This is a genomic window from Streptomyces sp. NPDC021224 (genome assembly GCF_044332905.1).
In the GTDB taxonomy this organism is placed as follows: domain Bacteria; phylum Actinomycetota; class Actinomycetes; order Streptomycetales; family Streptomycetaceae; genus Actinacidiphila.
In genome coordinates this window covers 169,300-217,287 of the sequence record NZ_JBIRPW010000013.1, presented here as the reverse complement: position 1 = coordinate 217,287, position 47,988 = coordinate 169,300, and the positions used below count along the sequence as shown (strand labels likewise).

General features: G+C 76.5%; 11 protein-coding genes and 1 pseudogene (1 of these 12 only partly in view). 4 read left to right on the top strand and 8 right to left on the bottom strand.

Annotation, left to right across the window (positions count from 1 at the left end):
• The 4 genes and pseudogenes from ACH4PY_RS27895 to ACH4PY_RS27880 all read left to right on the top strand — a co-directional run.
• Positions 1 to 7,696 (top strand): SDR family NAD(P)-dependent oxidoreductase (locus ACH4PY_RS27895; RefSeq protein WP_398188604.1); only part of this gene is annotated, 7,696 nt, incomplete at its 5' end.
• Between the two features lie 173 nt (positions 7,697 to 7,869).
• Positions 7,870 to 20,034, top strand: a complete 12,165-nt coding sequence (locus tag ACH4PY_RS27890; RefSeq protein ID WP_398188639.1) for an SDR family NAD(P)-dependent oxidoreductase — start codon at positions 7,870 to 7,872, stop codon at positions 20,032 to 20,034.
• Positions 20,035 to 20,077: 43 nt separating this feature from the next.
• A pseudogene (locus ACH4PY_RS27885) lies at positions 20,078 to 25,270 on the top strand (beta-ketoacyl synthase N-terminal-like domain-containing protein); the annotation flags it as partial.
• Between the two features lie 407 nt (positions 25,271 to 25,677).
• Positions 25,678 to 26,466: a lytic polysaccharide monooxygenase gene (locus ACH4PY_RS27880; protein ID WP_398188601.1), complete on the top strand. Its 789-nt coding sequence runs from the start codon at positions 25,678 to 25,680 to the stop codon at positions 26,464 to 26,466.
• 49 nt (positions 26,467 to 26,515) lie between these two features.
• Here ACH4PY_RS27880 and ACH4PY_RS27875 read toward each other — a convergent pair whose 3' ends face one another.
• The 8 genes from ACH4PY_RS27875 to ACH4PY_RS27840 form a co-directional block, all read right to left on the bottom strand.
• On the bottom strand, positions 26,516 to 31,795 hold the full coding sequence (locus tag ACH4PY_RS27875) for an SDR family NAD(P)-dependent oxidoreductase (RefSeq protein ID WP_398188598.1): 5,280 nt from the start codon (positions 31,793 to 31,795) through the stop codon (positions 26,516 to 26,518).
• A 1-nt stretch (position 31,796) separates the two neighbouring features.
• On the bottom strand, positions 31,797 to 32,690 hold the full coding sequence (locus ACH4PY_RS27870; protein WP_398188595.1) for an alpha/beta fold hydrolase: 894 nt from the start codon (positions 32,688 to 32,690) through the stop codon (positions 31,797 to 31,799).
• A 58-nt stretch (positions 32,691 to 32,748) separates the two neighbouring features.
• Positions 32,749 to 33,102, bottom strand: coding sequence for an acyl carrier protein (locus ACH4PY_RS27865; protein ID WP_398188592.1), 354 nt, complete (start codon positions 33,100 to 33,102; stop codon positions 32,749 to 32,751).
• A 54-nt stretch (positions 33,103 to 33,156) separates the two neighbouring features.
• Positions 33,157 to 34,596: an NAD(P)/FAD-dependent oxidoreductase gene (locus ACH4PY_RS27860; RefSeq protein ID WP_398188589.1), complete on the bottom strand. Its 1,440-nt coding sequence runs from the start codon at positions 34,594 to 34,596 to the stop codon at positions 33,157 to 33,159.
• A 141-nt stretch (positions 34,597 to 34,737) separates the two neighbouring features.
• Positions 34,738 to 35,625, bottom strand: coding sequence for a nuclear transport factor 2 family protein (locus tag ACH4PY_RS27855; protein ID WP_398188586.1), 888 nt, complete (start codon positions 35,623 to 35,625; stop codon positions 34,738 to 34,740).
• Entirely contained in the window at positions 35,622 to 38,012 is a 2,391-nt protein-coding gene (locus tag ACH4PY_RS27850; RefSeq protein ID WP_398188583.1) for a type I polyketide synthase, read from the bottom strand. The genes ACH4PY_RS27855 and ACH4PY_RS27850 overlap by 4 nt, the downstream gene beginning before the upstream one ends.
• 51 nt (positions 38,013 to 38,063) lie before the next feature.
• On the bottom strand, positions 38,064 to 44,549 hold the full coding sequence (locus ACH4PY_RS27845) for an SDR family NAD(P)-dependent oxidoreductase (protein ID WP_398188580.1): 6,486 nt from the start codon (positions 44,547 to 44,549) through the stop codon (positions 38,064 to 38,066).
• 24 nt (positions 44,550 to 44,573) lie between these two features.
• Positions 44,574 to 47,988, bottom strand: the final stretch of a protein-coding gene (locus tag ACH4PY_RS27840; RefSeq protein WP_398188577.1) for a type I polyketide synthase. It continues 6,869 nt past the right edge of the window; 3,415 of the gene's 10,284 nt are visible here — the last part of the coding sequence; its start codon lies beyond the right edge, outside the window; it ends in the stop codon at positions 44,574 to 44,576.

The following is a 47,988-nucleotide window of genomic DNA, read 5'->3' as shown; positions in this document are numbered from 1 at the left end:
CCACACCACCGGACTCACCCCCACCTACACCACAGGACCAACAACACCCACCACCGACCTCCCCACCTACCCCTTCCAACACCACCACTACTGGCCGCGTACCGCCCCCGCGGCCGGTGACGTCGGAGCGGCGGGGCTGCGGGCGGTCGCACACCCGCACCTGTCGGCGGCGACCGGGCTCGCGGACGGCGGGCTGCTCGTGACCGGGCTGCTCACGGCCACCGACGCCGCCGGGCTGCCGGCCGGAACAGCCCTCGTGGAGTGGGCACTTCGCGCCGCCGACGAAGCCGGAGCGGGCGGCATCGACGAACTCGCCCTGCACACCCCCCTCGTGCCCCCGTCCGGCGGTGCGCTGCGCCTGCAGATCACCCTCGACACCCCCGGCCCCGAGGGACGGCGCGCCTTCCGCGTCGCCGCGCAGCCGGCCGGGGACGGGCCGGACGACCCCTGGACGGTGCACGCGACGGGCACGCTGACCCCGCACGCCACGGCGGATCCGGAGCCCGACACCGTGACCGGCGCGCAGCCCTGGCCGCCCGCCGGGGCCGAGCCGGTGGACCTCGCCGCACCGCACGCCTCCCCCGAGGCCGACCACGGCGCCCTGCCCCGCCTGGTGCGGGCGATGTGGCGGTACGACGGCGAGCTGCTCGCCGAGGTGGAACTGCCGGAGCCGGACGGCGGGGACGCGGAGGACGGTTTCGGCCTCCACCCGACCCTGCTCGACGCGGCCCTGCACCCCCTCGCCCTCGACGGTGACGGGCCGGTGCTGCTGCCCTTCGCCTGGACCGGCGTCACCCTGCACGCCACCGGCGCCACGTCCGCCCGGGTGCGCGTCCTGGCAGGAGAGCAGGACGCGGACGGCGGCCGCACGGTGGGCCTGGTCGTCGCCGACCCGGACGGCGCGCCCGTCCTCACCGCGGACGCGGTCGCGCTGCGCCCCGCGGCGGAGGACGCCGCCCCGGAGACCGCAGGGTCCGCGCCCGCGGCGACGCCCAGGCCCGTACGCGCCGCGCGCCGCCGGGCCGCGGCGCGGCAGCCCGCGGAAGGGGCGCTGGGCGCGCGGCTGGCCGGGCTGGACACGGCCGGGCAGCACGAGGAGCTGCTCGGGCTGGTGCGGCAGGCGGCCGCCGCGGTGCTGGGGCACGCGTCGCAGGCGGAGGTGCGGCCGGAGGCGGCGTTCAAGGAACTGGGCGTCGACTCGCTGACAGCGGTGAAGCTGCGCGACCGGATCGCCGCCGTGACCGGGCTGCGGCTGCCCGCGACCCTGGTCTTCGACCACCCCACCCCGCAGGCCCTCGCCGCCCATCTGCGCGCCCTGGTGACCGGCGAGGCGGACGGCTCGCCCGCGTCCGCGCGCCGCTTCCGGCCGCGCCGTGGCGCGGACGACGACCCGATCGTGGTGGTGGCGATGGCCTGCCGCTTCCCCGGCGGCCTGACCTCGCCGGAGAAGCTGTGGGAGCTGGTGGAGGCGGGCGGCAGCGTGCTCGGACCCTTCCCGACGAACCGCGGCTGGGACCTCGACAACCTCTTCCACCCCGACCGCGAGCACCCCGGCACCACGTACGCCTCGCAGGGCGCCTTCCTCTACGACGCCGACGGTTTCGACGCCGCCTTCTTCGGCATCAACCCGCGCGAGGCCCTGGCCATGGACCCGCAGCAGCGGATCGTCCTGGAGACCGCGTGGGAGGCCCTGGAGCGTGCCCGCATCAACCCGCACACGCTCAAGGACAGCCTGACCGGCGTCTACACGGGCGTCATCTACCACGACTACGCGGCGGGCCTGGCGCCCGGCGACCCGCGGCTGGACGGCTACACGATGCTCTCCGGCATCGGCAGCATGATCTCCGGCCGGGTCGCGTACACCCTCGGGCTCCAGGGCCCGGCGGTCACCGTCGACACCGCGTGCTCGTCCTCACTGGTCTCGATGCACCTGGCCGCGCAGGCGCTGCGGCAGGGCGAGTGCGACCTCGCACTCGCGGGCGGCGTGACCGTCATGTCCACCCCCGACGCCTTCACCGGCTTCTCCCGGCAGGGCGGCCTCGCACCGGACGGCCGCTGCAAGCCCTTCGCCGCGGCGGCGGACGGTACGGGGCTGAGCGACGGGGCCGGGCTCGTCGTCCTGGAGCGGCTGTCGGACGCCCGGCGCAACGGCCACCGCGTGCACGCCGTCATCCGCGGCTCGGCCGTCAACCAGGACGGCGCCAGCAACGGCCTGACCGCCCCCAACGGCCCCTCCCAGCAACGCGTCATCGCCCAGGCCCTGGCCACCGCGGGCCTGACCGCCGCCGACGTGGACGCCGTCGAGGCGCACGGCACCGGCACGCGGCTCGGCGACCCGATCGAGGCGCAGGCGATCCTCGCGACCTACGGCCAGGACCGGCCGGACGAGCGGCCGCTGCTGCTCGGCTCGGTCAAGTCCAACATCGGCCACACGCAGGCCGCCGCGGGCATCGCGGGCGTCATCAAGATGATCATGGCCATGCGGCACGGACGCCTCCCCGCGAGCCTGCACATCGACGCGCCCAGCCCGCACATCGACTGGAGCAGCGGAGCCGTGGAGCTGCTCACGGACACGATCGACTGGCCGGAGACCGGCCGCCCGCGGCGCGTCGGCGTCTCGTCCTTCGGCGCCTCGGGCACCAACGCCCACCTCGTCCTCGAACAGGCCCCCGCCGAAGCGGAGTTCACGCCCGGGGCGGACGACACCGGGGAACTCGTACCGTGGGTGCTGTCGGGCCGCGACCCGCAGGCACTGCGGGACCAGGCGACCTCGCTCGGCGGGTGGCTGGAGGCGGCCGGCGCGCAGGCGCCGGTGGCGGACGTAGGGCGGGCGCTGGCCACCACACGGGCCACCTTCGAACAGCGGGCCGTGCTGCTCGGGCGGGACCGTGCGGACTTCGCCGCCGCGCTGGAGGCACTGGCGGACGGGTCCCCGCACGCGGGGCTGGTGACGGCGGCGGGTGCTGTGACGTCCGGGCAGTCAGTGTGGCTGTTCTCCGGACAGGGCAGCCAGCGCAGCGGCATGGGAGCCGAACTCCACGCCCGCTTCCCCGTCTTCGCCGACGCCTTCGACGAGGTCTGCGCCCTCCTCGACCCCCACCTCCACCACCCCCTGCGCGACGTCGTGTTCCAGCCCGAGCACGCCGAACTCCTCGACCACACCACCTACACCCAGGCCGGACTCTTCGCCCTCCAGATCGCCCTCGCCAAACTCCTCACCACCATGGGACTGAGGCCCGACGCCGTCGCCGGACACTCCATCGGCGAAGTCACCGCCGCCCACATCGCAGGCGTCCTCACCCTGGAACACGCCGCCCACCTCGTCGCCACCCGCGCCACCCTCATGGGCGACCTACCCCCCGGCGGCGCCATGGCGACCGTCAACGCGGGGGCGGAGGAGCTCGCCGCGACGCTCGCGGATCACCCCGGGCTGTCCGTCGCCGCGTTCAACACCCCGATCAACACCGTGCTCTCCGGCCCCGCCGAGCAGATCGCCGCCGCCGTCGCAGAGTGGAAGGAGCGGGGGCGCAAAGCGCGTGTCCTCCAGGTCTCGCACGCCTTCCACTCCCCCCTCATGGACCCCGTCCTCGAACCCTTCACCCAGGCCATCACCCACCTGGACTTCCACACCCCCCGCATCCCCCTCATCAGCAACCTCACCGGCCAACCCGCCGGACAAGACATCACCACCCCTGCCTACTGGGCCCACCACATCCGCCAACCCGTCCACTTCCACCAGACCCTCACCCACCTCGCCCCCCACACCACCCTCTTCCTCGAAATCGGACCCACCCCCGTCCTCACCACAGCCGTCCACCACACACTCCCCGACACCACCGCACACCCCACCCTCACCGGCAAACAACCCGACACCCACACCCTCGCCCACACCCTCGCCACCCTCCACACCACCCACCACCCCCTCAACTGGACACCCTGGCACCCCACAAACACCAACACCCCGGTCGACCTCCCCACCTACCCCTTCCAACACCACCCCTACTGGCTCACCCCCGACCGCAGCGCGCCCGCCGCCCCAGGTGGCGGGACGGGGATCGACCACCCGGTGCTCTCGTCCGTGGCCGCGCTCGCGGACGGCGGGATGGTGCTGAGCGGGCGCGTCCCGCCCGCCGGGCAGGGTGGCTGGCTCAGCGAGCACGTCATCGCGGGGACGGTCCTGCTGCCGGGCACCGCACTGCTCGAACTCGCCCTCCAGGCCGCCGAGCACACGGGCGGCGCGCGTGTCGAGGAACTGCTGCTGGAGCAGCCGCTCACGCTGCACGAGTCCGCGTCGCTGGACGTGCAGGTCGTCGTCGGCGCCCCCGAGGACGACGCCGCCCGCAGCGTGCACGTCTACACCCGCCCGGCGTCCGGCCAAGCGGCGGAATGGGTACGGCACGCCACCGCGACCCTCACCGCGGCGCCGCTCGACGAACCCGAGCCCGACAGCGCCGCCTGGCCACCCCCCGGCGCCCAGCCCGTCGACCTCACCGGCTTCTACGATCGCGCCACCACCGACGGCTACCACTACGGCCCCACCTTCCAAGGCCTGCACACCCTCTGGCGACACGGCCACGACCTCCTCGCCGAGGTCACCCTGCCCAGGACCGACGCCGACACGGACACCCACACCCTCCATCCGGCGCTTCTCGACGCCGCCCTCCACCCCCTCGTCGCCGTCACGGACACCGCCCAGGAGGGCGTGTGGCTGCCGTTCTCCTGGAACGGGGTCACCCTGCACGCCACGGGCGCCACACAGGCGCGGGTCCGGATCAGCCGGCAGGGCGACGGCGGGCGCGGTGTCGTCCTGACCGACGGCGCCGGGCGGCCGATCCTCACCGCCGAGGCCGTCACCACCCGCCCCGCCCGCCTCGCGGCGCCCCGGCAGGCCGTACCCGACGGGCTGTTCGCCCTCCGCTGGACGCCCGCGGCGCCGCTCGCCGATCGCACGCCGGACGCGGACATCTCCCTGGTCCACGCGGTCGCGGCGACGCACGGGAGCGACGAACTGGCCTGCGTGCAAGGAGTGTTGACGCTGCTCCAGGAGTGGCTCGCCGAGCCGAGGGCCGAGCACGAGCGGCTGGTGGTGCTGACGCGCGGCGCGGCCGCCGTGGACGAGGAGTCGGCGGCCGAACCGGTCGCCGCGGCCGTCGCCGGTCTGGTGCGCAGCGCCCAGACGGAGCACCCGGGCCGTTTCGTCCTGCTCGACCTGGACACCGGCGCCGACCTGCCCGCCGATCCCGGGGCGGACCCGCTGATCGCCGACGCGGTGCGCCGCTCGGTCGTCCTCGACGAGCCGCAACTCGCCCTGCGCGACGGGCGGATCCTCGTACCCCGGCTGGTCCGCGCTCCCGCCTCGCACGCGCTCGTGCCGCTGCTCGGCCGGGAGGCGTGGCGGCTGGACGCAGCGGGGACGGGCGGCACGGCGACGCTCGACGGGGTGGCGCCGGTGCCCTTCCCGGAGGCGGAGCAGCCGCTCGCACCCGGACGGGTGCGGATCGCCGTACGGGCCGCGGGCGTCAACTTCCGTGACGTGCTGATCAGTCTGGGCATGGTGCCGGACCAGACGCGGATCGGCGGCGAGGGCGCGGGCGTCGTCCTGGAGGTGGCTCCGGACGTGACGACGGTGGCGCCGGGCGACCGGGTGATGGGTGTCTTCGACGGTGCCTTCGCACCGGTCACGGTCGCCGACGCGCACATGGTGACGCGGATGCCGCAGGAGTGGGACTTCGCCCGCGCCGCGGCCGTCCCGGTGGCCTTCCTGACGGCGTGGTACGGCCTGGTGGAGCTGGGCGGCCTCACCGCGGGCGAGCGCGTCCTCATCCACGCGGCGGCGGGCGGCGTCGGCACGGCGGCCGTGCAGATCGCCCGGCACCTCGGCGCCGAGGTCTACGCGACCGCAGGTCCCGCCAAGCACGCGGCCCTTGAGGCGATGGGCATCGACGCCGCCCACCGCGCCTCCTCCCGCGACCTCGACTTCGAAGCGGCCTTCCGGGAGAGCGCCGGAAGCATGGACGTCGTCCTCAACAGCCTCGCGGACGCGTACATCGACGCGTCGCTGCGGCTGCTCGGCGAGGGCGGACGCTTCCTGGAGATGGGCAAGACCGACATCCGCGACCCCGAGCAGGTGGCCAAGGACTTCGGGGCGGTGGACTACCGGGTGTACGACCTGGTCTCGGACGCGGGTCCGGAGCGGGTGGCACGCATGCTCGGCACGCTGGTGGAGCTGTTCGAGCGCGGGGCGCTGACGCTCCCGCCGGTCACGACCTGGCCGCTGGCCCAGGCCCGGCACGCGCTGCGGCACATGAGCCAGGCCAAGCACACCGGCAAGATCGTCCTCACCGTCCCGCCCGCGCTGAACCCGGACGGCACCGTCCTGATCACCGGCGGCACCGGCACTCTCGGCGCGCTGCTGGCCGAACACCTCGTCACCACCTGGAACATCACCCACCTCCACCTCACCAGCCGACGCGGACCCGACGCACCCGGAGCCCACGAACTCACCGCACGACTCCGCGACCTCGGCGCCACCGTCCACATCACCGCCACCGACGCCACCGACCCCCACGCCGTACGCGCACTCGTCGAAGGCATCGACCCCGACCACCCCCTCACCGGCGTCATCCACGCCGCGGGCACGACCCACGACGCCGTCCTCACCGCCCAGACCCCGCAGACCCTCGCCGAGGTCTGGACGGCCAAGGCCACCACCGCCGCCACCGTCCACCGCGCCACGCGGCACCTCCCGCTGGCCTTCGTCGCCCACTTCTCGTCCGTCTCGGCCACCCTCGGCAATCCGGGGCAGGCCAACTACGCCGCCGCCAACGCCTACCTCGACGCCCTCGCCACCGACCCCGCCGGCCACCCCACCACCTCGATCGCCTGGGGCCTGTGGGCCGCGGCGAGCAGCATCACCGGCAAGCTCGGCGAGGCGGACCTCGCCCGTATGGCCCGCACCGGGGTCACACCGCTGTCCGCCGAGAAGGCCCTCGCGCTCTTCGACGCCGCCCTGGAGCACGGCAGCCCGCAGCTCGCGGCCGTCGGCCTGGACGTCCCCGCGCTCGCCGCGCAGCCCGCGGGCACGCTGCCCGCGGCGATGCGCGGACTGGCCGCGCGGCCGGGCGGGGCCACCCGGCGGGCGGCCGCGGCGCAGCAGCAGCCCGACGACTGGGCGGGGCGGCTGGCCGGGCTCCCGGCGGCCGACCGGCGTCAGCAGCTGCTGGCGCTGGTGCGCACCAACGTCGCGACGGTGCTCGGGCACGCCGACGCCGAAGGGGTGCTGGAGCAGACGCCGTTCACGGATCTCGGCTTCGACTCGCTGACGGGTGTGGAGCTGCGCAACCGGATCTCGGCGGCGACCGGGCTGCGGCTGCCGGCGGCGCTCGTCTTCGACTTCCCCTCGGCGGGGGCGCTGGCCGACCACCTGCTCGAACGGCTTCTGCCGGACGCCTCCTCCGCCGCGCGGAGCGGTGCGGACGCGGTGCTCGGCGAGCTGGCGCGGCTGGAGGGCGCGCTCGCGGCGCTGGAGCTGCCCGAGGCGGACGCGCGGGCGGTGACAGGTCGGCTTGAGGGGCTGCTGGCGCAATGGAAGGCGGCGTCCGCGCCGCCGGCCGAGGACAGCGCGGCCGACCGGCTCGCGCTGGCCGGCACCGACGAGGTGCTGGCGTTCATCGACCGGGAGCTGGGCGCCTCCTGACGCCCGGCTCACAGCACCAGCGACCAGGACCAGGAGCAGGACCGCGGCGCGGGGGGCCGAGCACCGCACCGCCGCTGCCGCGGCACCCGCACCGACACCGCCCGCCCCGACACGTGTGGAGGCCGTGACCGACCATGCCCGACGACCAGAGGCTTGTCGACTACCTCAAGCGTGTGGCGACGGATCTGCACGACACGCGGCGGCGGCTGCGCGAGGTGGAGGACCGGGACCGCGAGCCGGTCGCGATCGTCGCGATGTCCTGCCGTTTCCCCGGCGGGGTGGCGTCGCCGGAGGAGCTGTGGGAGCTGGTGGCCGGCGGCGGGGACGCGGTCGGGCCCTTCCCCGCCGACCGCGGCTGGGACCTGGCGGGGCTGTACCACCCGGACCCGGACCACCCGGGGACGACGTACACCCGGGAGGGCGGCTTCCTGCACGACGCCGACCGGTTCGACGCGGGCTTCTTCGGGATCAGCCCGCGCGAGGCGCTGGCCGTCGATCCGCAGCAGCGCAAGCTGCTGGAGGTGGCCTGGGAGCTGTTCGAGCGCGCCGGCCTGGACGCGACGGGCCTGCGCGGCAGCCGTACCGGCGTCTTCGTCGGGGCGGCGACCATCGGCACGACGACGTCGGGCGCTCCCGTCCTCAAGGAGTCCGAGGGCTACGCGGGTGCGGCGCCGAGCATGCTGTCGGGGCGCCTGTCGTACACCTTCGGTCTGGAAGGCCCGGCGCTGACGGTGGAGACGGCGTGCTCCGCGTCGCTGGTGGCGATGCATCTGGGGATGCAGGCGCTGCGCCGCGGCGAGTGCTCGCTCGCGGTGGCGGGCGGGGTGACGATCATGGCGACGCCCGCGGTCTTCACCGGTTTCGCGCGGCAGCGCGCGCTGTCCGCGGACGGCCGCTGCAAGCCCTTCGCGGCGGCCGCCGACGGCACCGGCTGGGGCGAGGGCGCCGGGCTCGTCCTGCTCGAACGCCTCTCCGACGCCCGCCGCAACGGCCACCCGGTGCTCGCCGTCGTCCGCGGCTCCGCCGTCAACCAGGACGGCGCGAGCAACGGCATCACCGCGCCCAACGGCCCGTCCCAGCAGCGCGTCATCCGCCAGGCGCTGGTCTCCGCGGGCCTGTCGTCCGCCGAGGTGGACGCGGTGGAGGCGCACGGCACGGGCACCCGGCTCGGCGACCCGATCGAGGCGGACGCGCTGCACGCGACGTACGGGACGCAGCGGCCCGCGGACCGGCCGCTGCTGCTCGGCTCGGTCAAGTCCAACATCGGGCACACGCAGGCCGCCGCGGGCGTGGCGGGCGTCATCAAAACGGTGATGGCGATCCGGCACGGCGTCTTCCCGGCGACGCTGCACGTCGACGCTCCGACCCCGCACGTGGACTGGACGTCGGGGGCCGTGCGGCTGGTGACCGAGCCGGTGGAGTGGCCGCGCACCGACCACCCGCGGCGCGCCGGGGTGTCGTCGTTCGGCGTCTCGGGCACCAACGCGCATCTGATCGTGGAGGAGGCCCCCGAGCCGGCCGCGCCGGACGAGGACCCGGCCGGTGCGGACGCCGCCGCGGCCCCGGCGGCGGTGCGGAGCACGCTGGTGCCGTGGGTGCTGTCCGCGCGGGACGCGGCCGCGCTGACGGAGCAGGCGCGCAACCTCGCCGGGTGCGAGGAGGACGCGGCCGTGGCCGCCCGGGTGCTCGCCACCGGGCGGGCCCGGTTCGAACAGCGTGCCGTCGTGCTCGGCGCCGACCGGGCGGAACTGCTCGGTGGGCTCGCCCGGTTGGCCGCGGGCGAGCCCGACCCGGCGGTCGTGACGGGCACGGCAGGTGCCACCGGCCCCGGCCCGGTCCTCGTCTTCCCCGGCCAGGGCGCCCAGTGGCCCGGTATGGGCCGCGAACTCCTCGACTGCTCACCGGTCTTCGCCGCCCGGGTCGCGGAGTGCGAGCGGGCGCTCGCGCCGTACGTCGACTGGTCGCTGACCGATGTGCTGCGCGGCGCGGGCACGGCAGGGGCCCCGCACCGCGAGGACGTCATCCAGCCCGCGCTGTGGGCCATGCACGTCTCGCTGGCCGCGGTGTGGCAGAGCTTCGGCGTCACCCCGGCGGCCGTCGTCGGGCACTCCCAGGGCGAGGTCGCCGCGGCGTGCGTCGCCGGGGCGCTGGGCCTGGACGACGCGGCGCGGATCATCGCGCTGCGCGGCCGGGCGCTCGGCCCGCTCATCGGGCACGGCGCGATGGCGTCGCTCACGCTCGGCGCGCGGGACACCGGGGAGCTGATCGCCGCCCTGGGCCCGGCCGCCGCGGACGTCGCCGTCGCCGCCGTCAACGGGCCGCGCTCCACCGTGGTCTCCGGCCCGCCCGCGGGTGTGACCGCGGTGCTGGCCGCGGCGGAGGAGCGCGGCGCGCGCACCCGGACGATCGACGTCGAGTACGCCTCCCACGGCCCGCACGTGGACCGGGTCCGCGACGACATCATGACGGCGCTGGACGGCGTGACGCCCGCCGAGTCGGCTGTCGCCTTCTACTCCACCGTCACCGCGGAGCGGCTCGGCACCACCGCGCTGGACACCGGCTACTGGTTCGACAACCTGCGCCGCCCGGTCCGTTTCGCCGACACCGTGGCCCGGCTGCTGGCCGACGGCTACCGCACCTTCGTCCAGTGCAACCCGCACCCGGTGCTGGCGTCGAGCCTCCAGGAGATCTTCGAGGACGCCGGGACGGCCGCCACCGCGCTGGCCACCCTGCGGCGCGACAACGGCGGTGAACGGCAGCTCGCCGTCGCGCTCGCGCAGGCACACACCTCCGGGCTGGACGTCGACTGGCGCGCATGGCTGGGCGGGGACGCCCGGCCGGGGCGTCCCGTCGCCCTGCCCACCTATCCCTTCCAGGGGCGCCGCTACTGGGTGCCCGCCGGGACGGCCGGGACGGGGGACGTGTCCGCCGCCGGGGTCCGCACGGTGGACCACCCGCTGCTGCCCGCCGCGGTGCCGCTGCCGGACGGCGGGCTGGTGCTGACCGGACGGCTGCGCGGCGGCCCCGGCTCCGGCTGGCTCGCCGACCACGCGGTCGGCGGCACCGCCCTGCTCCCGGGCGCCGCGCTCGTCGAGTGGGCGCTCCAGGCCGCCCACGAGGCCGGGTGCGGCGGGGTCGAGGACCTCGCGCTCCAGGTGCCGGTCGTGCTGCCGGAGTCGGGTGCGCTGCGGGTACGCGTGACCGCGGGCCCCGCCGACACCGCGGGGCGGCGCACCGTCGAGGTGCACACCTGCCCGGACGGCGCCGACACGCCCGCGCCCGACGCCTGGGTGCGGCACGCCGAGGGCACCCTCACCCCCGCGGCCGAGCCCGCCCCCGCGCCGGACCCGGCGGGCGCGTGGCCGCCGCCGACCGCGGAGCCGCTGGACGTCGCAGGCCTCTACGGGCGGGCCGCTGCGGACGGTTACGGCTACGGTCCCGCCTTCCGCGGCCTGACGGCGGCCTGGCGGGACGGCGACGACCTGCTGGGCGAGGCCCTGCTCCCCGAGGCCGCCGGGGAGGGCGCCGACCGCTTCGGCATCCACCCTGCGCTGCTGGACGCGGCCCTGCACCCGGCGCTGCTCGACACGGAGGGCCGCCCGGCGGCCGGACCCGGCGAGGTGTGGCTGCCCTTCGCCTGGAGCGGCGTGACGGTGTGGGCGACGGGCGCGCGGCGCGTCCGCGTCCGCCTCTCCCCCGCCCCCGGCGGACGCCGCCTCACCCTCACCGACCCCACGGGCGCCCCGGTGCTGTCCGCCGAGTGCGTCGCCGTACGGCCCGCGCGGGCCGCGGAGTTGCGGGCGGCGGGCGAGCGGGCGGTGGAGGGGCTCTTCGCGGTGGAGTGGACGCCGCTGCCCGCGACGGCGGAGGAGACCGCACCGGAGGCGTCATGGGCCGAGGTGGGCGCTGCTGCCCACGGGCCGCTTCCGGCGGACCACGACGATCCGTGGACGGCGAACGCGGACGCCGCGGGCACGGCGAACGCGGACCCTGCGAGCACCGCGAACGGCGCCACCGGCCAGGACGCGGTGCGGGCCCCCCGGCCCGCGCGCACCCCCGCCACCCCCGGCGCGCCCGCACGCGCCGGCGCCACGGCCTCCGGCCCCGAACCCGACGCCACCGCCCCGGACGGCTACGCGCCGGGCCACGCGGGGCCCGGCACGGACGCTGCGGCCGGTGCGGACGCACACGCGGCGAACGACCCGGACGACACCGCGGGCCCCGGCACGGGCACCGCCGCCGGTACGCGCGCACAGGCGGTGCACGACCCGGGCGGTCACCGCGGCCTCGGCGCGGGCGCACCGCCGGTGAACGACCCGGACGACACCGCCGCCGGAACGCATGCTCCGGCGGTGCACGGCCCCGGCGTCCACCGCGACCTCGGTGCGCTGCTCGCCGCCGTGGACGCGGGCGCCGAGTTGCCGCGACTCGTCCTTCACCGTGTCCCGGAGGACGCGGACGGCAGGCCGGGGGCCGCGGAAGACGTGCTGGCCCTGGTCCAGGCGTGGCTGGCCGAGGACCGCTGGGAGGGCTCGCGGCTGGTGCTGGTGACCCGGGGGGCGGTCGCGACGGGTGAGGGCGACCCGGCCGCCGCGCCGGGCGGCGCCGCGGTGTGGGGTCTGGTGCGCGCGGTGCAGGCCGAACACCCGGGGCGCGTCGCCCTCGTGGACCTGGCGGCGGACGACGACGACCTGGCCGCCGCCGTACGGGCGTGCGCGCAGTCCGACGAGCCGCAGGCGGCCCTGCGCGCGGGCGGAACGCTCGTCCCGCGCCTGGTCCGTACGGCCGCCCCGGCGGCGGACGGCCCGGTGGACCTGTCCGGCGGCACCGTGGTGGTGTCGGGCGGAACCGGCGTGCTGGGCGGGGTGATCGCCGAGCACCTGGCGCGCACGTACGGCGCCCGGCACCTGCTGCTGCTCTCGCGGCGCGGCGCCGACGCGCCGGGGGCGGCCGAACTGCTGGCCCGTATCGCGGAGTCGGGGGCCGGGGCCGAGGCCGTGGCGGTCGATGTCGCCGACCGGGCCGCGCTCGCCCGCGTCCTCGGCGCGATCCCGGACGACCGTCCGCTGATCGGCGTCGTGCACGCCGCGGGCGTGATCGACGACGCCCTCGTGGAGTCCTGGGACGCCGCGCGCCTGGCCCGGGTGTGGGCGCCGAAGGCCACCGCGGCGCGGCATCTGGACGACCTGACCCGTACGGCGCCGCTGCGGCTCTTCGCGGTCTTCTCCTCGGCCTCCGGCGTCGTCGGCAACGCCGGGCAGGCCGGATACGCCGCCGCCAACGCGTGGACGGACGCCCTCGTGGAGCGGCGGCGCGCGGCGGGGCTGCCGGGCACGGGCATCGCGTGGTCGCTGTGGGAGCAGACCTCGGCCATGACCGGGCACCTCACGGGGGCGGGCATGTCCCGGCTCGGCTCGCTCGGCATGCGCCCGCTGGCGACCGCGCACGGGCTGCGGCTCTTCGACGCCGCGCTGCGCACCGCCCACCCCGTGGTGGTGGCCGCCGACCTCGACACAGGGCGGCTCGGACCGGACGGCCCGGCGGTGCTGCGCGCGCTTGCCCGGCCGGCCCGGCGCCGCGCCGCGGACCTCGACGGGACCGCGGGCCCCGCGCTGACCGGGCAACTGGCCGGTCTGGACGCGGCGGAGCAGCGGGCACTGCTGCTCTCGACGGTGCGCAGGACCGCGGCCGTCGTGCTGGGCCACTCCTCGGAGACCGCCGTGCCCGACGGCACCGCCTTCAAGGAGCTGGGCTTCGACTCGCTCACGGCGGTGGAGCTGCGCAACCGGCTCGCGACGGCGACGGGCCTGCGGCTGCCCGCGACCCTGGTCTTCGACCACCCCACCCCGCAGGCCCTCGCCGACGAACTGGCCGCGCGCCTGTCCGCCGGGACGGCCGCCGCGGTACGGGCCCCGGTCCGGCCCGCCGCCCGTACGGCCGAGGACCCGATCGCGGTGGTGGCGATGGCGTGCCGCTTCCCGGGCGGGGTGACCTCGCCGGAGGACCTGTGGGACCTGGTCGCGGCGGGCCGCGAGGTGCTGGGCCCCTTCCCGACGAACCGCGGCTGGGACCTGGACACCCTCTTCCACCCCGACCCCGACCACCCGGGGACGAGTTACGCGTCGCAGGGCTCGTTCCTCTACGACGCCGACGGTTTCGACGCGGCCTTCTTCGGCATCAACCCGCGTGAGGCCCTGGCCATGGACCCGCAGCAGCGGGTGATCCTGGAGACCGCGTGGGAGGTGCTGGAGCGCGCCCACATCGACCCGACGAGCCTCAAGGACAGCCTGACCGGCGTCTACACGGGCGTCATGTACCACGACTACGGCACCGGTCTGCCGCCCGGCGACCCGCGCCTGGACGGCTACGGCAACCTGGCCGGGACCAGCAGCATCATCGCGGGCCGGATCGCGTACACCCTCGGGCTCCAGGGCCCGGCGGTCACCGTCGACACCGCGTGCTCGTCCTCACTCGTCACCATCCACCTGGCCGCGCAGGCGCTGCGGCAGGGCGAGTGCGACCTCGCGCTCGCAGGCGGGGTGACCGTCCTCGCCACGCCGGACGTCTTCACGGGCTTCTCCCGGCAGCGCGGCCTCGCACCCGACGGGCGCTGCAAGCCCTTCGCGGCAGCCGCCGACGGCACCGGCTTCGGCGACGGCGCCGGACTCGTCCTGCTGGAGCGGCTGTCGGACGCACGGCGCAACGGCCACCGGGTCCTGGCGCTGCTGCGCGGCTCGGCCGTCAACCAGGACGGCGCCAGCAACGGCCTGACCGCGCCCAACGGCCCCTCCCAGCAGCGCGTCATCCGCCAGGCCCTCGCGGCGGCGGGTCTGCGACCCTCCGACGTGGACGCCGTCGAGGCGCACGGCACGGGCACGAAGCTCGGCGACCCGATCGAGGCGCAGGCGGTCATGGCGGCCTACGGGCAGGAGCGCGAACAGCCCCTGCTGCTGGGCTCGATCAAGTCCAACATCGGCCACACGCAGGCCGCCGCGGGTGTCGCCGGGGTCATCAAGATGGTCATGGCCATGCGGCACGGACGACTGCCCGCGAGTCTCCACGTCGACGAACCGACACCGCACGTGGAATGGACCGGCGGCGTCGAACTGCTCACGCAGGCCGTCGACTGGCCCGACACCGGCCGCCCCCGCCGCGCCGCCGTCTCCTCCTTCGGTGCCTCGGGCACCAACGCCCATCTCGTCCTCGAACAGGGGGACGCGGAGCCGGAGTTCGCGCCGGGAGCCGACGGAAGCGGGGAACTCGTCCCGTGGCCGCTCTCGGCCCGCACGGACGAGGCGCTGCACGCCACAGCCGCGGCGCTCGGCCGGCACCTCGCGGCGGACGGCACGTCACCGGACGCGGCAGCGGTCGGGCGGGCGCTCGCGACGACCCGGGCGGTCTTCGAACGCCGCGCCGTCGTCCTCGGGCGGAACCGTGCGGACTTCGCCGCCGCGCTGGAGGCACTGGCCGGTGGCCTGCCGCACGCGGGACTGGTGACCGGGACAGCCGTACCCGGGCGGACGGTGTGGCTGTTCTCCGGACAGGGCAGCCAGCGCAGCGGCATGGGCGCCGAACTCCACGCCCGCTTCCCCGTCTTCGCCGACGCCTTCGACGAGGTCTGCGCCCTCCTCGACCCCCACCTCCACCACCCCCTCCGCGACGTGGTGTTCGACCCCGCCCACGCCGAACTCCTCGACCGCACCACCTACACCCAGGCCGGACTCTTCGCCCTCCAGATCGCCCTCGCCAAACTCCTCACCACCATGGGACTGAGGCCCGACGCCGTCGCCGGACACTCCATCGGCGAAGTCACCGCCGCCCACATCGCAGGCGTCCTCACCCTGGAACACGCCGCCCACCTCGTCGCCACCCGCGCCACCCTCATGGGCGACCTACCCCCCGGCGGCGCCATGGCCGCGCTGGAGGCCACGCCCGAGGAAGCCGCCGCCCTCCTCTCCGCTCACGGGGGCGAGGTCGGCGTGGCCGCGTACAACACACCGACGAGCACGGTGATCTCAGGTCCGGCAGCCCTCGTGAAAGCCCTCGCGGCGGAATGGAAGGAGCGGGGGCGCAAGGCGCGTGTCCTCCAGGTCTCGCACGCCTTCCACTCCCCCCTCATGGACCCCGTCCTGGAACCCTTCACCCAGGCCATCACCCACCTGGACTTCCACACCCCCCGCATCCCCCTCATCAGCAACCTCACCGGCCAACCCGCCGGACAAGACATCACCACCCCTGCCTACTGGGCCCAGCACATCCGCCAACCCGTCCACTTCCACCAGACCCTCACCCACCTCGCCCCCCACACCACCCTCTTCCTCGAAATCGGACCCACCCCCGTCCTCACCACAGCCGTCCACCACACCCTCCCCGACACCACCGCACACCCCACCCTCACCGGCAAACAACCCGACACCCACACCCTCGCCCACACCCTCGCCACCCTCCACACCACCCACCACCCCCTCAACTGGACACCCTGGCACCCCACAAACACCAACACCCCGGTCGACCTCCCCACCTACCCCTTCCAACACCACCCCTACTGGCTCACCCCACGGACCGGCAGTGCGGCCGCCGCCCCAGGTGGCACCGCCCTCGGTCATCCCCTCCTCCGTGCCCTCGCCCCGCTCGCGGACGGCGGCCTGCTGCTGACCGGGCAGGTCCCCGCGGCCGACAGCGAGGGGTGGACCGGCGAGCACACGGTGGCCGGGGCCGCGCTGCTGCCGGGCACCGCACTCGTCGATCTCGCGCTGTCCGCGGCCCGGCACACCGCCTCGCCCCACCTGGCGGAACTCGTCCTCCAGCAGCCGCTGGTCCTGCACCCCGAGCAGGCGCTGCCGCTCCAGCTCATCGTGGGTCCCGCCGACGAGAACGGCCGCCGCACGCTGGACGTCTACACGCGCCCGGCGTCCGAGCCGGCGGCTCAGTGGACACGGCACGCCACCGCCACCCTCGCTGCCGTAGCCGACGAGCCCGAGCCCGACGACGCCACTTGGCCACCCCCCGGCGCCCAGCCCGTCGACCTCACCGGCTTCTACGACCGCGCCACCTCCCAGGGCTACCACTACGGCCCCACCTTCCAGGGCCTGCACACCCTCTGGCGACACGGCCACGACCTCCTCGCCGAGGTCACCCTCCCCCCGGCCGACGCCGACGCGCACACCGTCCACCCCGCACTCCTCGACGCCGCCCTCCACCCCCTCATCGCGACCGCGGGGAAGCCCGCGGGCGAGATCTGGCTCCCCTTCAGCTGGAGCGGGGTCGTCCTGCACGCCACGGGCGCCACCGATGTGCGGGTCCGCATCACGCCGCGCGGCGACGACGAGTACCGAGTCGTCCTCAGCGACGCCGCCGGCCGCCCGGTGCTCACCGCCGACGCCCTCACCAGCCGCCCGGTGGACACCGCCCGCCTGCACGTCCCCCGCGGCCGGGGCGACGGGCTCCATCGCGTGCACTGGACGCCCCTGCCGCTGCCGCCCGTAGCCGTGCCGGACACCGACTGGGCACTCGTCGGCGACGACGGTACGTACGCCGAGGCGCTTCCCGCAGCCGCCCGCCACCCCGACCTCGGGGCGCTCGTCGCGGCCCTCGACGGCGGCGCGCCCGTACCGTCCGTCGTGCTGCGCCACACGCCGCGGGCGGAGGGGGACGACGCCGGGCCGACGGCCGATGTGCTGGCGGCCGCCCAGGAGTGGCTGGCCGAGCCGCGCTTCGCCGGGTCGCGGCTCGTGGTCGTCACACGGCACGGCACCGCGGCGGTGGAGCCGGGCGCAGAGGGTCCGGGCGACGGGGTCGTCGATCCGCCGGCGGCGGCCGTGTGGGGGCTGGTGCGCAGCGCGCAGTCCGAGCACCCGGACCGCTTCGCCCTCCTCGACCTGGACGACACCGATCCGGCGCCCGGCCTCGTCGCCCTGCTGGGCGCGGCCTTCGCGGCGGACGAGGGGCAGGTGGCGCTGCGCGGCGGTACGGCCCTGGTGCCGCGGCTGGTGGAGACACGGGAGGCGGCCGGGATCGCGCTGCCCGTCAAGGCCCCGGCGTGGCAGCTCGTCGTGGCCGAGGAGCGGACGGGCACGGTAGACGACCTGGTGGCGGAGGAGCGCCCGGAGGCGCTGGAGCCGCTGGGCCCGGGTCAGGTGCGGGTCGGCGTGCGCGCGGCGGGTGTCAACTTCCGCGACGTGATGGTGACTCTCGGTGTCGTGCCCGACCGGCGCGGGCTGGGTGGCGAGGGCGCGGGGGTGGTGCTGGAGACCGCACCGGACGTGAGGTCGGTGGCGCCCGGCGACCGCGTACTCGGCCTGTTCGAGGGCGCGTTCGGGCCCGTCACGGTGGCCGACGCGCGCTCGCTCGTGCCCGTACCGTCCGGCTGGACGGACGCGCAGGCGGCCGCCGTGCCGATCGCGTTCCTGACGGCGTGGTACGGCCTGGTGGAGCTGGGCGGTCTCGCCGCGGGCGAGCGCGTCCTCGTCCACGCCGCCACCGGCGGCGTGGGCACGGCGGCCGTGCAGATCGCCCGGCACCTCGGCGCCGAGGTCTACGCGACCGCAAGTCCGGCCAAGCACGCGGTGCTTGAGGCCATGGGCATCGACGCCGCCCACCGCGCCTCCTCCCGCGACCTCGACTTCGAAGCGAGCTTCCAGGAGAGCGCCGGAAGCATGGACGTCGTCCTCAACTGCCTGGCCGGAGACTTCACCGACGCCTCGCTGCGGCTGCTCGGCGAGGGCGGGCGCTTCCTGGAGATGGGCAAGACCGACATCCGCGACCCCGAGCAGGTCACCGCGGCCCACCCCGGTATCCGGTACGAGGCCTACGACCTGGTGGGCCACGCGGGACCGGTCCGGATCGCCGCCATGCTCCGCACCCTCGCCGGGCTCTTCGCACAGGGCGCGCTGACGCCCCCGCCGGTCACGACCTGGCCGCTGGACCGGGCCCGGCAGGCACTTCGGCACATGAGCCAGGCCAAGCACACGGGCAAGATCGTCCTCACCGTCCCGCCCGCCCTGAACCCGGACGGCACCGTCCTGATCACCGGCGGCACCGGCACCCTCGGCGCACTGCTGGCCGAACACCTCGTCACCACCTGGAACATCACCCACCTCCACCTCACCAGCCGACGCGGACCCGACGCACCCGGAGCCACCGAACTCACCGCACGACTCCGCGACCTCGGCGCCACCGTCCACATCACCGCCACCGACGCCACCGACCCCCACGCCGTACGCGCACTCGTCGACGGCATCGACCCCAACCACCCCCTCACCGGCGTCGTGCACACCGCCGGGGTCACGGAGGACGGCGTGCTCACCGCCCAGACCGCCGAGGCCCTGGCCCGGGTCTGGGCACCCAAGGCCACCGCTGCGGCGGTCCTGCGGCAGGCCACCGCGCGGCTGCCGCTCGCCTTCTTCGCCGTCTACTCCTCCGTCGCCGGCACCCTCGGCAACCCGGGGCAGGCCAACTACGCCGCCGCCAACGCCTACCTCGACGCCCTCGCCGCCCGCCGCACCGGCGACCGCCCCGCCACCTCGGTCGCCTGGGGCCTGTGGGCGACCACCAGCGCCCTGACCGGCAAGCTCACCGCGACCGACCTCGCCCGGATGACCCGTACGGGCGTCACCCCGCTCGCCACGGGGAAGGCCCTCGCGCTCTTCGACGCGGCGCTCGTCGCGGGTGAACCGCACGTGGTCGCCGCCGAGTTCGACCTCGCGGCGGTGGCGGGCGGACCGGCCGAGGCGCTGCCGCCGATGGCCCGCGCGCTCGTGGCGGCGCGGGCCGGGGCGGCGGTCCGGCGGGGCGTGGCGGCCGCGCGGCCCGCGGACCTGTCGGGGCGGCTCGCCTCGATGGGGCGCGACGAGCGGCGCGCGCTGCTGCTGGACCTCGTCCGCACGCACGCGGCCACGGTGCTGGGGCACGCGGACGCCGACGCGCTCACGACGGACACCCCGTTCAAGGATCTGGGCTTCGACTCGCTGACGGCCGTGGAGCTGCGCAACCGGCTGGCGGCCGCGACGGGTGTGCGGCTGCCCGCGGCGGCGGTGTTCCGCCACCCGACACCCGGCGCCATGGCGGAGCACCTGGAGAGCGCGCTGGGTCCGGCGGACGACGACACGGCGGAGCCCGTCCTGCGCGAGCTGGAACGGCTGGAGGCGGCGGTCGCGCAGGAGCGTCCGGCGGGCGAGGCGGGCAGCCGGCTCGTCAAGCGGCTCCAGGACCTGCTGTGGCGGCTCGGCGACGGCGCCACGGCGGCCGAGGCGGACGGCGGCAGCGGCCAGGAGGCCCTGGAATCGGCGTCGGACGAGGAGATGTTCGCGCTCATCGACCAGCAACTGGGCTCGTCCTGAGGGAGATCGGGAACCGATGTCGACGACCACGGAAGACAAGCTGCGCCAGTACCTCAAGCGCGTCACTCTCGACCTCGGCCAGGCCAAGGAGCGGCTGCGGCAGGCCGAGGAGGAGCGGGCCGAGCCGATCGCGATCGTGGCCATGGCCTGCCGCTACCCCGGCGGGGTCGCCTCCCCCGAGGACCTGTGGGAGCTGGTGGCCGCGCGCGGCGACGCGATCGGCCCCTTCCCGGCCGACCGCGGCTGGGACCTCGGCACCCTCCACCACCCGGACCCCGACCACCCGGGCACGAGCTACGTCACCGAGGGCGGCTTCCTGCACGACGCCCCGACCTTCGACGCGGGCTTCTTCGGCATCAGCCCGCGCGAGGCGGCGGCGATGGACCCGCAGCAGCGCGTCCTGCTGGAGACCGCGTGGCAGGTCCTGGAGCGCGCGCACATCGACCCCACGAGCCTGAAGGGCACAGCGACCGGCGTCTACGCGGGGGTGTCGAGCCAGGACTACCTGTCGCGGATCCCGCGGATCCCCGACGGCTACGAGGGCTACACGGCCACCGGCGCGCTCACCAGCGTGATCTCCGGGCGTATCGCGTACACGCTGGGTCTGGAGGGGCCCGCGGTCACCCTGGACACCGCCTGCTCGGCGTCGCTCGTCGCGATCCACCTGGCCGCGCAGGCGCTGCGGTCGGGCGAGTGCACGCTCGCGCTCGCGGGCGGGGTCACGGTCTTCAGCACGCCCGCGGCCTACGTCGAGTTCTCCCGGCAGCGCGGGCTCGCCCCCGACGGACGCTGCAAGGCCTTCGCGGCGGCCGCGGACGGCACGGGCTTCTCCGAAGGCGCCGGACTGCTGCTGCTGGAGCGGCTGTCGGACGCGCGCCGCAACGGCCACCGCGTGCTGGCCGTCGTCCGCGGCTCGGCCGTCAACCAGGACGGCGCCAGCAACGGGCTGGCCGCGCCCAACGACGCGGCGCAGGAACGGGTCATCCGGCAGGCGCTGGTCAGCGCCCGGCTGGCCGCCGACCAGGTGGACGCGGTGGAGGCGCACGGCACGGGGACGACGCTGGGCGACCCGATCGAAGCGCAGGCGCTGCTCGCGACGTACGGCCGGGGCCGCCCGGCGGACCGGCCGCTGTGGCTGGGCTCGGTCAAGTCCAACATCGGTCACACGCACGCGGCGGCGGGCGTGGCGGGCGTCATCAAGATGGTCATGGCGATGCGCCACGGATCGCTGCCCGCGACCCTGCACGTGGACGAACCGACCCCGCACGTGGACTGGGCGGACGGCGGCGTGCGGCTGCTCACCGAGCCGGTCGACTGGCCGCGCGCGGAGCACCCGCGGCGGGCCGGGGTGTCGTCGTTCGGCATCTCCGGCACCAACGCGCACCTGGTCCTGGAGGAGGCGCCCGCCGAAACCCCGGCGGAGACGGCCGAGTTGCCGCCCGGCGGCCTCACGCCGTGGGTGCTGTCGGCGCGCGGGAGCGCCGCACTGCGGGCCCAGGCCGAGCTGCTGCTCGGTGCGCGGGCGGACCACGGCTCGGTCGGCTGGACGCTGGCCGGCACGCGGGCGGTCCTCGACCACCGGGCGGTGGTGATGGGCCGGGACGCCACCGCGCTGCGCGCCGGACTCGCGGCGCTCGCGGCCGGTGCGGAGCATCCGGCGGTGGTGCGCAGGACCGGCCCGGTGCGCGGCTCGGGCTGGCGGGTCTTCCTGTTCTCCGGGCAGGGCAGCCAGCGCGGCGGCATGGGCGCCGAACTCCACGCCCGCTTCCCCGTCTTCGCCGACGCCTTCGACGAGGTCTGCGCCCTCCTCGACCCGCACCTGCAACACCCCTTGCGGGACGTGGTGTTCGAGCCCGCCCACGCCGAACTCCTCGACCACACCACGTACACGCAGGCCGGGCTGTTCGCCCTCCAGGTGGCCCTCGCCCGGCTGCTGGACGCGCACGGCGTGCGGCCCGACGCCGTCACCGGCCACTCCGTCGGCGAGATCGCCGCCGCGCACGTCGCCGGGGTCCTGTCGCTCGCGGACGCCTCCCGGCTAATCGCGGCCCGGGCGACGCTGCTCGGCGCGCTGCCCGGCGGCGGGGCGATGAGCGCGCTGGAGGCGACGGCGGACGAGGCCGAGCAGGCGCTCGCCCCGTACGGCGGGGCCGTCTCCGTCGCCGCCTACAACACGCCCACCAGCACGGTCGTGTCCGGCCCCGCCGACCTCGTCGCGGAGCTGACCGCGGGTTGGAAGGAGCGCGGACGCAAGGCGAAGGCGCTCACCGTCAGCCACGCCTTCCACTCACCGCTCATGGAACCGGCGCTCGCGCCCTTCGCCGAGGCCGTCGCCGACCTGGACTTCCGCACCCCGCGCATCCCGCTCATCAGCAACCTCACCGGACGCCCCGCCGACGCCGCGATCACCGAACCCGGCTACTGGGTACGGCACGTCCGCGAGCCCGTCCGCTTCCACGACGCCATCGCGCACACCGCGGCGCGCACCCACACGTACCTGGAGATCGGCCCCACCTCCGTACTCGTCCCCGCCGCGCAGCAGACCCTCGACGCAGCCCGCGACGGCGCCGCCCCGGCCCCGCTGCTGGTCCCGACGCTCACCGCCCGCCAGGACGAGACCGAGGCCCTCGCGCACGCGCTCGCCCGGCTGCACACCACGCACCCCTCGCCCGTCGACTGGCGGCCCTGGTACCCGGCGGCCGCCCGCCGCACCACCGACCTGCCCGGCTACCCCTTCCAGCGGCAGCGCTACTGGCTCCCGGACGAGGTCACGGCGGCGCCCGCCGCTGCCGACGCGGAGGAGGCGCGGTTCTGGCAGGCCGTGGAGTCGCAGGACGTGGGCGCGCTGTCCGGCACGCTCGGCATCGGCGACGACGACGGGCGGCGCGCACCGCTCGGCGAGGTGCTCCCCGCGCTCGCCCACTGGCACCGCGAACGGCACGACCGGGCGGCCGTCGAGGCGTGGCGCCACCGCGTCGCATGGCGGCGGATCCCCGCCCCCGCCCCTTCCCCCGAACAGCCCGCCGGCTGCTGGCTGCTGGCCCTCCCGCCCGGGGGCGCCGCCCAGTGGGCCGACGCCTGCGAACGCGTCCTCACCGCGGACGGCGGCGCGGTCCGCCGCCTCACCGTACCGAACGGCACGGCGGAGGCGGCGGCGTCACTGCGCGCGGCATACGCGGACGGCCCGACGCCGACCGGTGTCCTCTCCCTGCTCCCCCTCGCCACGACCGGACCCGACGCACTGCACGCGGTGACGTCGACTCACGCCCTGCTGCGAGCCCTGCTGGAGGCGGACCTCGGCCTCCCCCTCTGGACGGCGACCCGCGGCGCGGCACGGGTGGTGGTCGAGGGTGAGCCGGGGGGCACGGTGGCGGCTGACGGCTACGCGCCGCGGAGCACGGCACCGGTGGTGGACGGAGCCGCGCCGCAGGCCACGGCACCGGTCGTGGACGGGCACGCGCCGCAGGCCACCGTGCCGGAGCCCGTGCGGGACCAGCACGGGCCACACACCGCAGCACCGGTGCCCGCGGCGGGCGAGCACGCGCCGCGCGCCACGACGCCCGTGGTGGACGGGGACGCGCCGCAGGCCGCAGCGCCGGAGCACGGCGAGCACACCGCGCCCGGCGCGACGCCCGTGCCGGAGGACGGGGACACGGCGCTCGACGCGGGGCAGGCCGCCGTGTGGGGGCTCGGACGGGTGGCCGCGCTGGAGCACCCGGAACTGTGGGGCGGTCTCCTCGACCTCCCGGCCGAGCCCGCCGACCTCTCCCCGGCCCTGCTGCGGGCAGCCCTGTCCGGCCGGGGCGGCGAGGACCAGGTGGCCCTGCGCCCCGCGGGCCTCTTCGCCCGCCGCCTGGTGCCCGCTGCCCCGGAGGAGGCGGCGCCTGCCCGTCCCTGGTCGCCGCGTGGCGGCGCCCTGGTGAGCGGTGGTGTGACGGGAGTGGCCGCGCACGTGGCGCGCTGGCTGGCCGGGGAGGGGGCCGAGCACATCGTGCTGCTGGCGCCGGAGGGCGCCGCGGCCCCGGGCGCGGAGGCGCTGCTCGGCGAACTGGCGGCCCTGGGCGCGAAGGCGACGGTGCTGGACGCGGCGGAAGCAGCGGCCACCGGTCCTCTCATGGCGGGCGGGGTACGCATCCGTACCGTCGTGCACACCGGGGCGTCCGGTGCGCGGGCGGGACTCGCGGAGTCGGAGCCGGAGGCATTCGCCGGGGCCGTGGCGGACGCGGTGGCGGGCGCGGACCGGCTCGCGGAGCTGTGCTGTCTCGGGGACGACGACCCGCTGGTGGTCTTCTCGTCGGTGGCCGCGGTGTGGGGCGGCGGCGGTCACGGGGCGGGGGCCGCGGCAGACGCGTACGTGGACGCGCTCGCGCAGCACCGCCAGGCCTCGGGCGGCCGGGCGGTACGGCTGGCCTGGGGCGTGTGGGACGACACCCACGGCCCCGACGCGGCCGGGCGCGCACAGCGGCTGGGCCTGCCGCTGCTGGCGCCCTCCCGGGCACTCGCGGCGCTGCGGGACGCGGTGGCCCGCAGCGCGGACGGCACGCGCATCGGGGCGGCGACGGTCGTCGCGAACGTGGACTGGCAGCGCTTCCTCCCGCTCTTCACGGACGGGCGCGCGAGCCGCCTGTTCGACGACGTCCCCGCGGCGGTGCGGGCCGCGCGGGCCGCGCTCGACGCCTCGGGCGGCGAGGAGGAGGCGCAGGCGCTCGCCGCCCTGCGGGAGCGGCTCGCGGCCCAGCCCCCCTCCGCGCGCACGGGCACGCTGCTCGCGCTCGTCCGCGCCCACGCGGCGGGTGCGCTGCACTACCCGGGGGCGGACGCGGTGGACCCGGAACAGCCCTTCAAGGAGCTGGGGTTCGACTCCCTCGCGGCCGTCGAGTTCCGCAACCGGCTGCGCACCGCGACGGGCCTGGAGCTGCCGGCGACGCTCGTCTTCGACTACCCGACACCGGCCGCCCTCGCGGGCTACCTGGTGGCGCAGGCGCTTCCCGCCGAGCCCGAGCAGGAGCCTGCCGCGGAGGCCCTCGACGCGGTCGAGGCCGCACTCGCCACGCTCCCGCCCGACGACCCGCGCCGGACCGGACTCACCCACCGCCTCCACGTCCTGCTGTGGCGCTACGGCGGCGCCACCGAGAACCCGGCAGCCACCCCGGCGGAGACCGGCACGGAAGACCTGGAGGACGCGTCGGCGGACGAGGTCTTCGCCCTCATCGACCGGGAGTTCGGCGAGGCATAGACCCGCACTCCCGACCGCCCGCCCAAGAACGCGGAGCGCGCCCCAAAAGGGGCGCGAGGAACCGTGCGCCCAACCCACCTCCCGCCGACAGACGCGGCCACCCACCGCAGACCGCACCCCGGGCGCGCCGGTACCCCCGCAACACGCGGGCCGAACCGGCGTGCCCCGCGGAGCAGTTCGCGGCGTCCGCACTCTTGACCTCAAGGCCTCGGCGGCTATGGTCTAGACCTAGGCCCTTGCGAGGTCCGGACCTTCCGGCGGCGACCGGCGACCGGCGCGCGAACGGTGAGCGGCCGCGGGCCGCGTACCGCTCATCGCCCGCACCCCGCGCGCAGCGCGCACCGCACACCTCACCGCCGACACCCCCGCGAGGGACGCCCCCACACGTCGACGGAAAGTGAAATGACATGCGCACGACACGTAAAGTCGCTCTCGCCCTCGGGACGCTCGCCGCTCCGCTCCTCGCGTTCGGGCTGTCCTCGGGCACGGCCAACGCCCACGGGTGGGTGACCCTTCCGACGAGCCGCCAGGAACAGTGCGCCGAGGGGATCGTCAGCTGCGGCGACATCAAGTACGAGCCGCAGAGCGTCGAGGGCCCGAAGGGCCTGCACAGCTGCTCGGGCGGCAACGCGCAGTTCGCCGAGCTCGACGACGACAGCAAGGGCTGGCAGGTCACCCCGGTGGGCTCGTCGGCGACCTTCACCTGGCACAACACGGCCCGGCACGCGACCCTCAACTGGCAGTACTACATCGGCAGCACGCTGCTCGCCGAGTTCCCCGGCAACAACCAGCAACCGCCCGCCGACCTCAGCCACCAGGTCAACTTCGGCAGCTTCACCGGCAAGCAGAAGGTGCTCGCCGTCTGGAACATCGGCGACACCGCCAACGCCTTCTACTCCTGCATCGACGTCAACATCGGCGGGACGGGCAGCACGACGGGCGGTACGACCACCGGAGGCACGACCACCGGCGGCACGACCACCGGCGGGACCACCACAGGTGGGACCACCACCGGAGGTACGACCGGCGGCACCGGCAGCTGCACCGCGGCCGCCTGGAGCGCCTCGACCGTCTACAACGGCGGCGAGACCGTCTCGCACAACGGCCACAACTGGAAGGCCAAGTGGTGGACGCAGGGCGAGGAGCCCGGCACCACCGGCGAGTGGGGCGTCTGGGACGACCTCGGCGCCTGCTGAGGCCCGCGCCCGCGGTGCGGCCCTTCCGCCCGGAAGGCCCGCACCGCGCTCAGGACTTGCCGAACTCCGTGGCGATGAGGTCGAAGATCTCCTGCGCCGTGGCCTCCTCCAGGTCGTCGTGCGCACCGGCCTCGCCGCTCTCCCCCGCCCACTTGTCGGCGAGCAGCCGCAGCCGCGCCGCGACCCGGTTGCGGGCGGCTTCACCGACCGCGTCCGGCGCGTTGGCGGCGTCCCAGCCGTCGAGTCCGGCCATGACGTGCTGCTCGCCGGTCGCGGCGTCGGCGACGAGCAGGCCGTGCAGGTGCCGGGCGAGGTCGTCGGCGGTGGGGTGGTCGAAGAGCACGGTGGTGGGCAGCCGCAGCCCCGTGCTGCCGCTCAGCTCGTTGCGCAACTGGACGGCGGTGAGCGAGTCGAAGCCGAGTTCCTGGAAGGGCTTGCCGGGCGGTACGGCGTCCGCGCCGCCGTGGCCGAGGATGCCGGCGGCGTGCCCCTGCACGTGCCGCACGAGGATCTCGTGCTGCTCGGCGACGGGCCTGCCGGTGAGCTTGCGCAGCAGCGGGCCCGCCTCCTGCGGCGCGGGTCCGGCCTCCTCGCCGCGTTCGGCGGCGGCTTCCGGGAGGTCGGCGAGCAGCGCGCTGGGGCGCAGGGCGGTGAAGCTCGGCAGGAAGCGGCGCCAGTCCACGGCGGCGACCACGGAGGCGGGCGCGGGCCGCCCGACCGCGTCCCGCAGGGCGGCGAGGGCGAGTGCGGGGTCCAGCGGCCGGATGCCGCGGCGGCGGAAGAAGTCGACCTCCTCGTCGGACGTCGCCATGCCGACCTCGCCCCACAGGCCCCAGGCCACGGAGGTGGCGGGCAGGCCGAGGCCGCGGCGGTGCTCGGCGAGCGCGTCGAGCTGGGCGTTGGCGGCGGCGTACGCGGCCTGCCCGCCGCTGCCCCACACCGCGCTGACGGAGGAGAACAGCACGAAGGCGGACAGCTCCAGATGCCGGGTCAGCTCGTGCAGGTGCCGGGCGGCGAGCGCCTTGGGCGCCAGCATGCGCTCCAGGTGGGCGTCGTCCGCGTCGGCGATCAGGGCCTGGTCGCTGACACCCGCGGCGTGCACGACGGCGGTGAGCGGCTGCCCGGCGGGGATCGCGGCGAGCACGTCCGCCATGGCGGCTCGGTCGGCGGCGTCGCACGCGGCGATCGTCACCTCGGCGCCGAGGCCGCGCAGTTCGGCGGCCAGCTCGGGCGCTCCGGGGGCGTCCGGGCCGCGGCGGCTGGTCAGGACGAGGCGGGCGGCCCCGTTGCCCGCCGCCCAGCGGGCGAGCAGGGCGCCGACACCGCCGGTGCCGCCGGTGACCAGGACGGTACCGGCCGGCTGCCAGGGGCGGGCGGGGCCGCGGTCGGGGGTCGCGTGGTCGAGGCGGCGGGCCAGCACGCCCGTGGCGCGGACGGCGGTCTGGTCCTCCGTGCCCTCCCCGCGCGGGAGTCCGGCGAGGACGGCCGCGAGGCGGGCGGCGGCGTCCGGCCCGGACCCGTCATCCGGGCCGGACGCGGCGTCCGGGCCGAGCCGGCCCGGCAGACCGAGTCCGCCCGGCAGATCGGGTTCGGCGGGCAGGTCGACGAGGCCGCCCCAGCGGTCGGGGTGCTCCAGCGCCGCCACCCGGCCCAGGCCCCACACCTGCGCCTGCACGGGGTGCGACAGCGGGTCGTCGGGGCCGGTCGCGACGGCGCCGCGGGTCACGCACCACAGCGGCGCGCCGATCCGGGCGTCACCCAGGGCCTGGAGGGCGGCCACGGTGGCGGACAGCCCCGCGGGCACGCCCGCACGGCCGGGCCGGGGGCGCTCGTCGAGCGCGAGCAGGCTCACGGCCCCGGCGACGTCCTCGCCGGCCGCGGCGAGTTCGGCGGCCAGCCCGGGGCGTTCGGCGGTGGCCGCGTCCACGGTCAGCCGCCGCACGGCGGCGCCGTGCGTCCGCAGCGCCTCGGCCGCGGTCCGCACCGCCGGGTCGTCCGCGTGACCGTCCGGGACGAGCAGCAGCCAGGTCCCGACGAGGACGGGCGGCGCGGTGTCGGGCACGGGCGTCCAGCGAACCCGGTGGCGCCAGGCGGCCAGCGTCCCGCGCTCGCGGTGACGGCGGCGCCAGGCGGCCAGCAGCGGCAGCGCGGGCCGCAGCGCCTCGGCGTCCGCGGCGCAGTCGCCGTCCGGCTCCAGCACCCCGGCGAGCGCCGCGGCGTCCTCCTCCTCGACGGCGCCCCACAGGTCGGCCTCGGCCGGGTCCTGCGGGCCGCCCGCGGCGCCGGGGCGGGCGGTGGGCAGCCAGTAGCGCTGCCGGTCGAAGGCGTAGGTGGGCAGGTCGACCGCCCGCGCGGCGGACGGGCCGCCGTACCAGGCACGGAAGTCGACCGGCGCGCCCGCGGTGAACGCCTGGCCCAGCGCGAGGGCGAGCTGCGCGGGGCCGCCCTCGCCGCGCCGCAGGGTGCCGGAGGCGTGCGCGTCAATCCCGGCGGCCTCGAAGCACTGCTGGAGCGCGGGCACGACCACCGGGTGCGTGCTGACCTCGACGAACACCCGGTGGCCCACGGCCAGCAGGGAGTCGACCGCCGCGGTGAGGCGTACCGGCTGCCGCAGGTTCGCCAGCCAGTAGCCGGCGTCCAGTTCCGCGGTGTCCAGCGCCCCGCCGGTCAGGGTGGAGTGGAAGGCGACGTCCGTGGACACGCCCTGGACGCCCGCGAGCCGGGCCCGTACGTCGTCGGCGATCGCGTCGACCTGCGGGCCGTGCGAGGCGTAGTCGACGTCGATGGTGCGGGCCCGCGCGCCGGTGGCCTCGCACGCGACGACGGCGGCGGCGACGGCGTCCGGCGGGCCCGAGATCACGGTGGACGACGGGCTGTTGCAGGCCGCGACGCCCACCCCCGCCGCCTTCTCGCCGAGGGCGGCGAGGAGTTGGCCGGTGTCGTCCGGGCCGATACCGAGGGAGGCCATCGCGCCCTTGCCCGCCAGCGCGCGCAGCGCCTGCGAGCGCAGCGCCACCACCCGGGCGCCCTCGCCCAGCGGGAGGGCTCCCGCGACGCACGCGGCCGCGATCTCGCCCTGCGAGTGGCCGACCACGGCCGCGGGCCGTACGCCGTGGTGGGCCCACTCGGCGGCGAGCGACACCATGAGCGCCCACAGCACGGGCTGGATCACGTCCACCCTGGCCGGATCCGGGGCGTCCTGCGCACCGCGCAGCACCGCGGTGAGCGACCAGCCGGTGTACGGGGCGAGGGCCGCCTCGCACTCCGCGATCCGGGCGGCGAACACCGGTGAGGCGTCCAGGAGTTCGCGCCCCATGCCGGGCCACTGCGAGCCCTGCCCCGGGAAGACCAGGACGACCCCGGGACCCGCCGTCCGCGCGGTTCCGGTGACCACGCCGGGCGCGGGCTCCCCCGCGGCGAGCGCGGCGAGCCGCTCGCGCAGCTCCACCGTGCCGCACCCGGTGACGGCGGCACGGTGCTCGAAAGCCGACCGCGTGGCGGCCAGTGACCACCCGACCGCGTCCGGCCCGGCCTCCGGCGCGGCGTCGAGCAACCGCCGCGCCTGCCCGCGCAGCGCGTCCCCGCTCCGCGCCGACAACGCCCACACGGCGACGTCCACACCGGAAGCCGGAGGCGCGGCCACGTCCACGTCCGCGCCGCACGACGCCACCACGCCCGCGCCAGGAGAAGCCTGCGCACCCACCCCCGTACCGGGAGAAGCCTGCGCCGCCACACCCGGGCCCGAAGACAACAGCCCCGCGTCCGCGCCGGGAGACGGCACCACCGTCACGCCCGTACCAGAAGACGATGGCGCGCCCGGGGCGGCGGTCGGCGCGGTCACACCTGAACCAGCGGTCGGCGCCACCCCGCCCGAGCCCGAGCCGGCGCTCGGCGCCGCCCCGTCCGAGTCGGTCCGGGGCGGCGCCCCGTCCGGAGTCGGGGGGGCCTCCTCCAGGATCAGGTGGGCGTTCGTTCCGGAGAAGCCGAAGGCCGAGACGCCCGCCCGGCGGGGGCGTGCGGGGTCGGGGGGCCAGGGGACGTCGGAGGTCAGCAGGCGTACGTGGCCGGAGTCCCAGGCGACGTGCGGGCTGGGCTCGTCGAGGTGGAGCAGCCGCGGGAGGGTGCCGTGGCGCAGGGCCATGACCGTCTTGATGACGCCCGCGGCGCCCGCGGCGATCTGGGTGTGGCCGATGTTGGCCTTGACCGAGCCGAGCCACAGCGGCCGCTCCTCCGGTCGGCCCTGGCCGTAGGAGGCGAGGAGGGCCTGCGCCTCGATGGGGTCGCCGAGCGCGGTGCCGGTGCCGTGCGCCTCGACGGCGTCCACGTCGCCCGGCGCGAGCCGGGCGCTGGCGAGGGCCTGTTCGATGACGCGCTGCTGGGAGGGGCCGTTGGGCGCGGTGAGCCCGTTGCTGGCGCCGTCCTCGTTGACGGCGGAGCCGCGGATGACGGCGAGCACGCGGTGGCCGTTGCGGTGGGCGTCGGAGAGCCGTTCCAGCAGGACGATCCCGGCGCCCTCGGCGAGCGTCATGCCGTCGGCGCCCGCGGCGAAGGGCTTGCAGCGGCCGTCGGGGGCGAGGGCGCGCAGTTCGCTGAAGCCGACGAGCGGGGCGGTGGAGGACATCACGTACACCCCGCCCGCCAGGGCCAGGCCCACTTCGCGCTGCCGCAGCGCCTGGCAGGCGAGGTGCATGGCGACGAGCGCGGAGGAGCACGCGGTGTCGAGGGTGACCGCGGCGCCCTCCAGGCCGAGGGCGTAGGCGACCCGGCCGGCCACCACGCTGGGCGAGTTGCCGGTGGTCAGGTGTCCGGCGGCGTTGTCGGGTACGTGGAAGGAGTTGAGGAAGTAGTCGATGCCGTCGCAGCCGAGGTAGGTGCCGGTGCGGCTGCCGCGCAGGGTGTGCGGGTCGATGCGGGCGTGCTCGATCGCCTCCCAGGCGACTTCGAGGGCGAGCCGCTGCTGCGGGGCCATGGTGACGGCTTCGTTGGGGCTGATGCCGAAGAAGGCGGCGTCGAAGCGGTCGGCGCCGGTGACGAAGCCGCCACGGCGGACGTAGGAGGTGCCGGGGTGGCCGGGCTCGGAGTCGTGGAGGGCGTCGAGGTCCCAGCCGCGGTCGGCGGGCAGGTCGCCGGTGGCGTCGCGGCCTGCGGCGGCCAGCTCCCACAGGTCGTCGGCGTTGTTCACCCCGCCGGGGAAGCGGCAGCCGATGCCGACGACGGCGACGGGTTCGTGGGCGGCGTACTCCGCGTCCTCGATACGGCGCCGGGCGTCGCGCAGGTCGCCGGTGACGCGCTTGAGGTAGTCGAGCAGTTTCTGCCGGTCGTCGGCCATGTCAGGACCGTCCCGGGGCCGGGGCGCCGGGGCGCCCGTCCGCGTGCTTGTCGACGGTGCGGGCCAGTTCCAGCACGTCGGCGGCCACCCGGTCGGGGTGGTCGGCGTGCAGGTTGTGGTCGGAGTCGGTGTACCAGCGCGACTCCGCGTGCGGGAGGGCGGCCTCGGCGTCGGCGACCCACTGCCGGGCCCAGGCGAGCCAGGCGGGCGGCGGGTTCGGGGGGACGGCCTTGAGGAGGACGACGGGCACGGTGACGTCCGGGTACCAGCGGGCGGGCGGGTCGTTCCACATGCTCTTCCACACCGAGCGGTAGTGCTCCAGCGGCAGCCGCGGCCCGAGCAGCCCGTCGGGCCCCTCGACCATGTCGGACAGGCTCGCGTCGACCGCGGCGGCCGACCAGCGGGGGTGGATGGCCCGCAGCACGGTGCGCATGGCCTCCCGGGGTGCCCGCGCGTCGGGGCCCCACCACCCGACGTCGTCGGTGTCGCGGGGCAGCGCGCCGCCCTGGAGGTCGACCGGGCCGCCGCCGTCCACGAGTGCGAGCCCCGCGGCGAGGTCGGGGCGTACGGCGGCGAGCCGCATCGCGATGTTGCCGCCCCACGAGTGCCCGACCAGCAGCAGGCCGCCGAGTCCCAGGGTGTCGCAGACCGCGGCCAGGTCGGCGACGGCGGTGGCGTTGTCGAAGCTCTCCCGGGGCAGGTCGGACGTGCCGTGCCCGCGCATGTCGACGGCGTGCACGGGGTGCCCGGCGGCGGCGAGCAGATCGGCGACCTCGTCCCACATCCGGGAGTTGGACCCCAGTCCGTGCACCAGCAGGACCGGCCGGCCCGCGCCGCCGGGCCGCTGCCGCACGTTCAGCCTCACCGAGTCGTCGACGGGAACGGACACATTCATGGCGGTTTCCCTTGCCCTGGAGGGGGATCGGAGCGGGGGACGCGAGGACCGGGGGGTGTCAGCCGGCCTCGGCCTCGTACGCCTCCGCGAGGTACTTGCCGAGCAGCGTGGGGGTGGGGTGCTCGACGATGGCGACGAGCGGGACCTCCAGGCCGGTGTCGTCCGTGAGGGTCTTGGACAGCCGGACGGCGGCCAGCGAACTCATGTTGTTCTGCAGGAAGTTGCTGTCCTCGTCCAGCTCCTGGCCGTCGAGGATCGCGCGTGCCCGGTGCAGCACCAGGTCGCCCAGCAGGTCCTGCCGCTCCTCCGGGGCCGCGGTGGCGAGCCGCGCCACCAGCGCGGCGGCCTGCTCGTCGGCCGGGCCGCCGGGCTGCCCGGCCTCCTCGGCGGCTGCTTCGTTGTGTCCTTCCATGGCTGCACCTTCCTCGGTGGGTGGCGGGGCGGTACGGGGGCGGGACGGGCGGGGTCAGTCCAGGACGCCGCGGGCGGCCGTGGCGCCGTAGGGGCGCAGCCCGACCGACTCCAGCTCGCCGTCGCGGAAGGGCGGCACGCGCAGCTCGTCCAGGGTGGTGTCGCTGTGCAGCAGCGACAGGAAGCGGGCCTCGCCCAGGGACTTCTGCGGGGCGTTCAGGCTGAGCACCTGCGTGGCGACCTCGCACACCTGCCGGGAGCGGATGGACTTGCCGGAGACGAAGTCGGAGAACTTCAGCCGTTCGGCGATGTCCGGCCCGGTCAGCCGCGGGTCGCTGGAGAGGTTGCGGCAGTTGACGTACTGGATGTCGTTGAGCCCGGCCATGATCCACGGGTCGTCGACGACCGCGGCGAGCGCCCGCTGCACCGGCCGGATGCCGCCCTCGGCGAGGGCGCCGCGGGCGAGTTCGGTGTCGAGGGCGTCCGCGGCGCGGGCGGCGGAGCTCATGCCGTGCCCGTAGACGGGGTTGAAGGCGGCCAGCGAGTCGCCGAGGATCAGCAGGCCCTCGGGCCACTGCGGCATGCGCTCGGGGTAGAGGCGGCGGTTGGCGCCCGAGTGCGACTGGAAGACGGGGCCGATCGGCTCGGCGACGCTCATCAGGTCGCTCACGACCTGGTGCCGCAGCCCCTTGGCGAAGGCCTCGAACTCGTCCTCGCGGCCGGGCAGCGGGGCGCCGCGGGTGCTGGTGAGGGTCACCAGCCAGCGGCCGTCCTCCTGCGGGTAGACGACGCCGAAGCGGCCGGGCTGCCGGGTCAGCGGGTCGGCGGCGACCTGGACGGCGGGGAAGGCGGCGCTCGCCCCCTCGGGGGCCTTGAACATCCGGGTGGCGTAGCCGATCCCGGCGTCCACCACGTCCTGCTCGACGCCGGGCAGCCCGAGGGCGCCCAGCCAGTGGCCCAGGCGCGAGGCGCGGCCGGTGGCGTCCACGACGAGGTCGGCCTCCAGCAGCCGCGGCTCGCCGCCGCCGGTGTCGCGCACCCGCACGCCGGTGACCCGGGTGCGGTCGCCGGCCAGCTCGACGACCTCGGTGCCCTGCTCGACGCGGACCCTGCCGCGCGCCAGGATGCCGCCGCGCACCACCCAGTCGAGCAGCGGGCGGGTGCACATCATGGCGTGCGCGGAGGCCGGGAAGCGGTACTGCCAGCCCCACGCGGTGAGCGTCACCAGGTCGCTCTGGAAGCCGATCCGGCGGGCGCCCGCGGCCAGCAGCCGGTCGGCGGTGCCCGGCAGCAGCCGTTCGACGATGCCGGCGCCGCTGGACCACAGGACGTGCACGTGGTGCGCCTGCGGCTGGCCCTTGCGGTGCTGCGGGCCGTCCGGCAGGACGTCGCGTTCCACGACGGTGACGGATTCCAGGTGCCGGGACAGCACATGGGCGGTCAGCATGCCGGCCCATCCACCGCCCAGCACGACAGCGCGTGTCGGTGTGGTCACGACGTCTCGTCCCTTCGCAGCGCGATCTCCGGTGGTGGCTCTCGGTCCTGCGGGTACGCGCGGTTCCTCGGTGGTCCGGTGTCCTCGCGCAGGGGTGGCCCGGCGCGGCCGGGCCGCCCTCACGAGGGTGTCCCCGGGCACTTAAGCGGGCCTTTCCGCGGGTTCTGGGGCGGTCCGGGGCGGGGCGGGCTCCATGGTGAGATCGCCGAGGCCCCAGTAGCCGCGGATGTGCACGCCGAACCCGGCGTCGTCGATCTCGCACACGGTGATCATGCGCATCCGCATCTTCGCGGGTACGAGGACGTGCGCGTCGCCGCGGATGACGACGAAGCGCCCGTCCATCGAGGACACCGGACGGCCCAGGACCTCGTGCACCTTGCCCGCCGAGCCGCGGAAGACGTGTTCGCGCAGGGCGTCCTTGCCGCGCAGCAGGATGCCCCCGACGGGGTCCTCGAAGACGACGTCCTCGGCGAAGAGCGCGACGGTGCCCTCCACGTCGCCGCCCGTCAGCCGGGTCAGGTACGTCTCGGGCAGCCGGCGCAGCGCCTCCTCGCGCGGCGACAGCACGGCCAGGCCGGTGAAGTTGGCGCCGTCCGCGGAGACTTCGAGGTCTGGACGGCCCCAGTACGCGCGCATGTCCTCGATCAGACCGGACGGCCCGACCCGCAGCTGGAGCGCGTAGTGGCGGCGCAGGAAGGCCGGTTCGGCGCCCAGCGGCGGTGCCAGCCAGCCGCGGGCGGCGTAACGCGGGCCGTGCGGGCGGTAGTCGCAGACCGAGGTGATCCGGGACAGGACGTGCACTCCGTCCTGCCCGGCGACGGTGTCCTCGACGCTCTCCGCGGGGCGCCCCTCGACGGCGGCCGTGAAGTGCGCCCGCAGCGCCTCGTGCCCCTGCCGGGCACCGGACCCGACCGGGTCCTCGAAGACGGCGTCCGGCGCGTAGAGGCCGAGCAGCCCGTCGACGTCACCTGCCCCGACCAGCCTGCTGTGCTCACGGGCGGCCTTCTTGCGCGCACGCTCCCCCGTCACCGGGCCCTCCTCTGCTCGCTGTCGGGTACGGGGCCGGGCGCCGTGTCCGGCGCGGGGCCGATACGGCTGAGGTCCGGGCGGTAGGCGGCGCGCCAGTAGCGGGTGCGGCGGAAGGCGTACGTGGGGAGGTCCACGCGGAGGGCGCCGCTTCCGGCGAAGACGGCGGGCCAGTCGACGGCGTGGCCCCGGACGTAGACCTCGGCCAGGGCGGCGAGCGCCGCGGCCGGTTCCGTGGCGCCGGGGCGCAGGGCGGCGACCGCGGTGCGGCCCGCGGCACGCAGCAGGCCGGACGTCTCGTGGCCGCCCAGCTCCAGGAAGACGGTGCCCTCCCGGGCCAGGGCGCCGACCGCCTCCGCGAAGTCCGCGGCCGAGAAAGGCGGTTCGGTGGACGCGAGCGCCTCGCGGGCCTGCGGCAGCGGGAGCCGTCCGCCGAGGTGCTCGGCGGCGAGGCGGCCGGTGCCGTGTCCGCGGACGGCGCGCGGTGTCACGCCCCAGGACGCGAAGAGCCGGTGCAGCCCGGCGTGCAGCGCGAACTCCCGCAACGGGCCGGGCAGTCCGGCCGGGTCTTCCGTGCCGGTGGCGCCGAGCCCGGCGCGGGCCGCGTCGTAGGCGGCGGCGAACTGCGGGAAGGCGTCGTACAGTTCCTTGCCGCCGCCGGGCGCACCGGGGCCGGGCGTGAGCAGCAGCACGAGGTGGCGGCGGCGTCCGGCCGCGCCCCGTACGGTGTGCGGCGCGGGCCGGTCCTCGGCGAGCGCCCGCAGGCCTTCGAGGAGTTCGTCGCGGGTGGTGGCGGCGACGACCGCGCGGTGGTCGAGGGCGGCGCGGGTGGTGGCCGCGGACAGCGCGACGTCGGCCGGGCGCAGCGCGGGACGTTCGGCGACGTGTGCGAGCAGCCGGGCGGCCTGCGCGCGCAGCGCGTCCGCGTCGCAGCCGGAGACGGGGCAGAGCAGCACACCGCCCGCGGCTCCTCGCGGGGGCTCGGCGACGGGGCCGGGCGGCGGCGGTGCCTGCTCCAGCAGGATGTGCGCATCGGTGCCGCCGAAGCCGAAGGAGGACACCCCGGCGCGGCGCGGGCGGCCGGTGCCGGGCCAGGGGACGGTGGCGGTCGCCAGCCGGAGGCGGCCCTGCTCCCAGGCGATGTGCGGGGAGGGCGTCTCGGAGTGCAGGGTGCGCGGGACGAGGCCGTGCCGCATCGCCTGCACGGTCTTGACGATGCCGGCCATGCCGCTCGCGGCCTGGCTGTGGCCGATGTTGGACTTGACCGAGCCGAGCAGCAGCGGCCGGTCGTCGGGGCGGCCCTCGCGGTAGACGGCGGCCAGCGCCTGCGCCTCGACGGCGTCGCCGAGCACGCCGCCCGCGCCCTGGCCCTCCACGACGTCGATCTCGTGCGGCCGCAGCCCGGCCGCGTCCAGCGCCCGCCGGATCAGGCGCTGCTGGGCTGCGCCGTGGGGGGCGTTGAGGCCGCCCTTGGCACCCTCCTGGCCGATCGCGCCGCCGCGCACCACGGCGAGCACGGGGCGGCCGTGCGCGCGGGCGGTGGACAGCCGCTCCACCAGCAGCACGCCCGCGCCCTCGGCGAAGGCGATGCCGGCGGCCCCGTCGGCGAAGGAGCGGCAGCGGGTCGCGACGGCGAGCCCGATGCCGCGTCCGGAACCGACGAAGCGGTTGGGGCTGGACATGACGGCGACGCCGCCGGCGAGGGCCATGGAGCACTCGCCGGAGCGCAGCGCCTGGCAGGCCAGGTGCAGTGCGACGAGCGAGCCGGAGCACGCGGTGTCCAGGGTGGCGGTGGGGCCTTCGAGGCCGAAGGCGTAGGCGACGCGGCCGGAGAGGACGGCGGCGGTGCTGCCGGATCCGGTGGCTTCGAGGAGTTCGTCGGGGACGTCCACCAGGTTGTCGGTGTAGTCCTGGCCGGTGGTGGCCATGAAGACGCCGATGTCGCGGCCGGACACCGACAGCGGGTCGATCCCGGCCCGTTCGAAGGCCTCCCACGAGGTCTCCAGCAGCAGCCGCTGCTGCGGGTCGGTCACCGAGGCCTCGCCGGGGGACATCCGGAAGGGCGCCGGGTCGAAGGCGGCGGCGTCCGTGAGGAAGCCCCCTTCGGCGACGCCGCTGCGGACGGCGGGGTGGGCGCGGGGGCCGGTGAGCGCGTCGAGGTCCCAGCCGCGGTCGCGGGGGAAGGGTCCGACGGCGTCGCGTTCCGCCGTCACCAGCTCCCACAGGTCCTCGGGAGAGGCGACGCCGCCGGGGTAGCGGCAGGCCATCGCGGTGACGGCGATCGGCTCGCGGGCGGCGGCGCGCAGGTCGGCGTTCTCCCGGCGCAGCCGCTCGGCCTCTCCCAGCGCGGCGCGCAGCGCGGCGACGACCTTGCTGTCCGGCTCGGTCATGGTGTCCTTCCGCGGGCGGGGAGCTGGGCGTGCGGGGTGCGGCGGGCCATGTCAGGAGCCGCCGTTGCGCAGGGCCATGTCCACCAGCTGGTCCAGGTCCATCCCGGCGAGGTCGTCGCCGCTCCCGGCGGGCTCCGCGGCGGCCGGTTCGTCGGCGTCGCCGAGCCGCAGCAGGGCGTCCAGCAGCCCCGACTCCTCCAGCCGGCGCAGCGGTACGGCCGCCAGCAGCTCCCGTACCCGGCGTTCGGTGGCGTCGTCCGCCGCCTCGGGCCGCGGGGCCTGCGGCGCGGCGGGGGCGGTCGCGGCGATCTGCTCGCGCAGGTGGCGGGCGAGGGCGACGGGGTGCGGGAAGTCGAAGACGAGGGTGGCCGGCAGCCGCAGGCCGGTCGCGGCGGAGAGCCGGTTGCGCAGTTCGACGGCGGTGAGCGAGTCGAAGCCCAGTTCCTTGAAGGTGCGTTCGGTGTGGATCTCGTCGGCCGAGTCGTGGCCGAGTACGGCGGCCATGTGCGCGCACACCGCCTCCAGCACCGCGCCCTCGCGCTCCTCCTCGGGCAGGGCGGCCACCTGCTCGGCCAGGACCGGCCCCGCGGCGGCGGCCGCGCCGCTGTCGGCGACGCGCCGGGTCCTGGCGCGGCTCGCGGCGGGGGCCGAGGCCTCCGCCGGGCGCCGCATCGGCACCAGCAGCGCGTCACCGCGGGCGTGCGCCCGGTCGAGCAGGGCGAGCGCCCGGCCGGTGGGCAGCGGGAGCATGCCGGCCTGCCGGATGCGCTGCCGCATGCCTTCGTCCAGCTCGCCGGTGAGGGTGCTGGTCTGCTCCCACATGCCCCAGGCCAGCGACTGGCCGGGGAGCCCGACGGCCTGCCGGTGCCGGGCCAGCGCGTCCAGGAAGCTGCTGGCGGCGGCGTAGTTGGCCTGCGAGGGGTTGCCGTGGACGCCGACGACGGAGGAGAAGAGGACGAAGAGGGCCAGGTCCGTGTCCCGGGTCAGCTCGTGCAGATGCCAGGCCGCGTCCGCCTTGGGTCGCAGCACCGCGGCGAGCCGGTCCGGGGTGAGCGTGTCGAGCATGCCGTCGTCGAGGACGCCCGCGCAGTGCACGACGCCTGTCAGCGGGTGCGCGGCGGGCACGGACGCGAGCAGGTCGCGCAGCGCGTCCCGGTCCCCGGCGTCGCAGGCGGTGAGGGTCGCCTCGGCGCCGAGGGCGGCGAGTTCGTCGCGCAGCGCGTCGGCGCCGGGTGCCTGGGCGCCCTGCCGGCTCGTCAGGAGCAGGTGCCGCACGCCGTGGGCGGTGACCAGGTGGCGGGCCACGAGGGCGCCCAGCGTACCGGTGCCGCCCGTGACCAGGACGGTGCCGTCGGGGTCGAGGGGGCGCGGGAGGGTCAGCACGAGCTTGCCGATGTGCGCGGCCCGGCTCATGGCCCGCAGGGCCTCGCGGGCCCGGCGGATGTCGTGGGCGCGCACGGGCGGGTGGGCCAGTTCGCCGCTGCGGAGCAGGTCCACGATCTCGGCGAGCATCCGCCCCGTGCCGTCCGGGCCGGGCGCGCCGAGGTCCAGGACGCGGTAGTCCACGCCCGGGTGGTCGGCGGCGAGCCGTGCCGGGTCGCGGACGTCGGTCAGGCCCATCTCGACGAAGCGGCCGCCCGGCGCGAGCAGCCGCAGCGAGGCGTCGGTGGCGGCGCCGGTCAGGCTGTTGAGGACGACGTCCACGCCGCGGCCCCCGGTGGCGTCCCGGAAGGCGGCCTCGAAGTCCAGGTCGCGGGAGGACGCGCGGTGGTCGGCGTCGACGCCCATGGCCGCCAGGACGTGCTGCTTGCCGGGCCCGGCGGTCGCGTACACCTCGGCGCCCAGGTGGCGGGCGATGTGCACGGCGGCGGTGCCGACCCCGCCGGTCGCGGCGTGGACGAGCACGCGCTCGCCCTTCCCGAGTCCGGCGAGGCCGCGCAGCCCGTGCCACGCGGTGACGTACGCGATGGGCACCGCGGCAGCCCGCCGGTCGGTCCAGTCCTCGGGTACGGGGACCAGGCCGCGCGCGTCGGCGACCGCGGTCGAGCCGAACGCGCCCTGGAAGAGGCCCATCACGCGCTCCCCGACCGCCGGGGAGGTGACGCCGGGCGCGGTCTCGACGACGGTGCCCGCGCCCTCGCTGCCGCGCAGGGCGGCGTCGCCGGGGTACATGCCCAGCGCGATGAGGGCGTCGCGGAAGTTGACGCCCGCCGCGCCGACCCGGATCCGCACCTCGCCGGGGCCCAGCGGCGCGGGCTCGGCCTCGGCGACCAGTTCCAGCGCGTCCAGGGTGCCGCCCGCCCCGGCGGCGAGCCGGTAGCCGGGGGCGTCGGGCAGGGCCAGGCCGGAGCCCTCGCCGGGGACGACACGGCAGACGCGTACGGTGCCGTCCCGTACGACGACCTGCCGCTCCCCCGCGGCCACGGCGGCGGCCACCGCCCCGGGGAGCCGCGGGCCGTCCAGGTCCAGCAGGACGAGCCGGTCGGGGTGTTCGGACTGCGCGGAGCGGATCAGGCCCCACACGCCCGCGTGGGCGAGGTCGGTGACGTCCTCGCCGTCGAGGGCGGCGACCGCGCCGCGGGTGGTGACGGCGAGCCGGGTGGCCGCGAAGCGCTCGTCGGCGAGCCAGCGCTGCACCGCGGCGAGCACGGCGGCCAGCCGCCGGTGCACGGTGCCGGGCAGGCCGGGGCCGTCGGCGTCCTGCGGGTCGCACACCAGCAGCGCGACGGGCGGGGCGGGCAGTCCGCCGTCCAGGGCGGCGGCGAGCGCGTCGAGGTCGCGGTGGCGGGGCAGTTCGGGGCACAGCGGCGAGCCGTCGGCGGCGACCGCGACCCAGGCCGCGGTGCTCTCCCCGGTGCCGTCGCCGGTCAGCGGCGGGTAGGTGACGCGCAGCAGCACGTCCTCGGCGCCGTCCCCGGCCGCGGACAGCGCGGCGGCGTCGACGGGCCGGGTGACGAGCGACCCGATCGCGACCACGGGGCGGCCCGCGGCGTCGAAGGCGTGCACGGACAGGCCGTCGTCACCCGCGGGCGCGAGCCGGACCCGGAGCATCTCGGCGCCGGACGCGGCGAGCGTGACGCCGTTCCAGGCGAAGGGGAGCGCCATACGGGTGCTGCCGCCGCGCAGCGCGCTGAGCCCGGTGGCGTGCAGGGCGCCGTCCAGCAGGGCGGGGTGGATGCCGAACTCGGCGGCCTGGCGGCGCTGCTCGTCGGGCAGCGCGACCTCGGCGAAGACCTCGTCGCCGCGCCGCCAGGCGGCCTTGAGCCCGCGGAAGCTCGGCCCGTAGCGGTAACCGGCCGCGGCGAGCTGGTCGTAGGCGCCCTCCACCGGCACCGCCTCGGCGCCCTCCGGCGGCCAGCGGTCGGGGCCGGGTGCGGCGGGGCCGGGTCCGGCGGCGAGGACGCCGGTGGCGTGCGGCACCCAGGGCCGGTCGGAGCCTGCCGGGCGCGCGTAGACGCTCAGCGTGCGGCGGCCCTCCCGGTCGGGGGCGGCCACCACGAGCTGGAGGTGCGCGGCGCCCTCGGCGGGCAGCACGAGCGGGCTGGCCAGGACCAGTTCCTCCAGGTGGCCGCAGCCGACCTCGTCCCCGGCCCGTACCGCCAGCTCCACGAAGACCGCGCCGGGCACGAGCACCGCGCCGGCCACCGCGTGGTCGGCGAGCCAGGGGTGGGTGTCCAGGCCGAGCCGCCCGGTGAGGACGACCTGCTCGCCCTCGGCCAGCACGGTGACGGCGCCCAGCAGCGGGTGGGCGGCCGGGGCGAGCCCGAGGCCGTCCGGGTCGCCGGCGGAGGTGCCGGTGGCGTCCAGCCAGTAGCGGCGGCGCTGGAAGGCGTACGTGGGCAGCTCGGCGGGCCGGGTCCCGGCGGGGAAGACCTGCCGCCAGTCGACGGGCGCGCCGTGCGCGTGGCCCTGCGCGAGCGCGGTCAGGAAGCGGTCCCAGCCGCCTTCGTTGCGGCGCAGCGTGCCGATTGCCGCGGCGTGCACGCCCGCCTGGTCCATCGTCTCCTGCATGCCGACGGTGAGCACGGGGTGCGGGCTGCACTCGACGAAGGTGCTGTGCCCGTCGGCCAGCAGCGCCCGGGTGACCTGCTCGAAGCGGACCTGCTCGCGCAGGTTGGTGTACCAGTAGCGGGCGTCCATGGCGGTGCCGTCGGCGGGTTCGCCGGTCACCGTGGAGTACAGCGGTACGGTCCCGGGCCGCGGCCGGACGTCCGCGAGGTCCCGCAGCAGCCGGTCGCGCAGCGCGTCGACGTGCGGGGAGTGCGAGGCGTAGTCGACGGGGATGCGCTTGGCGCGCACGTCGTCGGCCGCGTAGCCGTCGAGCAGTTCGTCCAGCGCGTCCGCGTCGCCCGACACGACCGTGGAGGAGGGGCCGTTGACGGCGGCGACGGACAGCCTCCCGGACCAGCGCTCCAGGTGCTCGGTGACCTCCGCGACGGGACGCGGCACCGACGCCATGCCGCCGCGGCCGGACAGCTCCGGCAGCGCCCGGGAGCGCAGGACGACGACGCGCGCGGCGTCCTCCACGCCGAGGATGCCCGCGACACAGGCGGCGGCGATCTCGCCCTGCGAGTGGCCGACCACGGCGGCGGGCTCCACGCCGTAGGAGCGCCACAGCTCGGCGAGCGCGACCATGACCGCCCACAGGACGGGCTGCACGACGTCCACACGTTCGAGGGAGGGCGCGTCCGGGTCGCCGCGCAGCACCGCCTCCACGCTGTAGTCGGCGAAGCGCTCGACCGCCGCGCAGCAGGTGCGGAAGTGCCCGGCGAAGACCGGGGAGGCGGCGGCGAGTTCGAGGGCCATGCCCGCCCACTGCGAGCCCTGGCCGGGGAAGACGAAGACCGTCGCCCCGGTGCCGGGCACCCCGGTGACGACGCGCCCGCCGGGCGCCCCCGCGGCGATCGAGCCGAGCCCGGCGAGCAGGGTGTCGCGGTCGGCGGCGACGACGGCGGCGCGGTGCGACTGCGCGGCCCGCGTGCACGCGAGCCCGTAGCCGACCCCGGCGGGATCGGCGTCGGGGCGCGCGGCCAGGAACTCCCGCAGCCGGGCGGCCTGGGCGCGCAGCGCCGCCTCGCCCCTGCCGGACACCAGCCAGGGCACCGCGGCCGGCCCGGTGGCCTCGGGTGCCTTCGCGGGTGCGGCGGGCTCGGCCGGCGGGGCCTGTTCGACGACGACGTGCGTGTTGGTGCCGCTCATGCCGAAGGAGGACACGCCCGCCCGGCGCGGGCGCCCGGCGTCGGGCCAGGGCCGGGCCTCGGACAGCACCCGTACGCTGCCCTGCGACCAGTCGACCTGGTGCGTGGGGTCGGACACGTGCAGGGTGCGCGGCAGCAGCCCGTGCCGCAGCGCGAACACCATCTTGATGAGGCCCGCCATGCCCGCGGCGGCCTGGGTGTGCCCGATGTTGGACTTGACCGACCCCAGCCACAGCGGCTCGGCGCCCTCGTCCCGCCGCCCCCCGTACGCGGCGATCAGCGCCTGCGCCTCGATGGGGTCGCCGAGCGAGGTGCCGGTGCCGTGGCCCTCGACGACGTCGATGTCGCGCGGGGAGAGCCGGGCGTCGGCGAGGGCCTGCCGGATGACGCGTTCCTGGGCGGGGCCGTGCGGCGCGGTGAGGCCGTTGGAGGCGCCGTCCTGGTTGATCGCGGAGCCGCGGACGACGGCGAGGACGGGGTGGCCGAGGCGCTGGGCGTCCGCCAGCCGCTCGACCAGCACGGTGCCGACGCCCTCGGAGGGGCCGAAGCCGTCGGCCGCGTCGGCGAAGGCCTTGCAGCGGCCGTCGCCCGCGAGGCCCTTGAGCTTGCTGAACTCCAGGAACGTGCCGGGCGTCGGCATCATCGCCACGCCCGCCGCGAGCGCCAGCGGGCAGTCGCCGCGGCGCAGCGCCTGCACCGCCAGGTGCAGGGCGACCAGCGACGACGAGCAGGCGGTGTCCACGGTGAAGGACGGGCCCTCGAAGCCGAAGGTGTAGGAGATGCGGCCCGACATGGAGCTGGCGGCCAGGCCCGTGGCGAGGTATCCGGCCAGCTCCTCGGGGGCGTGCGCGCCGGTCCCCCCGTAGTAGACGGTGCTGCCGCCGACGAAGACGCCGGTGCGCGAGCCGCGCAGCGAGGTCAGGTCGATCCCGGCGCGCTCGACGGCCTCCCACGCGGTCTCCAGCAGCAGCCGCTGCTGCGGGTCCATCGCGAGCGCCTCGCGCGGGTTGATGTCGAAGAAGTCGGCGTCGAAGTCCGCGATGGCGTCCAGGAAGCCGCCCTCGCGCACATAGCTCGTGCCGGTCTCGCCCGAGTCGTTGAAACGGCTGTGGTCCCAGCCGCGGTCGTCGGGGATCGCCGAGATGACGTCGCGTTCGGCGGCCACCAGCTCCCACAGGGCCTCCGGTGTGTCGGCCCCGCCGGGGTAGCGGCACGCCATGCCCACGATCGCGATCGGCTCGCTGTCGCGCGCCTCGCGGTCGCGCAGCTTCTGCTGCGCGGTGTGCAGGTCCGCGGCCACCCGTTTGAGGTAATCGACCAGCTGTTCCTGATTCGCCATGACGGTCCTCTTTCAGGTCCTGTTTCAGGACGTGCTCAGGTGGGAGTCGATGAATTGCAGGACTTCGTCGGCCGAGGCCGCCTGGAGCTGTTCGACGACGCCCTCGCCGTCCGCGGCGGCCGCCTCCGTGCCGGGGCGGCAGCGCGCCAGCAGCGCTTCGAGCCGGGCGGTGACCGCGTCGCGCTCCTCGTCCCCGGCGAGCCGGTCCACCTGGCTCTCCAGCCGGTCCAGCTCGCGCAGCAGCGCGTCGGGTCCGGTCGCCTCCCCGAGGGCGAGGCGGTCGCGCAGGTGGTCGGCGAGCAGCGCGGGGGTGGGGATGTCGAAGACGAGCGTGGCCGGCAGGGTGACGCCGGTACTGCGGCTGAGCCGGTTGCGCAGCTCGACCGCGGTCAGCGAGTCGAAGCCGATCTCCTTGAACGGGCGGGCCGGGTCGACCGCGAGGACGTCCCCGAGCCCGAGCACGGCCGCGACGTTGCGGCGGACCAGCTCCAGCAGGGTGCGGGCCCGCTCGGCGGGCGCCAGTCCGGCCAGCCGCTCGGCCAGCGGCGCCGGGTCCGCCGCCTCGGCCGTACTGGTGCGGCGGGCGGCCGGGCGGGTACGGACCAGGCCGCCGAGGATGCGCGGCAGGACGCCCGAGGCGGCCAGTTCGCGCAGCGCGCCCAGGTCCAGCCGGGCGGGCACCAGCAGCGCGTCGGGGTGCAGGGACGCCGCGTCGAGCAGGGCCAGGCCCTGTTCGGAGCTCATCGCGCGGATGCCGGAGCGCTCCATGCGGGCGATGTCCTGGTCGGCCAGCGCGCCCGTGATGCCGCTGCTCTGCTCCCAGTGGCCCCAGCCCAGCGACTGTCCGGGCAGTCCGGCCGCCCGGCGGTCCTGCGCGAGGGCGTCGAGGAAGGCGTTGGCGGCGGCGTAGTTGGCCTGGCCCGCGACACCCGCGACCCCTCCGGTGGAGGAGAACAGCACGAAGGCCGCAAGATTCTGATACTGCGTCAGTTCGTGCAGGTTGAGCGCCGCGTCGGCCTTGGGCCGCAGCACGGTGTGCACCTTGTCCGGGGTGAGCGAGGGAAGCGTGCCGTCGTCGGTCGCCCCGGCGGCGTGCACGACACCGGTGAGCGGGTGCTCCCCGGGTACCGCGGCGAGGAGCGCGGCGAGCGCTTCCCGGTCGGCGACGTCGCAGGCGGCGACGGTCACCTGGGCGCCCAGGGCGGCCAGTTCACCGCGCAGCGCGTCGGCGCCGGGGGCCTGCGGGCCCTGCCTGCTGGTGAGCAGCAGGTGCCGGACCCCGTGGGCGGTGACCAGGTGCCGGGCGACGAGGGCGCCGATGGTGCCGGTGCCGCCGGTGACCAGGACGGTGCCCTCGGGGTCGAGGGGCGGGGTTGCCGCGTCGCCTGGGGCCGCGCCCGCCGGGGCGAGCCGCGGGACGAGGAGTTCGCCGTTGCGTACGACGACCTGCGGCTCGCCCGCGCCGAGGGCGAGTGCCAGGGCGCCGGGCAGCGAGCGGGCCGCGTCGGGGTCGGCGGGGTCGAGGTCGACGAGGACGAGCCGGTCGATGTTCTCCAGCTGGGCGGAGCGCGTGAGACCCCACAGCGCCGAGTGCGCGAGGTCGGCGACGCGTTCGGCCCCCGTGGACTGCGCGCCGCGCGTCACCAGGGCGAGCCGCGCGCCCGCGTTGCGCTCGTCGCCGAGCCACTGCTGGAGCAGGCCCAGCAGCCGTACGGTCTCGGCGTGCACGGCGGCGGCGAGCCCCGCGGGGTCGTCGAGACCCGCGCCGGGCAGGGGCGCGACGGGCAGCACCTGGACGCGCTCGCGGTCTTCCGCGGCGCCGTGCCGGTCGTCGCCGGGGGCGGACTCGCCGTGGCCCGCGGTCTCCAGGGCCTGCGCCAGGCCGAGGCCGTCGGCGCCCAGCACCTCGCACAGGGCGGTGGCGAGTACGCCGTCCCGGGCGGTGGCGGGGGTCCATTCGACGCGGTAGAGGCCGTCGGGCCCGGCGTTCGCGGGACGCAGCTGGTCCAGGGCCACCGGGCGGGACCGGACGGCCTCGGCGGTGGCGACGGGCCGGCCCGTACCGTCGGCGGCGCCGAGCGCGACCCCGTCGGCGAGCGGGACCATGCGCACCCGCAGGGCGCTCGCGCCCGCCGCGTGCAGGGTGACGCCGTTCCAGGTGAAGGGCAGCAGCATCTGCCCTTCCGGTGTGCTGCCGCGGCCGATGCCACCGGCCTGGAGCGCGGCGTCCAGCAGGGCCGGGTGCAGGCCGAAGTCGGCGGCACCGGCCTGGAGTTCGGCGTCGAGCGCGGCCTCGGCGAAGACCTCGTCGCCGCGCCGCCAGGCGGCCTTGAGGCCGCGGAAGGCGGGACCGTAGCCGTATCCCGCGGCGGCGAGCCCGGCGTGCAGGCCGTCGAGCGGGAGTGCTTCGGCCCCGGGCGGGGGCCACTGCGTGAAGTCGAAGCCGTCCGGGCGGGCGCCGGTGGCGAGAGTGCCGCTGGCGTGCCGCGTCCAGGGGTCGTCGCCGCCGGGGCCGCCGCTGGTGTCGGGCCGGGAGTGGACGGTGAAGGTGCGCCTTCCGTCCGGGGCGGGCGCGGAGACGGCGAGCTGGAGCCGTACGGCGCCGTCCTCGGGGAGGATCAGCGGGGTCTCCAGGACGAGTTCCTCGACCTGGTCGCAGCCCGCCTCGTCGCCCGCGCGCACCGCGAGGTCGACGAAGGCCGTGCCGGGCAGCAGGACGGACCCGGCCACCGCATGGTCGGCGATCCAGGGGTGGGCGTCGAGCGCGATCCGGCCGGTGAGCAGGATCTCGTCGCTCCCGGCGAGGTGGACGGCGGCGTCCAGCAGCGGGTGCGCGGCGGCGGTGAGGCCGAAGCCGCGGGCGTCGCCGGGCCCGTCGAGCGTGGCGGGGTCGATCCAGTAGTGCCGCCGCTGGAAGGCGTACGTGGGCAGGTCGACGGTGGGCACGGCGGGGGCGCCGGCCGGGGCGCCGTACCAGGCCTTCCAGTCCACGGTCAGACCCGCGGTGAACGCCTGGGCCAGCGCCCGCAGCAGTTGTTCGGCGCCGCCCTTGTCGCGCAGCAGCGTCGGGACCGTCGCCACCGCGAGATCCAGTGCCTGGGCCGTCTCCTGAACCCCCGTGCTCAGCACCGGATGCGGACCCGACTCGACCAGCACCCGGTAGCCGTCGGCGAGCACGGCCTCGACGGCCTGCGCGAATTCGACCCGGTGGCGCAGGTTCTCCACCCAGTACCGCGCGTCCAGCGTCGCCGGGTCCACCTGTCGGCCGGTGAGGGAGGAGTAGAAGGCGGTAGCGGTGTCCACCGGGGCGATCCCGTCGAGCCGGGTGAGCAGCTCGGCGGCGATCTCGTCCACGTGCGGGCTGTGCGAGGCGTAGTCCACATCGACGAGCCGGGCCCGTACGCCGTCCGCCTCGACCTGGGCGACGACCTGGGCGACC

Coding starts and splice junctions, on each gene's coding strand:
- ACH4PY_RS27880 (WP_398188601.1), top strand. CDS start 25,678: ATGCGCACGACACGTAAAGTCGCTCTCGCCCTCGGGACGCTCGCCGCT.
- ACH4PY_RS27865 (WP_398188592.1), bottom strand. CDS start 33,102: ATGGAAGGACACAACGAAGCAGCCGCCGAGGAGGCCGGGCAGCCCGGC.
- ACH4PY_RS27870 (WP_398188595.1), bottom strand. CDS start 32,690: ATGAATGTGTCCGTTCCCGTCGACGACTCGGTGAGGCTGAACGTGCGG.
- ACH4PY_RS27875 (WP_398188598.1), bottom strand. CDS start 31,795: ATGGCCGACGACCGGCAGAAACTGCTCGACTACCTCAAGCGCGTCACC.
- ACH4PY_RS27845 (WP_398188580.1), bottom strand. CDS start 44,549: ATGGCGAATCAGGAACAGCTGGTCGATTACCTCAAACGGGTGGCCGCG.
- ACH4PY_RS27850 (WP_398188583.1), bottom strand. CDS start 38,012: ATGACCGAGCCGGACAGCAAGGTCGTCGCCGCGCTGCGCGCCGCGCTG.